We start from the raw sequence: 55,423 nt of genomic DNA, 5'->3' as shown, positions 1-55,423 counted from the left end.
CCATTGCCGCCCGCCGTCGCATGTCGTCCATCCTGTTTTCCTGAGGTTGATGTCGGATGGTCTTCCGGCCTGGTTTGGCCAGCGGCTTGAACCGGCCCGTCTTGTGAAACCGGGTGCAAGACCACATATCAGACCTGACCTGCCGTTCGGCAGTGTCGAAGGTGGAGGATGGCCATGCATGTCGGCAATGCGAGATATGTAAAGCGTGAGGACCTGCCGCAGACCGTGCCGGTCTTTCCGTTGACGGGCGCGCTGCTTCTGCCGGGCGGCCAGTTGCCGCTCAATATTTTCGAACCGCGTTATCTCGCCATGTTCGATGCGGCGATGGCTGGCGACCGGCTCGTTGCGATGGTGCAGCCTGCCATGGGCGAAGCGCCGGACAGCCTGCGCCCGGCGCTCAGCACCGTCGGATGCCTTGGCCGCATCACCTCCTTTGCCGAAACCGGCGATGGCCGCTACATCGTTTCGCTTGCCGGCGTCTGCCGTGTGCGGCTGGCGGAGGAGGTGGGCGAGGGGCATCCGTTCCGGACCTTCCAGATCATGCCCTTCATGAGCGATCTGTCTGAAGAGGATGGCGAGGCCGCGGTCAATCGCGAGGAGCTTTTGCGGGTTTTTCGGGCCTATCTGGATGCAAACCAGCTGGAGGCGGATTGGGACAGTGTCGAGCGGGCGGGCAACCGCATGCTGGTCAATTCGCTGTCGATGATGTCGCCGTTTGGTGCGCCGGAAAAGCAGGCCCTGCTGGAGGCGCCGGACTTGAAGACGCGGGCCGAGACGCTGGTGGCCATCACCGAAATCCTGCTGGCGCGCGATTTCGGCGACAGCGACACGGTTCTCCAGTAGGGTTTGTGATGGACGAGAAACTCGCCAAGGTCGATCCCAAGCTGCTGGAGCTTCTGGTGTGTCCGCTCGGCAAGACCAGATTGTCGCTCAATCGCGAAACGAACGAGTTGATCTCGGAAAAGGCGCGTCTCGCCTATCCGATCCGCGACGGCATTCCCATCATGCTAATATCGGAAGCCCGCAAGATCGAGGACTGATCGCTCCTGCGGGCCCGGGCAAACCTCAGATGGTTTCGCCCTGAAGAAGGCGCGGGGCATTTTTCGCCTTCGTGCCGGCCGCTTCCCCGATGAAGAAGGATTTCAGTTTCGGCAGGCGTTCCACCACGCCGAGCCCGAAATCGCGCGCGATGCGGATCGGCGCGACATCATTTGAAAACAGCCGGTTCAGCACATCCGTCGTCACCCCCATGCGGAAGGTGTCGAACCGGCGCCAGGCCTGATAGCGCTCCAGAATGTTGAGCGCGCCGATATCGAGGCCGAGCCGGTCGGCCTCGACCACGGTTTCGGCAAGCGCTGCCACATCCTTGAAACCAAGATTGAGACCCTGGCCGGAAATCGGGTGGATGCCGTGGGCGGCGTCACCGGCCAGTGCCAGCCGCGGTGCAACGAAGGCGCGCGACAGGGTGAGCCCCAGCGGAAACGCCTTCTTGCTGCCAACAACCGTCAGTGCGCCGAGCTTGTAGCCGAAGCGGCGCTGCAGTTCCTCTTCGAAGATCAGGTCGTCGGAGGCGACCAGCCGGTCGGCGTCGGCCGTCCGCTCCGTCCACACCAGCGACGAACGATTGCCCTTGAGCGGCAGGATGGCAAACGGGCCCGGCGGCAGGAAATGTTCCTCGGCGCATCCGTCGTGCGGGCGCTCGTGCTCCACCGTCGTCACGATGCCCGACTGGTCATAGTCCCAGCGCACGGTCTTGATGCCGGCCATGTCGCGCAGCTTGGAGCGCACACCGTCGCAGGCGACAACCAGGCGGCTCTCCAGCGTCTCGCCACTGGAGAGGGTCAATGTAGCGGCATGGGGGCCCGCGGAAAATCCGGTCGCCGAGACGCCGTGGCGAATCGGGATGCCAAGCCGTTCGCAGGCGGCGCGCAGCGCGCGCACCATGGCAACGTTCGGCACCATATGGGCAAAAGGCTGGCCTTCCTCCACATCGCCGTCGAAGGTGAGGAAGACGGGACGCACCGGATCTGCCGTGCGCGAATCCGTCACGATCATCCGGGTGATCGGCTGCGCATCGACGGCAATCTCATCCCAGAGACCGAGAACGCCGAGCATGCGGCTTGCCGCCGCAATGATGGCGGAGGCGCGCTCGTCCTTCTCCCAGACATGCTCCGGTGCCGCCTCGATGACCTCGACGGACAGGTGCGGTGCTGCCTGTTTGGTTGCCACTGCAACGGAAAGGCCGACATATCCGCCGCCTACGATCAGCATATCCAGCATCGCTTTGCTCCTGCCGTACTTGAGAATGCACTGCCTGACATATAGATCATCGGGCAATCGCTTCCTACCGCTGGAGACCGTTAAAAATGCCGCAGGCCCCGGAACAGCGCTCCGCCATGGACCAACTCCTCGAAACGCTGGATCTTGAACGGCTGGAGGAGAACCTGTTTCGGGGAGAAAGCCCGCAGATCGGCTGGCAGCGGGTGTTCGGCGGGCAGGTGATCGCCCAGGCGCTGATGGCGGCGCAGCGCACGCTGCCGATGGACAGGTTCGTCCACTCCTTGCACGGCTATTTCCTGTTGCCCGGCGACCCTAAGTTGCCGATCGTCTACCAGGTGGAGCGTCTGCGCGACGGCGCAAGTTTTACCACGCGCCGCGTCACCGGCATCCAGCACGGTCGCGCCATTTTCGCGATGTCCGTCTCGGCGCAGATCGAAGAGCCCGGCTACGATCACCAGGCGGCCATGCCGGCCATCAAGCAGCCTGAAGATCTGATGTCGGAGGAGGAGTTTCAGTCCGTGTTTCTGGCCAAGGCGCCGGAGATGGTGAAGCGCTATTGGGGGCGCAAGCGCCCGGTGGAGATCCGTCCCGTGTCGCTTGTCCATTACGTGTCGAACGAGAAGCTGAAGCCCGAGCAGCATATGTGGGTGCGCGCCACCGGCCCGGTGCCCGACGACCGGCATTATCGCGCCGCCATTCTTGCCTATCTTTCCGACATGACGCTCCTCGATACCTCGCTTTACGCCCATGGCAAGACGATCTTCGATCCGTCCATCCAGGCGGCAAGCCTCGACCATGCCATGTGGTTTCACCGCCCCTTCGCGCTCGACGACTGGCTGCTCTACAGCCAGGATAGTCCCAGCGCTTCAGGTGCCCGCGGAATGACCCGCGGCGGGCTTTACACCCGTTGCGGTACGCTTGTGGCCTCGGTTGCGCAGGAAGGTCTGATTCGCAAACGGGCAAGTGATTAAATTTTATGCAATTTGAATAATTTGCTGTGTAAATGAGCGCCTATTTGGCGTTCAAATGCATCCCTTCTATGAAATTTTTAAATTTACTATAAAATTCAATGGGTTAATTTGTGGCGAGAATCTGGCACGGCGATTGAATGTAGAGGTTCAGTCGCTGCTCACAGATCCGTCAGCGGCCTGGAGAACCGGCTCCGCGCCGAGATAACAAAGGATGGGAAACCACATGAAAATCGTGATGGCCATTATCAAGCCATTCAAGCTGGACGAGGTGCGTGAAGCCCTCACGGCTGTCGGCATTCAGGGCCTGACCGTGACCGAGGTCAAGGGTTACGGGCGCCAGAAGGGGCACACCGAAATCTATCGTGGCACGGAATATGCTGTCAGCTTCCTGCCCAAACTGAAGATCGAAATCGCGGTTGCCTCCGAACTGGTCGAAAAGGCCGTCGAAGCCATCGCGTCGTCCGCAAAGACCGGTCAGATCGGCGACGGCAAGATCTTCGTTTATTCCATCGAGCAGGCCGTGCGCATCCGTACCGGCGAAACCAACACTGAAGCGCTCTAAGACGGCTGATCAGGGGAGTCATCTGCAATGTCATTTTCCAAACTCAATTCCATCCCAGCGCGCCTTGCGGCAGCGTCGTTTGCGCTGTTTGCGCCGGCGATCGCTTTTGCGCAGGATGCTGCTGCGCCTGCCATGACCGTCGATAAGGGCGACACAAGCTGGATGCTGGTTTCGTCCATCCTCGTCCTCCTGATGATCGTGCCGGGTCTGGCCCTGTTCTACGGCGGCCTGGTGCGCACCAAGAACATGCTGTCGGTTCTCATGCAGGTCATGATGATCGCGGCTGTGGCGATGCTGCTCTGGGTGGCGTACGGCTATTCGCTGGCCTTTACGGACGGCGGCGCGATCAACAGCTTCGTCGGTGGCTTCTCCAAGATGTTCCTGGCCGGCGTCAGCACGACGAGCCTGGCGGAAACCTTCACCAAGGGCGTTGCCATTCCTGAACTGGCCTTCGTCTGCTTCCAGATGACCTTCGCCGCCATCACGCCGGCGCTGATCGTCGGTGCATTTGCCGAGCGTATCAAGTTCTCCGCCGTCATCCTCTTCACCATCCTGTGGTTGACCTTCGTTTACTTCCCGATGGCGCACATGGTCTGGTTCTGGGGCGGCCCCAGCTCCTACACCAGCCCGTCCGGCCTGATCTATGGTTTTGGCGCGCTTGATTTTGCAGGCGGCACCGTTGTTCACATCAATGCCGGTATTGCTGGTCTCGTCGGCGCCATCCTCGTCGGTAAGCGCACGGGCTACGGCAAGGACATGATGGCTCCGCATTCCATGACGCTTACCATGGTTGGCGCTTCGCTGCTGTGGGTTGGCTGGTTCGGCTTCAACGCCGGTTCCAACCTGGAATCCAACGCCTATGCAGCGCTTGCCATGATCAACACCTTCGTTGCGACGGCTGCTGCCATCGTGTCCTGGTCGATCATCGAGAGCTTCACCCGCGGCAAGGCCTCGATGCTGGGCGCTGCCTCCGGTGCCGTTGCCGGCCTCGTCGTCATCACGCCTGCTGCCGGTTTCGTCGGCCCGATCGGCGCCATCGTCATGGGTCTCGTCGTTTCGCCGATCTGCTACTTCTTCGTTTCGACGGTGAAGAACAAGTTCGGTTATGACGACACGGCAGACGTGTTCGGCGTCCATGGCGTCGGCGGCATCATCGGTGCCATCCTGACGGGCGTCTTCGTCAACCCGGCTCTGGGCGGTGCAGGCGTTGTGGATTACTCCACGGCCGACTTCGCAGCCTCTTATGCCGGCACGGCCACGCAGGTTCTGGCGCAGCTGAAGGGCGTTGTCGTCACGGTCCTGTGGTCGGGTATCGGCTCGCTCATCCTCTACAAGGTGGTGGATGTTATTGTCGGCCTGCGCGCAACCGTCGAAGCCGAACGCGAAGGTCTCGATCTGGCCTCGCATGGCGAAGCGGCTTACCACTCCTAAGGTAAGCGTTACGCACTTTAGCGAATCAACATATAGAAAGCCCGGAATTTCCCGGGCTTTTTAGTTTGTGATAATAGTGTTAATTCTAATTCTTTTTTTGTAACAGAATAGTAATTTATTTTAACTTGAAGTATAATCCTTGCTAGTGTACTGAGCCGATGGGAGGCTATATTTCTGCGGTGTCAGTTTAAGTTGGAGAGCGCGTTGACTACAACTATTCAGTTGATGCACGCAAGGAGTGGCCTGCCACGCACCGGTTTTTATGGGTTCAGCTGGGCCAGCTTGGTCCTCGGGGGCTTGCCTGCCATTGTCAGAGGCGATGTCGTGAACGGGGTTGGCATTTGCGCTCTGGGCGGTACTGTTGCCTTGCTGGCGGCTCTTGCCCTTGGGCCTTTTGGCCTGCCGCTCGGGTGGCTCGCGGTGGGTGCCGTTTGGGGCAGCCTCTACAACCGGATCTATACCGCAAGGCTGTTGTCCCGCGGATACCGGCTGGCCGATACGGACGAACGCAATGCGCAAGCTCAGCGTGCTCTTGGCCTGGACGTGAGCGCCACCGCTCCCCGCGCAGGCTAAATGCTGGCATATCCCGAGCGTCAGATGCGGTGGATTACTCGCATCGTTCGGAGCGTTAGTCACCTTATAACCAACACATCACGTTGTCCGGCTTCCTGTTCACCGAGGTGATCACCGGGATCGAGACGCTTTTCTCCTCCATCTGCATGCTGGCAGCCGACGGGTCCACGGCACGGATCGGACGGGCCGCTGGTTTCAGCGCAATCCCGTTTGCTTGGTTAAAGCCGCGTTAACCAAGCTTGTCTAATCTATCGGCTCAATGGAACGTGTGCTGCCTGCCATGGCTGTGCGCGCTTGTCCTTGCGTCAACGGGAAGTTCGGGCTGAATGACTATGGGCAGAAGCACTTCGGCAGCGATGGCGCCAAACTCCACTCGCCACGCCCTCGCAGCCTTTGTCCTGCGACAGGTGCTGGCATTGTCCGGCTTCGCGCTGTTTTTTGCGCTGGCACTGGCCGTGGCAGCGCTTGCCACATGGAATGTTGCCGATCCAAGCCTATCCTACGCGACGGACATGCCGCCGAAAAATCTGCTCGGTTTTCCCGGCGCCGTCTTTGCAGATCTGATGCTGCAATTCCTCGGCCTTGCCAGCGTGCTTGCGCTTTTGCCGGTGCTTGCCTGGGCGCTTGCCCTGATCTCCGGACGCTCGATCCGGCGCATTCCGGCGCGCCTCGGTGCCTGGCTGGCCGGCATGGTTCTGGCTTCAGCCTCGCTCGGCTGTTTTCCGGCACCCGAAACCTGGCCGATCCCCAACGGTATTGGCGGCGTCATCGGCGATATGATCCTGCGGTTTCCGGCGCTTTTTGTCGGCGCCTATCCGACCGGCATCGCCGCCACCATCCTCGGATGTGTCTTTGCCATTCCTGCGGTCGGCTTCCTGTTGTTTTCCGCCGGCCTCATCGGGCGTCAGGAGCTTGACGAGGAGGATGAGGAAGAGGTCCCTGCCGCCCCGCGTCGCAAGGCCGCGGATGTCGATGACGAGGATGACGAAGGTGGCTTTGCCGGCTTTCTCGCCTTTGGCGCCCTTGCGCATACCTGGTACATCACCCAGGCGCGCCTGCGCCGCCTGCTGCATATCAAGCCTCCCGCCCGCCAGGGTGCGTCACGCTTTGACGAGCCTTATGATTTCAACGAGGACGAATTCGGCAAGCTGAACGAGCCCGTGCGCGCCAAGCCCACGGCCGGCGGCCGCCTCGAACCTTCGCTCGAAAGCCCGATGTCGGACCTCATGGCGGCGCGCCGCCGCATTTCGCCGCCGCCCCTGTCGGTCGAAGACGATGAAGATGAGGACGAGGATGACGACATGGTCCGTCCCGCCGGCATCCTGCCGGATGATGACGAAGAGCCGATGTTCAATTCCGCCCGTAAACCCTCCCATCCGACAAGCGCGCGGGTCAGCGGTCGCGTCGTGCCGGCCGCGGCACCACCACGCCCCGGCGCCCGCGTGGCGCGCGAGGCGCAATCCTCTTTCATCGACGATGGCGGCTTCCAGCTGCCATCCGTGCATCTTCTGACCGAGGCGCGCCATGCAGTGCGCGACAGCACGTTGTCTGCCGATGCGCTGGAGCAGAATGCCCGCATGTTGGAAGGCGTGTTGGAGGATTTTGGCGTAAAGGGCGAGATCATCCATGTGCGCCCCGGCCCGGTCGTCACGCTCTATGAACTGGAGCCTGCGCCGGGCATCAAGTCGTCGCGCGTCATCGGTCTGGCCGATGATATCGCCCGTTCGATGAGCGCCATTGCCGCGCGCGTTGCCGTCGTTCCCGGCCGCAATGCCATCGGCATCGAACTGCCCAACCAGACGCGCGAAACCGTTTTCCTGCGCGAAATGATCGGCAGCACCGATTTCGAGAGCAGCAAGGCAAAACTTGCCATGGCGCTCGGCAAGACCATCGGCGGCGAGCCTGTCATTGCCGATCTTGCAAAAATGCCGCATCTGCTGGTCGCTGGCACCACCGGCTCGGGCAAGTCGGTTGCCATCAACACGATGATCCTGTCGCTGCTTTACCGGTTGTCGCCGGAAAAATGCCGTCTGATCATGATCGATCCGAAAATGCTGGAACTTTCCGTCTATGACGGCATTCCGCATCTCCTGTCCCCGGTCGTCACGGACCCCAAGAAGGCTGTCGTGGCGCTGAAGTGGACCGTGCGCGAGATGGAGGAACGCTACAAGAAGATGTCGAAGATCGGCGTTCGCAACATTGATGGTTTCAACAGCCGTGTCGAGCAGGCCATCGCCAAGGGCGAGGTGCTGACGCGCACGGTGCAGACGGGCTTTGACCGCCAGACGGGCGAAGCCATGTATGAAACCGAGGAATTCGATCTGAAGCCCATCCCCTATATCGTCGTCATCATCGACGAAATGGCTGACCTGATGATGGTCGCGGGTAAGGATATCGAAGGGGCGGTGCAGCGCCTGGCGCAGATGGCGCGTGCGGCCGGCATCCATGTCATCATGGCGACGCAGCGCCCCTCCGTCGATGTCATTACCGGCACGATCAAGGCGAATTTCCCAACCCGCATATCCTTCCAGGTCACCTCGAAGATCGATAGCCGCACGATTCTGGGCGAGCAGGGGGCTGAACAGCTGCTTGGCATGGGCGATATGCTCTACATGGCCGGTGGCGGCCGCATCCAGCGCGTCCACGGTCCCTTCGTGTCCGACACCGAGGTGGAAGAAATCGTCGCTTACCTGAAGACGCAAGGCGCACCGCAATATCTCGATGCCATCACCGCCGATGATGACGAGGATGGCGATGGTGGCGGTCCGGCCGGCACCGGCAATCTGTCGGATTCGGACGACCCTTACGATCAGGCGGTGGCAATCGTTCTGAGGGACGGCAAAGCCTCGACATCCTATATCCAGCGCCGGCTCGGCATCGGCTATAACCGTGCCGCCTCGCTCATCGAGCGCATGGAGCAGGAGGGGCTGATCGGTCCCGCCAACCATGCCGGCAAACGCGAAATCCTTGTGCCGACAGAGGCCGATATCATCGAGCGGTGAAGCGAAGGCCACGAAGCCGCCGCGTTTTCCCGCCATTACAGGCCCGAAGGAGATTTGAACCCATGACGACCCGTATCACCGCTTCCGCCGCCCTCAGCCGCCGCCACATGATGCTGGGCCTTGGCGCGCTGGCAGCCGGTGGCCTGGCGGGCGTGCCGGCCCTTGCGCAGGGCTCGGCCCCGTCCGATGCCGCCCAGAAGATTGCCGATCACTTTTCCTCCGTAAAGACGATGATGGGCGAGTTTGCGCAGTTCGGCCCGCGTGGCGAACAGACCGGCGGAAAATTCTTCATCGAGCGTCCGGGCAAGCTTCGCTTCAATTTCGAGGATCCCTCGCCGATCCGTGTCATCGCCGATGGCAACAATGTCGTTGTCGGCAATCTGAAACTGAAGACCTGGGATCTTTATCCGCTGTCGAAGACGCCGCTCAGCCTGCTTCTCGCCGACCGCATCGACCTGTCGAACCAGATGGTGCGCAACGTCAAGGAAGAGTCGGACCTCACCACCATTGTTCTGGGCAACAAGACGGTGTTCGGAGACAGCACGATCACCATGATGTTCGACCCGAAAACCTATGATCTGCGCCAGTGGACGATCACCGACCTGCAGAACAAGGACACGTCGGTGATGATCTACAACGTGCAGAACGGCGTGCGCTTCGACGACAAGGTTTTCACCATCCCCTATAACGAAGTGCACAAGCTGTAAGGCCGGCTTTCGGCGCACGGCCCTTGCCCATCCGGTGCAAAAAGTCCAAAACCTCGGCGCAGCCACGTCGAGGTTTTTTCATGCGCTTTTCCATCACCACCTGGAACATCAATTCGGTGCGCCTGCGCCTGCCCATCGTCGAACAGTTCCTCGTGCGCGAAAAGCCCGACATTCTGTGCCTGCAGGAGATCAAGTGCCGCGCGGAAGAATTCCCGCTCGAGCCGCTGCAGGCCATGGGATACGAGCATATCGTTCTGCATGGCCAGAAGGGCTATCATGGCGTGGCCATCATCTCCAAGGTGCCGCTCTCGGAGGATCACCGGCAGGATTACTGCAAGGTGGGCGATGCCCGCCACATATCGGCGATCTTCGAGCGTGGCGGTCGCCGCATCCGCCTGCATAATTTCTATGTGCCGGCCGGCGGCGACGAGCCGGACCGCGCCATCAATCCGAAATTCGGCCACAAGCTGGATTTCGTCGAAGAGATGAAAGCGCTGAAGGCGGACATGCCGGGCGTCTCCTCCATTCTCGTGGGAGACCTCAATATTGCACCGCTCGAGCATGATGTCTGGTCGCACAAGCAGATGCTGAAGATCGTCAGCCACACGCCGGTGGAGACCGAAGGGCTGACTGAAGTGATGGCAAAGGGCGGCTGGCTGGACCTGATGCGCCAGCACGTTCCAGCTTCTGAGAAGCTCTACACCTGGTGGAGTTACCGCGCCAAAGACTGGGAAGCCGCCAACAAGGGCCGCCGCCTCGACCACATCTGGTCATCGCCGGAGCTTGGCCCGCTGCTCGAAAACATCGAGGTGCTGAAGGAAGCCCGCGGCTGGAACCGCCCGTCGGACCATGTCCCGGTGACGGCGACGTTTCGGATGTGAATTGCACCACCCTGCTCATTGCCGGTCGTGATTGCTCTAGAAAGATTAATTATGGCAGATGTTCTTCTTGGCGTGCTAAAAAAATTCGATACATATTCCGGCTCTATAAGCGCAGTAATTGCAATACTGACGCTTGTAGTGTCATTTGCGTTGTGGTGGTTCCGTCGTAACAGGCCACTGGCAGAGACTCCACTTGGGACAGGAGGGCATGGAGGCTCCGCTTCAACTGGGTCAGGGGGATTTGCAGTCGGTGGGAATGGAGGGCAAGGCGGTGTTCTTGGAAGCGGCGGGAATGGTGGAAATGCCTCAGTAGAGGGCGATGGTGTGGCCATCGGTGGTTCCGGCGGTGATGCCGGAGTTCCTTGGCGTCCCGCATTAGGTGCGGCGTCCGTATTAGAACAGAAGCACCATCGTCAACAGGTCTTTTCGTTCCCTGAAGGTCGAGACATTTTTGGGTTTTGGGCAGTGGGAGCAGGTGGCCACGGTGGACATCTAGGCACGGTGGTTCACGTAAATGGATACTATTATCCATTGATACCGCTTATGCAGTTTGTTCGCTTTTGGTCTCCAAACTCTATTACATTGGCTGACGCGACAAGGCCAAAGGATTCTCAATGCTTTTGGGAGGAGGTTAGAAGAGTTGACGAAGCAACTGCAACTGCTGCTGAACAACATGTAAGGTACTGCTTGGATGTTTCTTCCCCAAACCGAATTCCTCCTCCAGATCCATATCAGCGAAGTCAAAAGCAATAAACGAGCTACCTCAGTTCCTCACGCAAACCGCCCCTGCATCGCCGCAGCCGCCTTTGCCATGCCGACCAGGTTGTCCCTGATCCGCTGCTCCAGAATGCGGGCCACGGCCGGATATTCCTCCAGCAGGCGGTGAAAGAGGGTGCGGGGAATGCGCAGCACTTCGCCATCTTCGGCGGCAATAGCGGTAAACTTGCGCTCCACCATCGTCACCAGCGCCAGTTCCGACAGCAGGGTGCCGGGGCCGGCGGATCGGGCAAGATCGGCAATGCCGTCCCGGCCGAGCGTGTAGAGGTCGAGCCGGCCGCGCGCCACCACATAGGCGCATTCGGCCGGCGATTGTTCGCGAAACAGTTCCTGCCCTTTCGCGACGCTGCGGCGTTCCGCCCCGAAGGCAACCAGACGCAGCTGGTCGTCGTCGAGCCCCTGGAACAGGGGAACCTGCGCAAGCAGGCGAATGTCGTCGCTCAGGGCCATGGGGCAGGTCCGAAGGTGTCAGGGAACGATCTTGTAGCCACCGTTTTCGGTGACCAGAATTTCGGCGTTTGAGGGATCGCGCTCAATCTTCTGGCGAAGACGGTAGACATGGGTTTCCAGCGTATGGGTCGTCACGCCGGAATTATAGCCCCAGACCTCTTCCAGCAGCACGTCGCGCGTCACCACTTTCTGGCCGGCGCGGTAGAGGTAGCGGATGATCGCCGCTTCCTTTTCGGTCAGCCGGATTTTCTTGCCGTCATCGGTGGTGAGCAGCTTCTGGCTCGGCTTGAAGATATAGGGGCCGACGGTGAACGTCGCGTCCTCGCTCTGCTCGTACTGGCGAAGCTGCGCGCGGATGCGGGCAAGCAGCACGGCGAAACGGAAGGGCTTGGTAATATAATCATTGGCGCCGGCTTCCAGGCCCAAGATCGTGTCGCTGTCGGTGTCATGCCCGGTCAGCATGATGATCGGCGCCTTGAAGCCACCCTTGCGCAAGAGTTTCACCGCCTCGCGCCCGTCCATGTCCGGCAGGCCGACATCCATGATCAAGAGGTCGATCTGTCGGGATTTTGCCGTCGCCATCGCTTTGGTAGCGTTGCTTTCCTGCAGAAGGGAAAATTCCTCATAGAGGGAAAGCTGCTCGACCAGCGTCTCGCGCAGATCATCATCATCATCCACCAGCAGTACGGTGCGGGCTGCCATGCCGTCTTTGCCTTTCCTTTGCCCGTCGCGCATCGGCGGCGAGGCTCTTCGATCTAAGGTGCATTGTGCTATGAATTCAAATGAAATCATATCCAGAGCAACACTGTGTGAGACAAATGGGTGGGAAAAGCGCCGGCGGCAAGAGAAAGATGATCACGGTTCGCGCCGCACCATCAAATCCCACTCGCGCTTTCGTGAGTTTTGACGGGGTGACGGTGCCGGCCGCCATCGGCCGCTCCGGGCGAACGGCGTTCAAGCGCGAAGGCGATGGCGCAACGCCGATTGCCGCCATGAAGCTGCTTTACGGCTTCGTGCGAGGCGAGCGTGTGGGCGCGCTGCCGACCGGCCTGTCTCTTATCCGCATCAAAGATGACATGCTGTGGTGCGATGCGCCGACCCATGCCGCCTATAACCGGCCGGTGCGCGCACCGTTCAAGGCAAGCCACGAGCGGATGCAGCGCAAGGACGGGCTCTACGACATTTGCCTCGTCCTCGACTGGAACATCACCTCGCGTCGCCGTCATCGCGGCTCGGCGATTTTCTTCCATCTCATCCGGCCCGGTTACCAGCCGACGGAGGGCTGTATCGCCATCAGCCCGACGGCCATGCGCCGGCTTATCCGGTTCATGCGGCCCGGCATGGTGGTGCGCGTCATCTGATCGTGTCGCGGGTTTGTCGTGCCGCCGCAACAGGCGGCGCGGTCTGATGCTGACGATCGAAGCTTCGCGACGCGAAACCCTTTCATCGAGTCTCAGCGGCCGATGGCAATGGCGCCCGCGGCAACGATCAGGCAGGCGACGATGCGCTTGAGGGTGAGCGTCTCGCCGAGAAACAGCCAGCCGATCAGCATGGCAAAGACAACGCTTGTCTCGCGGATCGCGGTAATCGGGCCGGCGGGGCCGAGCGAATAGGCGACGATGATGACGCCATAGGCTAGAAGCACGAAGATGCCGGCTCCCAGCGCCTTCCAGCTTTCCTTCTGCCGGATATCGATCCGCAGCCGTCCGCGCATCGCTGTATAGGCGATGATCAGAAGCACGCCATAGGTAAACAGCACCCAGGCGGCATAGGCGCGCGGATCGGACACATAGCGCACGCCGGTGGAATCCACCGTCGCATAACTTGCAATGATGAGGCCGGTCAGCAGCGCCCAGAGGATGGAGGAGGTGGGCGCCCGCTGCCGCCCGAGCGACAGGCTCATGATGCCGATGGCAACCAGTGCAACGCCGACCAGCTGGCTTGCACCCACCGTCTGCCCCGTGAGCAGGAAGCCGCCGAGTGTGACCAGCAGCGGCACGGAGCCGCGCACCACCGGATAGACCTGCCCAAGATCGCCCAGCCGATAGGCAAAGACAAGGAAGATGCTATAGGCCACCTGCAAGAGCGACGAGCCGAGGATATAGGCAAAGCCGGTCGCCGTCGGCAGCGGCAGCCAGAGCATGACCGGCAGCGCAAAGACGATGCCCGTGACACCCATCACGGTGATCGACCAGAGCCGGTCATTTCCCGAACGCAGGAAGGCATTCCAGCTGGCATGGAGAATGGCGGCCGAAAGGGCAAGCGCGATGACGGCGGGGTTCAAGCTCTCATCACCTCAAGGGGTGCGGCAGGGCGCGGGGGAAGATGGCGGGTCGGAAATCAGGTTCGAGGTTTGAACCTAACCGGCAGGATGCGCCAGTCAATTGCGGATTTCTTGCGCAAGGCATCAGCGGAATTGATCGACGAAGAAAGCCGCCGGAAGGCATCCATCCGGCGGCTTTCTGGTTCATCCGGCGTCTGGCGCCCGACCGATTATTTCCACTCGCGGATATCGACGAAGTGGCCGGCAATGGCGGCAGCGGCGGCCATGGCGGGCGACACGAGATGCGTGCGGCCCTTGAAACCCTGGCGACCTTCGAAGTTGCGGTTCGAGGTGGAGGCGCAACGTTCGCCCGGCTTCAGCCGGTCGTCGTTCATCGCAAGGCACATCGAGCAGCCCGGCTCGCGCCATTCGAAGCCGGCGTCGAGGAAGATCGTGTGCAGGCCTTCGGCTTCGGCCTGTTCCTTGACGATGCCTGAACCCGGCACGATCATGGCCGAAACGGTGGAGGCCACCTTGCGGCCTTCGACGACCTTGGCGGCGGCGCGCAGATCCTCGATACGTCCGTTCGTGCAGGAGCCGATGAAGACGCGGTCGATGGCAATGTCGGTGATCTTGGTGCCGGGCTTCAGGCCCATATAGTCGAGCGCACGCCATTTGGAGACGCGCTTGGTTTCTTCGGCAATCTCATCCGGGTTCGGCACGACGCCCTGCACGGAGATGACGTCCTCGGGCGAGGAGCCCCAGGAGACGATCGGCGGCAGCGCTGCGGCATCGAGAACAACAACGCGGTCGTAATGGGCGCCTTCGTCCGACTGCAGTGTCTTCCAGTATTCGACGGCCATGTCCCAGGCCTTGCCCTTCGGCGCGCGCGGCTTGTCCTTGATGTAATTGAAGGTCGTCTCGTCCGGCGCAATGAGGCCGGCGCGGGCGCCGCCTTCGATCGTCATGTTGCAGACCGTCATGCGGCCTTCCATCGACAGCGCGCGAATGGCTTCACCGGCAAATTCGATGACATGGCCGGTGCCGCCGGCAGTGCCGATTTCGCCGATGATGGCAAGAATGATGTCCTTGGCGGTCACGCCCGGTGGCAGCTGGCCGTCGACACGCACCAGCATGTTCTTTGCCTTCTTCTGCACCAGCGTCTGGGTTGCCAGCACATGCTCGACCTCGGACGTGCCGATGCCGTGCGCAAGCGCGCCGAAAGCGCCGTGCGTGGAGGTGTGGCTGTCACCGCAGACGATCGTCATGCCGGGCAGGGTAAAACCCTGTTCGGGGCCGACGATGTGGACGATGCCCTGGCGAACGTCCTTTTCCGAATAATATTCGATGCCGAAATCAGCAGCATTCTGGGCCAGCGCCTCCACCTGGATGCGGCTTTCCTCGTTCTTGATGCCGATATGGCGATCCGGCGTGGTGGGCACGTTGTGGTCGACCACGGCGAGCGTCTTTTCCGGTGCACGGACCTTGCGGTCGGCCAGGCGCAGGCCTTCGAAGGCCTGCGGGCTCGTCACCTCATGAACGAGGTGGCGATCGATGTAGAGAAGACAGGTGCCGGTCTCGTCGGTCGAAACGACGTGGTCGTCCCAGATCTTGTCATAGAGGGTACGGGGTGCGCTCATGGCTGCCATCCATTTGATGTAGAGAAGAGGGGGATTTGAAATCGGCAGCAGGCTGCCGGTTCGACGCGATCAGAGCGTGCGAAGTCGGCCGAAAAGGGCGCCGGAAATGCGCGCGAAAAAGCGTGCCGGCAGACGCTTGTGGTCCTGCAGCACATAAACATTCGTCGCGAGGCATCCGAATTTCGATCCCATGGAGGAGGATCTATCAGTTTTCCGCGCTTTCGGCAATTGCCAAAGCCTTCTGTGTCGCCGGGTGATTTGATCGGCCCGGCAATTGAAAATCGCGGCCGAAGACGAGATATGTGCCGGAGAGGTTAACAGGGCAGGAGAACCGAACGCATGTTCAGCGAGATTGACAGACTTGATGCCGTCCGGTCCGTCAACCCGGCATCCGTCGGATCGGCGCAGGAACTGCGCGTGCTGGCCGAACTTGCGCAACAGGTCTATGACGTGCCGCGCGCGGCCGTACACCTGCTGGATGACCATTGGCAGCTCAATGCCGTTCAGGTCGGGATCGAGCTGCCGGACTGCTCCCGCGACATCGCCATCTGCACCCGCGTGGTCACAAGTGGGCAGACGCTCGTGATCCCCGACATGCGGCAGGTGCCGGCCCTGTCGGACCTGCCTTTCGTCACTCAGGACCCGTTCCTGCGCTTCTATGCCGGTGCTCCCGTCGCGGTGGAGGATGGCCTGGTTGTCGGCAGCTTCTGCATCGTGGATACCGAGCCGCGATCCGCAGACACCGTGGATCGGCAAAGCCTGATCCGCTTTGCCGAGGTGGCCTCTGCGCTTCTGCGCCTGCAGCGCAACAATTTCAGGCTGTCGCTCTCCGAAAAGGATTGGCGCTATGCGGCCCTGACGGATCCGCTCACCCGTTTTTACAATCGCGCAGCGCTGCCGGCGCTGGTCGATCCCATGCTGGAGGCCCGTGCAACCGCAGCCTCCCTCTCCGGTGTGCTGTATCTGGATATGGACGGGTTCAAGTCCATCAACGATCGCTTTGGTCATCCGGTGGGCGACGAGGTGCTGTCCCAGGCAGCCGCGCGCATCCGAACCGCGCTTTCCCCGTCCGATATCGTGGTGCGCATGGGGGGAGACGAATTTGCCATCTTCATCGAGCAGGTGGCAAGCTGTCATGAGCTTGCGCTGCTGGCCGAGCGTCTTCTTGCCTTGTTCCGGTCGCCCTTCGTCATCGGACGAGAACAGCTGTCGGCCCGCTTGAGCATTGGCGGCGCGCTTTCCGGTGCCGGTCGCGCCGAAAGGGAGGCTCTGCTCCATTCCGTCGATCAGGCGCTTTACCGGGCCAAGGCAGCCGGGCGTGACTGCAGCATCATCCAGGATCTGCTCTAGGCACCACCCTGCGCGATCCTCCCGCGCATCCGACGTTCCATGCGCCGCAAGATCAGCGACAGGCCGATGGTCAGCGCAAGATAGAGATAGGCGAGGATCGAATAGGTTTCGAAGAAGCGGAAGGAACCGGAGGCGTAAACCTTGGCCATCTGGGTGATGTCGGCAACGCCCAGCACCGAGACCAGCGAAGAGTCCTTCACCATCGAGACGAAGTCGTTGGAGAGCGGCGGAAAGATCACCTTCAGCGCCTGTGGCATGACCACGAGGCGAAACCTTTGGAACCGTGAGAGGCCGAGCGCCTTCGCCGCCTCGATCTGCCCGCTATCGACCGACTGGATGCCGGCGCGAAAGATCTCCGCGATGAAGGAGCTGTAGCCGATGGTGAGCGCGATGACAGCGCGCGACAGAAGCGACAGGTCGCGCACGAGAAGACTTGGCAGGAAGCCCCGTTCGATGAGCGGTGCGGCACAAAAATTATAAGCGGCGACCAGTCCCGGTGCGCCGACGAAAGCGACATAGAACAAAAGCACGAGGATGGGAATGCCGCGGATGACTTCCACATAGAAGCGCGCACTCTGGCGCAGCACGCGGTTGCCGGACAGGCCGGCAAGCGCCACGCCAAGTCCAAGGGCTGCAGCAAGCCCGAAACTGACAAGGGCCACCCCGACCGTGATGCCGATGCCCTTGGCCACGATGAAAAACACCTGACCATAGAGGTCATTGGTGGCGATGACCACGGCAAAGCCCGCCATCATCAGCCCGAAGGCCACGATCCACCAGGGGAAATCCTCCGGTTCTCTCCCGCGCCGGGAAACGGCCATCCGGGCTTACTGCCCCATCTTGTAGTCGAGGAACCACTTCTTGTTGAGCGCGTCCAGCGTACCGTCCGCCTTGAGGGCGTCGATTGCCGCATCGACCGGTGCCACGAGGTCGGACCCCTTCTTGAAGATGAAGCCGAAATCCTCCGAGCCAAGCGGCCCGCCGACGAGCTTCAGGGTGCCCTTCGAGGCATCGACATAACCTTTTCCGGCGGTGCCATCCGTCAGCACCATGTCGACATCGCCGGCGCGCAGCGCCTGCACGGTGGCGCCGAAGGTTTCAAAAAGCTTGATGCGGGCGTTCTGCTCGTTGCCGTCCAGCACTTCGTAAACGGCCGTATAGAAGGGCGTCGTGCCAGGCTGCGCCCCGATCAGCGCATCGGGACTGGCGCCGAAGCTCTTGGCATCGGAAAAGCGGGTCTCATCGGCGCGCACCAGCATGAATTGCTGCGAGCGCATATAGGGCTTTGAAAAGTCGACCTTTTCCTTGCGGTCTTCCTTGATGGTGATGCCGGTCATGCCGATATCGTATTGACCGTCCGACACCGCCTGGATCATCGCATCCCAGGACGTGTTCTGGTAGCTGACCTTGGCGTTCAGCCGCTTGGCAATCTCGTTCATCGCATCATATTCCCAGCCGATTGCCGTACCGGTCTTCGGATCGGCGAACTGCAGCGGCGGATAGGCATTTTCCGTCACCACCACGATGGCGCGGCCCTTGAGGTCCGGCAGGTCGGCCGCCGGGGCAGGGGACGAGACAAGCGGCAGGAGAGACAGGGCGCAGAAGGCGGCAAGGGTGGTGCGGCGAGAAATCATCCGAGGCTCCTGATCATGTGGCCTGCCGATTGTCACGGAAATGCCGGGAATGGCAAGGGGGCGGGTATCGGGTGAAACCCGCCGGCGCGATCGCGGCCACACTCAGCCGCGCCGGCCCTGCAATGACATCCGTGCCAGGACGCGGCACGATACCGCCATCCTCCTGTCACGTTCATGGGTTTGATCGCCTTCTTCGCGTGCAGTAAGGGGGATATCATGCGCCTGGTTTTATCCGGTTTTTTCGTTTCGACGCTCTTGGCCGTCGCTGTGCCGGCGGCCGCTTCGGACATCTGCACCATTGTTGCCGACGCAAAATCCGGCGCGGTATTTCTGCGCGAAGGCCGTTGCGCAGAGCGCGTGACGCCTGCCTCTACCTTCAAGCTGCCGCTCAGCCTGATGGCATTTGATGCGGGCATTCTGAAAGACGAGCACACGCCGTCCTTTTCCTATCAGAAGGGGGATCCGGCTTGGGGTGGCGAGGCCTGGAAGCAGCCGACGGATGCGCAGCGCTGGCTCAAATATTCGGTTGTCTGGTTTTCACAGCGCCTTACGCAGCGCCTCGGGGCCGAGACGCTTCACCGCTATGCGCAAGGTTTTGGCTACGGTAATGCCGATTTTTCCGGAGACGCGGCCAAGAACAATGGCCTGGAACGCGCCTGGATCTCCTCATCCCTAAAAATTTCGCCGGACGAGCAGGTGGCGTTCCTCAACAAATTCGTCAACCGCACGCTTCCCGTCAGCCGCGAGGCCATGGAAATGACGGTGAAGGCGATGGAGCGGTTCGACCTCAAGGATGGTTGGGTGGCGCAGGGCAAGACCGGCATGGCCTATCCTCGCCTGGCCGATGGCAGCTTTGACCGAGCGCATCCCTGGGGCTGGTTCGTCGGCTGGGCGCAAAAGGGCGGCCGGACGGTGGTGTTTGCAAAGCTCGTGCAGGACGAGCGAAAGCTTGGCGGCTCTGCGAGCGCGCGTGCCCGCGATGCGCTCTTCGAAGCACTGCCGGCGCTCCTCGCCCGCAACTGAGCGCCGTTCAAATTGCCTCAAACAAAAAAGGCGACCCGCGAGGGCCGCCTTTTCGAAAGTATCAGGCGAGAAGCCTTATTCTGCAGAAGCTTCTGCAGCCTTTGCAGCTTCTGCTGCTTCGGCTTCAGCCTTGGCGGCTGCTTCTGCTGCTGCCTTTTCGGCGGCCAGTGCCTGTGCTGCTGCTACCTTTTCAGCTTCCAAACGTGCCTTTTCCTCGGCAGCGGCGGAGCGCTCGGATTCGTTCAGCTTGCGGGTACGCGTGTTGGTGTTTTCAACGATACGCGCCGACTTGCCGCGACGATCGCGCAGATAGTAGAGCTTGGCGCGACGGACCTTACCGCGGCGAACGACTTCGACGCTGTCGACCATCGGCGAATAGATCGGGAATACGCGCTCGACGCCTTCGCCGTAGGAGATCTTGCGAACGGTGAAGCTCTCGTTGATGCCGCCACCCGAACGGGCGATGCACACGCCTTCATAGGCCTGTACGCGGGTACGGTTGCCTTCGCGAACGGTCACGTTGACGCGCAGCGTGTCGCCCGGGGAGAATTCCGGAAGCTTGCGCTTGGCTTCGATCTTGGCAGCCTGTTCGGCTTCCAGCTGCTGAATGATGTTCATTGGTCAAACCTTCTCTTTTTCTCAAACAGCCAGAGCGCTCGACATCGGTTCCATTGGAGCTTACCTCCGGATCCGGCCCTTGGGCGGAGCGTATTCGCCATTCTTTGCTTGCTGGTCGACGGGATGAAAATCCCATGTCCGCGTGCGCCAATATACCAAACGGCGGCGCTTGTCACCCCGGCAGGTGCTGCAAAAGCCGGAAAAGATCACAGCCAGCGCACTTGCTGGCCGCCTTGGTCGGGGCTACTCACGATAAACGGGTTTGGGAGGACGCCGCGCAATGAGCCTTATCATGATCGGCCTGCTGTTTGTCGCAGGTTTCTTGTCCGGTGCGGTCAACGCCATTGCCGGCGGCGGCACGTTCCTGACCTTCGGGGCGCTGACGCTTGCCGGCCTGCCGCCGATTTCGGCCAATGCCACGTCGTCCATCGTGCAGTTTCCAGGCTATATCACCTCCACGCTTGCCTATCGGCGGGAGATCGCGCGCAATTGGCGCGGCGCGCTTGTGCTTTGCGTGGTTTCCATCGTCGGCGGCGCAGCCGGCGCGATCTTGCTTCTGGCGCTTGATAACCCGTCGTTTCGCGTATTGGTGCCGTGGCTGCTGGCAAGCGCCACCATCATGTTTGCCGCCGGTCCTTGGCTTAAGCCGAAAACATCCTCCGAACATCCAGTCAACACGCCGGCAAGCTTTTTGGGGCAGCTTGTCACCGCGATTTACGGCGGCTTCTTCGGAGCTGGCATGGGCATCATGATGCTCGCCGTGCTGGGCCTGACGGCCGGCGGCAGCTATCATCATCTGAATGCGCTCAAAAACCTGCTGGCCATGGTCATTGCCGCTGTTGCCATCGTCATCTTCGTCGGCGGGGGCGTTGTCGGCTGGCCGCAGGCGCTGGTCATGCTGCCGGCGGGGGCCGCCGGTGGTTATACCGGCGTGTGGCTGGCACGCCGGGTGCCGCAGATGGTGATGCGTCTTATCGTGGTGGCGGTTGGCGCGGCGCTGACAGTCTATTATTTCGTCAGCGGCTGAGCCGGTTTTTCAAGAAGATCCGGCCGGCGTTCGCGGGTCAGGGCAAGCGCCTGCTGATGGCGCCACTTTTCGATGGCGGCGTGATTGCCTGACGTCAGCACATCCGGGATCGGCTGTCCCTCGAACACCTGCGGGCGGGTGTAATGCGGATGTTCCAGCAGGCTCGTCTCAAAGCTCTCATGCGTGCCGGAGGCGGCATTGCCCATGACGCCGGGCAGGATGCGCACCACCGCATCGAGCAGCGTCAGTGCTGCCGGCTCGCCCCCGGAGAGGATATAGTCGCCAATCGAGACTTCCTCGAGTTCGCGGGCGTCGATGACCCGCTGGTCAACGCCTTCGAACCGGCCACAGACGATGACCACGCCATCGCCTTCTGCCAGTTCGCGCACGCGCGCCTGCGTCAGCGGGCGTCCGCGCGGGCTCATCAGCAGGCGCGGACGGCGGTCATCGGCGACGGAATCGATGGCGCGCGCCAGGATATCCGCCTTCAACACCATGCCGGCGCCGCCGCCGGCTGGCGTGTCATCGACGGTTCGATGCTTGTCCTCGGCAAAATCGCGGATCTGCACCGTGTCGAGCGTCCACTGGCCGCGCTCCATGGCCTTGGCAGAGAGCGAATGGCCGAGATGACCGGGAAACATGTCCGGATAGAGCGTGAGGATGGTGGCGCGAAATGACATGGGGTGCGCTTATTCCGGGTCGCGGTTCTTGTCCGCGCCCTTTTTGCCGGAACCCTTCTTGCCGCCGCCGTTCTTGCCACCCGAAGCCTGGGGTGGTTCATTGCCGCCATCCGGATCACTTTCGGCTGCCCGGCGCATCGCCTCGTCTTCGTCCGGGGTCTCGATCAGGCCGGCCGCCATGGGGTCGATGACGATACGGCCTTTGTCGAGATCGATTTCCAGAACGGCGGCTTCGGAAAAGGGAATGAGCGTCGGGCGACGGCCCGGCCCCTTCAGCTCCAGAAGGTCGCCGGCGCCGAAATCGAAGACGCCGCTCACCTTGCCGTAGCTTTTGCCCTCGCCATCGACGGCGTCGAGGCCTTCGAGGTCGGCATAGTAGAACTCGTCGTCGTCCAGTTCCTCGTCCGGCAGGTTGTCGCGGTCGATGAAGAGTTCAAGACCGTTCAGTTTCTCGGCAGTGTCACGGTCGTTGATGCCGCGGAACCGCACGATTACGACGGTCTTTGCTTCGCGCAGATCAAGAATCTCGAACACCCGGCCATCCATGCTGTGCAGATGGCCGTAATCGCCGAGCGCCAGGGGATCGGCCGTGAAGCTGCGCACCCGCACTTCGCCGCGCAGACCTTGCGGTGCGCCGATCGTCGCCATGAGGATAGGGTTTTCCAGCTTGGCCATGGGGCTCTCCCTTTGCGGTTCTGGCGTCCTTTTAAAGGGAGTTTGCCGCGTTGGAAACAGAAGAGGAGGGGAAACAGAAGAAGCGTAGGCGCAAACGGAAGACGGGCGGCATGTTGCCATGCCACCCGTCCGGATGCGCAAAAACGCGTCTCTTATTCTGCGGCGGCTTCGGCAGCGGCCGCTGCTGCGGCATCAGCCTTCTGCTTGCGCTCGGCAGCACGCTCGACAGCGCGCTTGCCCGGCTTTGCCTTTTCCGGGTTGCTGCGGGCAGCGCGTTCGGCAAGGCCGGCCTCTGCCATGAAGCGCAGAACGCGGTCGGTCGGCTGCGCGCCGTTGTCCAGCCAATGCTTCAGGCGCTCGGCGTTGAGCTCGATGCGCTTTTCATTGTCCTTGGCCAGCATCGGGTTCCAGGAGCCGACCTTTTCCAGGAAACGGCCGTCGCGCGGTGCGCGCGCGTCAGCAATGACGATCTGGTAGTAAGGGCGCTTCTTGGAGCCACCACGGGCGAGACGGATCTTCAGGGACATTTCATTACTCCTTGGGTCTTGGGTGAGGCCGTCGTCAGACGGTCTGTTTGGGTTCGCCGTGTTCAGCGGCAATGGCTTCATGGTGCCGGATGACTTCCGTGATGACGAAGTTCAAAAACTTCTCGGCGAAATCCGGGTCCAGATGAGCATCCTTGGCAAGCCTGCGCAGGCGTTCGATCTGGTATTCCTCGCGCGCCGGGTCGGCCGGCGGCAATTCGTATTGGGCTTTGAGGATGCCCACTTCCTTGGTGCAGCGAAAACGTTCCGCCAGCATGTGGATGAGGGCCGCGTCGATGTTGTCGATCGACTGGCGATACTGCCCCAGCTGCTGCTTCACCTTCGGATCAATCATGGCGTTCCGTCTCACTTCTTCTTCGGAAAACCGGGAAGGCCCGGCATGCCGCCGAGGCCCGGAAGTTTCGGTCCGCCAAGACCCGGAAGCCCGCCGCCGGGAAGGCCCGGCATCGAGCCCGGCTTGATGCCGGCGGCCTGCGCCTGCTTGGCAAGCGCCTCGAGCTGCTGTGGGTCGAGCTTGGAAAGATCGGGCATGCCGCCCATGCCGCCCATGCCACCGCCCAGACCACCAAGACCCATCTTGCCGGCAAGGCCACCCATCATCTGCTTCATCATGCCGCCCTTGCCCTTGCCGCCCATGGCTTTCATCATGTCGGCCATCTGGCGGTGCATTTTCAAAAGCTTGTTGATTTCAGCGGCATCCGTGCCGGAGCCTGCGGCGATGCGCTTCTTGCGGGAATGCTTCAGCATATCCGGGTTGGCGCGCTCGGCCTTGGTCATCGAGGAGATGATGGCGATCTGGCGGGCAAACATCTTGTCGTTCATGCCGGCAGCCGCCAGCTTGTCCTTCATGCCGCCCATGCCGGGCATCAGGCCCATGATGCCGCCCATGCCGCCCATGTTCTGCATCTGGCGCAACTGGTCGGCCAGGTCGTTAAGGTCGAACTTGCCCTTGGCCATCTTCTCGGCCATGGCGCGCGCCTTGTCGGCGTCGATGTTTTCCGCGGCCTTCTCGACGAGCGAAACGATGTCGCCCATGCCCAGAATGCGGTCTGCGATGCGGCGGGGATGAAACTCCTCCAGCTCCGACATCTTTTCGCCGACGCCGATCAGCTTGATCGGTTTGCCGGTCACGGCGCGCATGGAGAGCGCCGCGCCGCCACGGCCATCGCCGTCCATGCGGGTCAGAACGAGGCCGGTAATGCCGACGCGCTCGTCGAAGTTGCGCGCCAGATTGACGGCGTCCTGACCCGTCAGGCTGTCGGCGACCAGCAGGATTTCATGCGGATTGGCGCGGCGCTTGATCTCGGCCATTTCGGCCATCAGCGGCTCGTCGATATGCGTGCGGCCGGCGGTATCGAGGATGACGACGTCATGGCCGCCGAGCTTTGCGGCCTGCACGGCGCGAGCGGCAATCTCTGTCGGCAACTGGCCGGCAATGATCGGCAGCGTGTCGATGCCGGTCTGCTGCCCAAGCTGGCGCAGTTGCTCCTGGGCGGCCGGGCGGCGCGTATCGAGCGAGGCCATCAGGACCTTCTTGCGGTCCCGCTCGGTGAGGCGCTTGGCAATCTTGCCCGATGTCGTGGTCTTGCCCGAACCCTGCAAGCCGACCATCATCACGACGACCGGTGCCGGCGCATGAAGATCGATCGACACGCCTTCTGAGCCCAGCATCTCGACCAGCTCGTCATGGACGATCTTGACGACCATCTGGCCGGGCTTGATGGATTTCAGAACTTCCGCGCCAACAGCCTTTTCGCGGACGCGATCGGTAAAGGCGCGCACGACTTCCAGCGCCACGTCTGCTTCCAGCAGCGCACGGCGAACCTCGCGCAGAGCGGCGGACACATCCGCTTCGCTCAATGCGCCACGGCCGGTCAGTCCACTCAAGATGGAGCCAAGACGGTCCTGGAGGCTTTCGAACATCGTTTCATCCTTCTAGACGTTGCTGGATCTTCTGATCCGAAACGTCGGGTCTCGCCCGCCAAAAAACAAGACGCAAAGCCGGATAGCACCCGAGGGCGCAACGCGCTGTCGGATGTTGACCTCCGGGATCTCTTTATACCTGTGACGGGTCCCGGTCGGCGGCGAAAGGTCTTGAAGCTTTCGGCAGATCGGGCGGCATTAGCAGCATGAAGGCCGTAAAGTCAAGGCTTGACGTCGGTTCGATAGGGTTTTGGTGCTTTGTCGGTGTAGGGGGCCATGCTAGACTTGGGCATAGTGACACCTGCAGTGGAGGCCAAGCGCCGTGTCCCTTTATATTCGTGATCCGAAAGTGGATGCCCTTGCCGGCGAACTGATGCAACGTCTTGGCGCCAAGGGCAAGACGGAAGCAGTGCGCCATGCCTTGGAAAACGAGTTGAAGCGTACGCCGGAGGAGCTGCCTTTGCGCGAACGGGTCAAGGCAATACAGGATCGCGTGGTTGCCCGCCTGGGACCTGCATCGAAAGATTTTGACGAAAAGGCCTACATGGATGAAATGTGGGAGATCTGATGTATCTGGATGCCTCGGCTTCCGAACTCGATGTGCCCCTGCTCTTTGTCGGCAATGATTTTGTCCAGACGGATATCAAGCCTGCGTGAGCGTATCCCGGCGCGCAACCTTAATGGCGTGCGCGTTCTTGCCCGGCCTCTAGGGCATGCCTATACATTCCTGATGAAAAGACGCAATTTCCTGAAATGGACCGGTATCGGCGCCCTCTCATTCCTGGGAGGAGGGGTTACCGCGGGGAGAGCCATGGCCGCCAATCGCTATTATTCAGGCCCGCTCTCCGATCATTTCGATGGGACGCGCTTTTTCAATCCCGGCGGTGAACAGCCGAAAGGGTTTGCCAACCTGTTGCGATGGAAATTCAACGGCAAGAACGTCGCCTGGCCGCCTGCCTATCCGAGCGCCTTTGCCCCGGCGGTGCCGGAAAAGCGGCTCTCCGGAAACCGCCTGGCGGTGACCATGGTCGGTCATGCTTCGATGCTGATCCAGGTGGCCGGCCTCAACATCCTGACCGACCCCGTTTGGGCCGACCGCACGAGCCCCGTCAGCTTTGCCGGGCCGAAGCGCGTCAATCCGCCCGGAATCCGGCTGGAAGACCTGCCGCCCATCGATGTCGTGATCGTCACGCACAATCATTACGACCATCTCGACATCGACACGCTGAAGCGGATCCATGAGAAGCATCGGCCGCATTTCGTCACGCCGCTCGGCAATGATGCGATCTTTGCCTCGGCGCTGGATGATCCGCGCATAACGGTCATGGATTGGGGCCATAACGTCTATCTCGGCAAGAACGTTACCCTTCATTGCGAGCCGTGCCACCACTGGTCGGCCCGCGGCATCGGTGACAGGAGCATGGCGCTCTGGGCCGCCTTCGTCATCGAGACCTTGGCGGGAAAAATCTATCATATCGGCGATACCGGCTTTCACGACGGCATCAACTACCGGGCCGCCGGCAAAAAGTATGGCGACTTTCGCCTCGCCATCCTGCCGGTCGGTGCCTATGAGCCGCGCTGGTTCATGAAGGGGCAGCACCAGAACCCGGCAGAAGCCGTGGCCGGCATGCAGCTAGCCGGCGCCACCCATGCGGTGGGACATCACTGGGGCACGTTCAAGCTGACCGACGAAGGCATCGAGGAGCCGCTCGCTGCCCTGCGGGATGCACTCTCGGCCGCAAAGATCGAGCCGGAGCGTTTTCGCGCCTTGCGACCCGGCGAGGTTTTTGAGGTGCCTGAGGCCTGAGATCGGCGTCGGTTCCGTCAGACAGTGGCCACGAGAGAGTGTGAGGCGGTTCAGTTGCTGCGCTTGCGCCCGGCCATCACGATAGCCGCGCCGAGAATTGCAGAAGGTTCGCCCTTGGCCGTGGAGGATTGCACGAGGATCGCGCAGCCATCCTTCTTGGAGCGGCCCATGGTCTTGGCCGGCAGCGTGATCTTCAGCGAGGTGCCATCCCACATGCCGACCGTCTGCACGTCGTAGACGCTGTGCCAATATTCGATCTTGCGACCGCTGTTTTCACCGCGCATCACGTCGATCTGTTCCTGCTTGGTGAAATAGGCGACGACCACATCGGCGCGTCCCTGGCCGGCGCCAATGTCGATCTCGATTTCGTCATTGTTCATGCGGGCCGAAACCGGCACGGAAAGTCCCTGGCCGGCGGATTTAAGGCTGTCGAGCTTGCCGTTGATGGCGCCAAGGTCCGTGCCCTTGACGTGTTCCCGGCCGTTGATGATGGCTTGCGGCGTATAGACGCCGCTGCGCCCCATGGAATGGGCATAGCCATATTGTCGCTCGGTATTTTCCTTGGAACTCAGCGTGTCCGTCCAGCCGAGATAATTCCAGTAATCGACGTGGTAGGAGAGGGCTACCACGTCACCCTGTTCCACCAGCGTCTTCAGCGCGGCATCGGCGGGGGGACAGGAGGCGCAGCCCTGCGAGGTAAACAGTTCCACCACGCCCTTGGGCGCAAGCTGCGCGTCGCCGGCCAATGCTGCACCACCGCACATGCCGCCCGCCAGACCACCTGCCAGAAGCAGGGCGGTACGTTTGTTCAGCAGCATGGTCTTGGCCTTCTCAAGAAGCATTTTTCAAATCTTCATCGCGCAGCAAGGGGTGAGCGTTGCGGCAAACCTACTCGCGACACCCATCAACCGGAAGTCACAAGCGGGTGAGACGCCGGGATGCGTGAAACATGCTCATGAAAATGCCGCCGGACAAGATCCGGCGGCATCCTTGATGTCAAAAAGTCAAATCAGGCAGCGAGGTCGCGCAGAACGGTCTGCAGAATGCCGCCATTGTTCATGTAGATCACCTCGTCCAGCGTATCGATGCGGCAAAGGATCTTGATTTCCTTCACGGAACCGTCCGCATAGGTGATCTTGGCGGTCTTCCACTCGCGCGGCTTGATCTCGCCGTCGAGGCCCTCGATGGTGACGGTCTCGTCGCCCTTGAGGTCCAGGGTCTGCCAGTTGGTGCCCTCTTCGAAGACGAAGGGCACGACGCCCATGCCGACGAGGTTTGAGCGGTGAATACGCTCGAACGACTGGGCGATCACGGCGCGAACGCCGAGCAGGTTGGTGCCCTTGGCAGCCCAGTCACGCGAGGAACCGTTGCCGTATTCGACGCCGGCGAAGATGACCAGCGGCGTGCCCTCAGCCTTGTACTGCATGGCAGCGTCGTAGATCGACATCTCTTCCTTGGACGGATAATGGACGGTGTAGCCACCTTCCTTGCCGTTCGGGCCGAGCATGAAGTTGCGGATGCGGATATTGGCAAACGTGCCACGCATCATCACTTCATGGTTGCCGCGGCGCGTGCCGTACTGGTTGAAGTCGGCAACACCAACGCCATTGCCCATGAGGTAGGCGCCGGCCGGCGAAGCCGCCTTGATCGAGCCTGCCGGAGAGATGTGGTCGGTGGTGATCTTGTCGCCGAACAGGCCGAGGATGCGCGCACCTTCGATGTTCTTGACGCCCGAGCCGGCCTTGCCCATTCCGACGAAGTAAGGCGGGTTCTGCACATAGGTGGACTTGTCGTCCCAGGCATAGGTCTGGCCGTCCGGAACCTGCACGGCCTGCCAGTTGGCATCGCCCTTGAACACGTCTGCGTACTTCGTTTCGTAAAGTTCGCGGGTGACGTATTTCAGGATGAATTCCTGGATTTCGTGCGAGGTCGGCCAGATGTCCTTGAGGAAGACCGGGTTGCCGTCCTGATCGTTGCCGATCGGCTCCTTGGTCAGGTCCTTCTGGACGGTGCCGGCAAGCGCATAGGCGACGACGAGCGGCGGCGAAGCCAGGTAGTTGGCCTGGACGTCCGGCGAGATGCGGCCTTCGAAGTTACGGTTGCCCGAGAGCACGCCGGCGGTGATCAGGCCCTTGTCGTTGATCGTCTTGGAGATCGGCGCCGGCAGCGGACCGGAATTGCCGATGCAGGTGGTGCAACCGAAGCCGACCAGGTTGAAGCCCAACGCATCCAGCGAAGTCTGCAGGCCCGACTTGGCGAGGTATTCGCCAACGACCTGGGATCCCGGCGCCAGCGAGGTCTTGACCCAGGGAGCCGACTTCAGGCCCTTGGCAACCGCATTGCGGGCGAGAAGACCGGCGGCGATCAGAACGCTCGGGTTCGACGTGTTGGTGCACGACGTGATGGCGGCAATGGCCACATCGCCATGGCCGAGGTCGAAATCTTCACCTTCCACCGCATAGCGGTTGGAGAGCTGGCCGGGCTTCTTGTAGTCGTTCTCAAGAGCCGTTGCGAAGTTCGGCGCAATGGTTTCGAGCGGCAGACGGCCTTCCGGACGCTTCGGGCCGGCCATGGACGGCACGACGTCGCCGAGATCCAGTTCCAGCGTGTCGGTGAAAACGAGATTTGCGCCGTCGCCATCGCGCCACATGCCTTGAGCCTTCGAATAGGCTTCGACGAGCGCGATCCGGTCCGTGGTGCGGCCCGACATTGTGAGGTAGTTGATGGTTTCGCCATCGACCGGGAAGAAGCCGCAGGTTGCGCCGTATTCCGGGCCCATGTTGCCGATGGTGGCACGGTCGGCAAGCGACATCGAATCAAGGCCTGGGCCGAAGAATTCGACGAACTTGGAGACGACGCCCTTCTTGCGCAGCATCTGCACGACGGTAAGCACGAGGTCGGTCGCGGTCACGCCTTCCTTCACCTTGCCGGTCAGCTTGAAGCCGATGACTTCGGGCAGGAGCATGGATACCGGCTGGCCGAGCATGGCCGCTTCCGCTTCGATGCCGCCCACGCCCCAGCCCAGAACGCCGAGACCATTGATCATGGTCGTGTGGCTGTCGGTGCCGACGCAGGTATCCGGATAGGCGATGGTTTCCCCGTCTTCTTCCTTGGTCCAGACGGTCTGGCCGAGATATTCCAGATTGACCTGGTGACAGATGCCGGTGCCGGGAGGCACGACGCGGAAGTTCTTGAACGCCTGCTGGCCCCACTTCAGGAAGCGGTAACGCTCGCCATTGCGCTCGTATTCCAGCTCGACGTTCTTGGCAAAGGCCGTCGGCGTGCCGAATTCATCGACGATAACCGAGTGGTCGATGACGAGATCGACGGGAACGAGCGGGTTGATCTTTTCCGGATCGCCACCCAGCGACACCATGGCGTCGCGCATGGCGGCCAGGTCAACGACGGCAGGAACGCCGGTGAAGTCCTGCATCAGCACGCGGGCAGGACGGTAGGCGATTTCGTTTTCGACCTTGCCCTTGTTGTTGAGCCATGCGGCAACGGCCAGGATATGATCCTTGGTGACCGTCTGGCCGTCTTCGAAACGCAGCAGGTTTTCGAGCAGAACCTTCATCGAGAAGGGCAGGTTGGCAACGCCCGGCAAGCCATTGGCTTCCGCCTTCGGCAGGCTGTAATACACATAGTCCTTGCCATCGACGGTAAGAACCGACCGACAATTGAAGCTGTCGAGAGACTTTGACACGGAATAATCCCCGCTGATACTAGAGCCAACACGCGCGTGCGGACGCCTATGCACTTCATGCACATCAGGATGCGGGTGCGACCATTTCCGCTGTCCGCACGAGAAGATTTTGTCTTCAGGTCCGGCGCAAGATGAAAATCACGCCGGTCGCTGGCGTGGTTGCGAAGCTTATAGATAATTTCTAAGAAAGGTTCCAGACTGAGATCGGCCAGATCGGCAGATTTTTTTCATCGCCCGGCCTCAAACGGAAACAAGGCAAATCTCATGCGGCTGATTGCCGAAACTCTTGCGGCGCGTCGCGGCGAGGATCTTATTTTTTCAAACATATCCTTTGCCTTAGGGAGCGGCGAGGCCATGGTGCTGACCGGCCGCAACGGGTCTGGAAAGTCGACACTTCTGCGTGTTGTGGCGGGCCTTATCCGTCCGGCAAAGGGACGCGTGGACTGGGTCCGAAGCGGGGCAGGCGCGCTGCAACTTCCGGGCGAAGTCAGCCACTATCTCGGTCATCGCAACGCCATGAAACCCGAACTGACGGTGGCCGAAAACCTGGGTTTCTGGCGCGATTTCCTGGGCGACATGGCCGGCGGCGCCGGGCTTTCGGCGGAGGAAGCCGCCGAACGGGTCGAGCTTCCAGCACTTCTCGATCTGCCCTTCGGCTATCTGTCGGCCGGCCAGCAGCGGCGCATGGCCTTTGCCAAGCTTCTGGTGGCGCATCGGCCCGTCTGGTTGCTGGACGAGCCGACGGCCGCGCTTGATGCCGCAGCAGAAGCACTGTTTGCAAGGCTCATCCGGGCGCATCTGACGGCCGGCGGCCTCGTGATCGCCGCAACCCACCAGCCGCTGGATTTCGAGGCAACGCAGCGCCTGGAGATGAAGGGGTTTCAGTATGCGGAGATGGAGGAGGGGATATGATCGAGCGGGTCTCAACGTGTCTGTCCTCATTCGCCCCTCATCTGCCTGCCGGCATCTTCTCCCCGTCAAAACGGGGAGAAGAACACTTGCCGCAACGGCGGAATTCCCCCTCTCCCCGCTTGCGGGGAGAGGGTTGGGGTGAGGGGCAAGCCGAAGAATGGGCATCATCATGACCGCCCTTCTCCTGCGCGACCTCAAGCTCTCCATCCGCGCCGGTGGCGGTGCGCTGATCGGCGTCCTGTTCTTCATGACGGTGGTTGCCGTCATTCCCTTCGGCGTCGGTCCCGATCTCAATCTTCTGGCGCGCATCGGCCCCGCCATCGTCTGGATCGGGGCACTGCTGGCGGCCCTTCTCGGGCTTGATCGTCTGTTCCAGACCGAGCGGGAAGACGGGTCGCTCGATCTTCTGCTGATGCAGGAACATCCGCTGGTGCTGACGGTGCTGGTCAAATGCCTGGCGCACTGGCTGGCCAATGTGCTGCCGCTGGTGATTGCCTCACCGCTGCTCGGCCTGTTCATGAACATGAACGAGGTCGGCATCGGCGCGGTGATGCTGACGCTGCTTGTGGGTTCTCCGGCACTTACCTTTATCGGCGCTGTCGGCGCGGCGGTTGCCGTGACACTGCCGCGCGGCGGGCTTCTCGTCTCCATCCTGGTGCTGCCGCTCTGCGTGCCGGTGTTGATCTTTGGGGTCTCGGCATCCTATGCGGCGGTGGAAGATCCGGCACCCTTCCTGCCGCCCTTCCTGATTCTGGTCGCCATCACGATGTTTTTTGCCGTGCTCGGCCCGCTTGGGGCTGCGCTGGCGTTGCGCAATGGCGGGGATTGACTAGAATCAAGTCAGCCTGCCGCCTCCGGCCTTAGAAGAGACCCATGACCGAGAGCCTTGCCATCACCAAATTCAGCGACCTTGCCAACCCGACGCGGTTTCTGGCGCTTGCCGCGCGTATTCTGCCCTGGCTCGCGGCGGTGACGGCAGCGCTGTTTGCCGTCGGGCTCTATCTCGCCTTCACGACGCAGGGCGATTACCAGCAGGGCGATACGGTGCGCATCATGTATGTCCATGTGCCGGCCGCCTGGCTGTCGATGATGTGTTATTCGGTGATGGCGCTGTCGGCGATCGGCACGCTGGTCTGGCGCCATCCGCTGGCCGATGTCAGCCACAAGGCCGCAGCGCCGCTGGGGGCTGCCTTCACGCTCATCGCCCTTGTCACCGGCTCTCTCTGGGGGCGGCCCATGTGGGGCACGTGGTGGGTGTGGGATGCACGCCTTACCTCCGTCTTCGTCCTGTTTCTGATGTATCTCGGGATCATTGCGCTGAACCGGGCCATGGATGATCCGTCGCGCGCGGCACGCCTCAGTGCCGTGCTGATCCTCGTCGGTTTCGTCAACATTCCGATCATCAAGTTTTCCGTGAACTGGTGGAATACGCTGCACCAGCCGGCGAGCGTCATCCGGCTTGGCGGGCCGACGATCGACGGCGAATTCCTGCGCCCGCTGCTGGTGATGGCGCTGGCCTTCACGCTTCTGTTCTTCACGCTCCACATCATGGCGATCCGCAACGAGATCTGGCGCCGCCGCGTGGCCACGCAAAGGCGCATGGCCGCCCGTCTCGCCGGCCGGGAGAGCTGATCCGATGAGCCACGCCTTCTACATCTACACATCCTACGGGATTGCGGGCATCGTCACGCTCTGCCTCATCGCCTGGACGGTGCTTGATGGCCGGGCCCGCCGCCGCGAGCTTGCAGCGCTTGAGGCATCCAGCCTTCGCCGCCGGTCCGCAGCGGCTGCCGAGACACAAAAACCATGAGCACGAGCACCGACGACAAGAGGCCGGAGGGTGGCCGCAGCGCTGCCCGCTATCTGCTGGCGCTGATCCCGCTTGTGGTGTTTGCGGGCTTTGCCCTTGTCGCCGGCAAGATGCTCTACGATCAGGATGTCAACGGGCTGGACGTTTCGGCCATCCCTTCGGCGCTGATCGGCAAGACGGCGCCATCGCTGTCGCTGCCGCCGCTCGAGGGTTCGCAGACACCGGCACTGACGGACGCGGCCATGAAGGGCAAGCTTACCCTCGTCAACGTCTTTGCCTCCTGGTGCGTGCCATGCCGGCAGGAGCATCCGATGCTGAAGGACCTTGCCAAGGACAGTCGCCTCACCCTCGTCGGTATCAACTACAAGGACCGCAACGACAACGCCCTGCGATTCCTCGGCGAACTCGGCAATCCCTATGATGCGATTGGTGTCGATCCGAACGGCAAGGCAGCTATTGACTGGGGCGTCTACGGCATTCCGGAAAGCTATCTCGTCGGTCCCGACGGCACTATCCTCTACAAGAAGGTCGGACCCTTCGATGAGCGCAGCGTCACAGACGGCCTGATGCCGGCCATCGAGAAGGCGTTGGGGACGCCTGCAGGCTGACGCCCTACAACGCCCCCTGCCACGTCCGGATCGCATCGACGGGCCAGACAAGCATCAGCACGTTGAGGGTAAGGTTGTCGCGAATGAGGACGCCGGTCAGGAGTTCGAAGCCGATGGCAATCGCCACCGTCAGCCAGATCGGCGCGCGGGCGGCAAAGAAGAAGCCGAGGGCCATGAACACCGTGTCCATCGCCGAATTCAGGATGCTGTCACCCTCGTAGCCGACCGCCATCGTGGCGGAGCGATAGCGATCGATGATGATCGGCGAATTTTCCTGAAGCTCCCAGGCCGCCTCGATGAAGGTCGCGAGCGCCAGGCGCTTGCCGAGAGAACCCTTGCGCAGAACCAGCCATCCCAGACCATAGAACAGGAAGCCGTGGATGATATGGGAGGGCGTATACCAGTCGGACAGATGCTGCGAATTTCCCGGCGAGTTCACGCCCGGTTCAAACAGCTTGATGGTGCCGCAGGAGCAGATCCAGAGCCGCCCCATCAGATGTTCAGACAGGACCTGGACGAGCAAGATCACGAGGGCGACGACGAACCAGAAGTGCCCTGACCGAAAGACCGTCGATCCGCCCTGTGCGTTCACGTGCCGTCCTCGGTCTTTGCCGGCAGCGAATGCTTCATGATGAGCGGCATCTGAGCAAGCGTGAAGATGATGGTGATCGGCATCGTGCCCCAGACCTTGAAATTGACCCAGACGGCATCGGAAAAATTGCGCCAGACGACTTCGTTCAGCACGGCGAGAACCAGGAAGAAGATGCCCCAGCGCAGCGACAGCTTGCGCCAGCCCTCGTCCGTCAGCTGGAAGGCGGCATTGAAGACATAGCCGAGCAGCGACTTGCCGAACAGCAGGCCGCCAAGCAGCACCACGCCGAACAGCGTGTTGACGATGGTCGGCTTCATCTTGATGAAGGTCTCGTCCTGCAGCCAGATCGACAGGCCGCCAAACACCATCACGACGATGCCGGACACGAAGGGCATGATCGGCAGATGCTTGAAGACGATCTTGGAGACGATCAGCGACAGAACCGTTGCCGCCATGAAGAGGCCGGTTGCCACGAGAAGCGGGCCACCCAGCGCCGAAAGTGCCGGGAATTTTCCGATCAGCCATTCGCCGCGCAGGTTGGCGAAAAAGAACACCAGAAGTGGGCCGATCTCCAGAACCAGCTTGAGCGTCGGATGATCCTTTTCCTGGCGGGTCGGCGTGGTATCGCTTTCAAAGCTCTGCATGAGGCTGGACTTATCTCTTGTGGGACTTGGGCGATGCAAATCTGGTTTCTGTGTCATCAATGCGTCAGGCCGGCAATGGCGCTGGCAAAGTCTTCGGCCTCGAAGGGCTCCAGATCATCGACGCCTTCGCCAACCCCGATGAAATAGACCGGCAGCTTGTGCTTGGCGGCAATGGCGACAAGGATGCCGCCGCGCGCGGTGCCGTCGAGCTTGGTCATGATCAGGCCGCTGACGCCGGCGACATTGCGAAAGATTTCCACCTGGTTCATGGCGTTCTGGCCGGTGGTGGCGTCCAGCGTCTGCAGGACGGTGTGCGGTGCATCGGGATCGAGCTTGCCGAGCACGCGCACAATCTTTTCGAGTTCCGCCATCAGCTCCGCCTTGTTCTGCAGGCGTCCGGCGGTATCGATGATCAGCACGTCGCATTTCTTCTGGCGCGCCTGCTCGAAGGCATCATAGGCAAGGCCTGCCGCATCGGCGCCGAGCTTGGTGCCGATGAATTCGGATTTCGTCCGGTCTGCCCAGATCTTCAGCTGCTCGATGGCCGCAGCGCGGAACGTGTCGCCGGCTGCCAGCATCACCTTCAGGCCGGAGCCGGACAGCTTTGCGGCGAGCTTGCCGATGGTCGTCGTCTTGCCGGTGCCGTTGACGCCGACGACCAGAATGACATGCGGCTTGTGGCTGAGATCGAGCGCCAGCGGCTTTGCCACCGGCTTCAGGACCTTGGTGATTTCCGTGGCCATGATGCGCGAGACATCCTCGCCGCTCACATCCTTGCCATAACGTTCGGATGACAGCGTATCGGCAATGCGCATCGCGGTTTCCACGCCAAGATCGGCCTGGATCAGCAGGTCTTCCAGCTCTTCCAGCGTCGCCTCGTCCAGCTTGCGCTTGGTGAAGAGGGCGGTGATCTGGCCCGTCAGCTGGGAGGAGGTGCGCGAAAGGCCCTCGCGCAGGCGCTGGAACCAGGTGAGTTTCGGGCGCGCGACGATTTCCGCCGGGGCTTCCTCGACGCGTGTGGCAAAGCCCTTGGGCAGGATGATGTCGGCGGGCGGGACATCATTGGCTGACGTATCTGCCGTGACGCCGACCCCCTCTGCCCTGCCGGGCATCTCCCCCACAAGGGGGGAGATCACGGAGGCATCGTCGAGGCCTGCATTCAATTTCGAATCGATGGCAGGGGTTTCAGCGTCTGACAGGGGACGCGGCGCTAGCCCCAAATCGATCTCCCCCCTTGTGGGGGAGATGCCCGGCAGGGCAGAGGGGGTGGTGTCGCCACGCTCCAGGCCCTCCGCCTCGGCTTCCGCCTGCAGCAAAGACAGCGGCACCATGCCCATCTCACCCGGAAGCAGATCGGCAGCCGGCAAAAGCGGCGCTTCTTCCTCTTCGCCAAGGTCATCACCGGCCGGACCGCCTGCGGTGTCCATCTCCACCCCGGCCACCGGATCGACCGGGGAGACGGAAAGGTCTTCGGCGCGGGAATGCGGTTCGGTTGCGGTCTGAAGGGCAGCCTGCTCCTCGAGCGTCAAAGTCTCATTGGCTAAGCCCTCGGCCGCCTTGTCTTGCGCCGGCGCCTTGTCCTTGCCGAAGGTAAAAACCTTTTTGATGAAGCCGAGCGCCATGAAAAATCCGTTTCGTCACGCCGCGCGGGCGGCGGCAAGCTGCATGTTCAAGTGTTTGCCGTTATGGCCTGTCAACTCCACCTCTACCAGATCCCGTGGGTGAAGGTTTGGCGCGGCAACGACGGAGAAGTTCTCGGTATGGGCGAAACCGTTCATCTCCACAAGGATGCTCTGGCGGGTTCCAACCATCCGGTCGAGATGCGCAAGGTGAAGCGCGTCTCCGGTAACGCGAAGCCGGGCGGCCCGTTCCTTCACCAGCGCCCGGTCCAGTTGCGGCATACGGGCAGCCGGCGTGCCGGGGCGCGGGCTATAGGGGAAGACGTGCAGGAAGGACAGGCCGCATTCTCTCGCATGGCGAACGGCATTCTCGAACATGTCTTCGGTTTCCGTCGGAAAACCGGCGATCATGTCGGCACCAAACGCCATCTGCGGCCGCAGGCCCCGGACCTTCTCGATGAAGGCCAGCGCGTCGTCGCTGGAATGCCGACGCTTCATGCGCTTCAGGATCATGTCATCGCCATGCTGCAGCGACAGATGCAGATGCGGCATGAAACGCGGCTCATCGGCAATCAGATCGAGCAGATGATCGTCCGCTTCGATACTGTCGATGGAAGACAGCCGCAGGCGCAAAATCTCCGGCACCTGCTTCAACAGGGTTTTGGCCAGAAGCCCAAGCGTCGGCGTGCCCGGAAGGTCGGCGCCAAAACTTGTGGCATCGACGCCGGTGAGAACGATTTCCCGGTAACCGGATTCCACCAGTTTTCGGGCCTGATCGACCACTGCGCCCATCGGCACCGAGCGGGAATTGCCGCGACCATAGGGAATGATGCAGAAGGTGCAACGGTGATCGCAGCCGTTCTGCACCTGGATGAATGCCCGGACATGGCCATCGATGTGCTTCACCATCTGCGGTGCAGTGGCCTTCACGCTCATGATATCGTTGACGCGCAGCTTTTCTTCCGCTGACACACCGAAATCCGGCAACCCTCGATAGGACGCGCTTTTCAGCTTTTCCTCGTTGCCGAGAACCGCATCCACTTCCGGCATGGCGCTGAATGTCGCGGCCTCCGTCTGGGCGGCACAGCCGGTCACAATGATGCGGGCATGGGGGTTTTCGCGGCGTGCGCGGCGAATGGCCTGGCGCGCCTGGCGCACGGCCTCTCCCGTCACGGCGCAGGTGTTGACCAGCACGGCATTGTTCAGCCCGGCCTTTTCGGCCTCGGCGCGCATGACCTCGGATTCGTATGTGTTCAGCCGGCAGCCGAAGGTGATGACCTCGACGCCGCTCACCGGATGCCCGCCTCAGGCTCCGCATCGCGCGTGAAACGGCCGGTGACAGGATCAAGATGCCCCGACCACTCCCATTCCGCGGGCCCGGTCATCACCACATGATCGTCACCCCGCCATTCAATGGTCAGCGTGCCGCGATTGGGGCTGGAGGCAACTGTGATGGACACTGTACGCTCCGTGCGCCCGGTGCGCGCGGCGGATACGCCGGCAGCGCAAGCGGCCGAACCGCAGGCCAGCGTCAACCCGGCGCCGCGTTCCCAGGTGCGGGTCACCATCTGCGTCGGCGAAATCACCTGCGCCAGCGTGATATTGGCCTTTTCCGGAAACATCGGATGGTTTTCGAGCAGCGGCCCGAACCGGTCGAGATCAAACGTCATCGGGTCCCGATCGACCCAGAACACCGCATGTGGGTTTCCCATCGACATCGCCGCGGGCGAATGCAGCACGGGTGCATCGATCGGCCCGATCTGCAATTCAATCCGGCTGGTGTCGAAAAACTCTTCCGACAGCGGGATCTTGTCCCATTCAAAGACCGGCTTTCCCATGTCGACGGAAATCGTGCCATCGGCATGCTCATGCGCATTGAGGATGCCGGCAACCGTCTGGAAGGTAAAAGCCTTGCGCCCGCTTTCGGCAGACAGCGCCTGCACCACGCAGCGCGTGCCATTGCCGCAGGCCTGGGCCCTCGTGCCATCGCAATTGAGGATATCGATATAGGCATCGGTGCCGGACAGTTTTGGATCATGGATCGCCATGATCTGGTCAAAACCCGTCTCGGCATCGGCGGCAAGCGCAATGGCCGCCTGCGGGGTGACGTGATCTTTGCGGCCGCGCATATCCACAACGAGGATCTTGTTGCCAAGCCCGTTCATCTTTGCAAATTCGACCGTGTTATCCATGACGTCACCCATCCGGCGCATCTTTGCGCCGCTTTCGGCCTATATGGCGGAAAAACGCCCTGATTTAAAGAGGCGGGCGCGATCCGCTAGCCACCGCGCCGCCGCTCGATGCAGGGCGCCATCACGCAGAGCAGTTCAAACAGGATGTTTGCGCCGGCAAGCGCCGTCATGCCGGCCAGATCGAAGGGCGGCGCGACCTCCACCACATCGGCGCCGACGATATCGACACCGGCCAGCAAACGCACCAGCGCCTGCGCCTCGCGGGTGGAAAAGCCGCCGATCTCAGGCGTGCCGGTGCCTGGCGCCATCGAGGGGTCGATGCTGTCGATGTCGAAGGTGACATAGGTCGGACCGGTGCCGGCAATGGCACGCGCTTCTTCCATCACGGAGACCGCGCCACGCTCGACGAATTCCTCCATGTAGATGATGCGGATGCCCTGGCTTTTCGCCCAGTCATGGTCTGTCGTATCGTAGATCGAGCCGCGAATACCGATCTGCACCATGCGTTTCGGGTCGAGCAACCCTTCCTCGATGGCGCGGCGGAAGGGCGTGCCGTGGGTGTAGCGATTGCCACCGAAATAGCTGTCATTGGTATCGGTATGGGCATCGAAATGGATGAGGCCGACCGGACGGTTTTTGGCGACCGCCCGCAGCACCGGCAGCGTTGTCAGGTGATCGCCACCGACGGCAAGCGGTAGCGCGCCGGCGGCAACAATGGCGGCAATACCGGCTTCGATGCGGGTCAGACCATCCATGAGGTCGATGGGGTTCACCGAGACATCACCGACATCGGCGACATTGGCGATGGAAAAGGGTTCGACGCCGGAGACGTGATGGACGCGGCGAATGAGGCTCGACTGGTTGCGCACCTCGCGCGGCCCATGGCGGGCGCCCGCCCGGTTCGTCGTGCCGCCATCCCAGGGAATACCGACCAGCGCAATATCGAGACCATCCGCAGAGGTGACCGCCGGCAGGCGCATGAAGGTGGAGTGGCCGGCAAAACGCGGCACTTCGGCGGCATCGACAGGTTGGTGAAATTGCGCACTCACGGGGGACGGCTCCAATGCGGGAAGGATGAAGGCGGGCGAAAGATTGCCCGCCTTCAATGGAGCAGAGGCGGAGGCGGCTGTAAATGCTGCAACGCGACATATGCTGTCTGCCGTGTCCAAGCACAGGCGCCGCGCCGCCCGGGCAACGGACCGCTAGTCGGCAACAACAGGCATGTAGAGATCGCCGCCTTCGCGATATTTTGCCGCCATCGCCTCCAGCCCCTCCTTCTGCGCCTCGGCGCGGATATCGTGGGAGATCCGCATCGAGCAGAATTTCGGGCCGCACATGGAGCAGAAATGCGCCACTTTGTGCGCCTCTTTCGGCAGGGTCTCGTCGTGCATGGAGCGTGCCGTTGCCGGATCGAGCGAGAGGTTGAACTGGTCCTCCCAGCGAAATTCGAAGCGGGCGCGTGACAGCGCATCGTCGCGCAATTGTGCGGCCGGATGCCCCTTGGCGAGATCGGCGGCATGGGCGGCGATCTTGTAGGTGATAACGCCGACCTTCACGTCATTGCGGTCGGGAAGGCCGAGATGCTCCTTCGGCGTGACGTAACACAGCATGGCGGTGCCGAACCAGCCGATCATCGCGGCCCCGATGGCAGACGTGATGTGATCGTAACCCGGCGCAATATCCGTGGTGAGGGGACCCAGCGTATAGAAGGGGGCCTCGCTGCAGGTTTTCAGCTGCTTGTCCATGTTTTCCTTGATCTTGTGCATCGGCACATGGCCGGGGCCTTCGATCATCACCTGGCAGTCCTTATTCCAGGCGATTTTTGTCAGCTCGCCGAGCGTTTCCAGTTCGGCAAATTGTGCGGCATCATTGGCATCGGCAATCGAGCCCGGGCGCAGCCCATCGCCCAGCGAAAACGACACGTCATAGGCGCGGGCGATGTCGCAGATCTCGTCGAAATGCTCGTAAAGAAAGCTTTCCTTGTGATGGTGCAGGCACCACTTGGCCATGATCGAGCCGCCGCGCGAGACGATGCCGGTGACGCGGTTGACGGTAAGATGGATATAGGAAAGCCGCACGCCGGCATGGATGGTGAAATAATCGACGCCCTGTTCGGCCTGTTCGATCAGCGTATCGCGATAGACTTCCCAGCTGAGATCTTCGGCAATGCCGCCGACCTTTTCCAGCGCCTGATAGAGCGGCACGGTGCCGATCGGCACGGGCGCATTGCGGATGATCCAGTCTCGGATGTTGTGGATGTTGCGCCCGGTCGACAGGTCCATCACCGTATCGGCGCCCCAGCGGATGGCCCAGACCATCTTGTCCACCTCTTCCGCCATGGACGAGGTGACAGCGGAATTGCCGATATTGGCATTGATCTTGACGAGGAAATTGCGCCCGATGACCATCGGCTCCAGTTCCGGGTGGTTGATATTGGCGGGAATGATCGCGCGACCCGCTGCCACTTCGGCACGCACGAATTCCGGCGTGACATGGTCTGGAATATGGGCGCCAAAGCTTCCGCCATCGCGCACCAAAGCCTCGCTTGCAGACTTGCGACCGATGTTCTCACGGATCGCGACATATTCCATTTCCGGCGTGATGATGCCCGCGCGGGCATAGGCCAGTTGCGTCACGGCCTTGCCGTCGCGCGCCCGCAAGGGGGCGTGACGCACCGGAAATTCCGGCGTCAGCCTGTCGCCGCTGACGAAACCATTGTCGGCCGCAGTCACCGCGCGGCCCAGGTACTCCTCGACATCGCCGCGCGCTCTCAGCCATTCCTGCCGGGGCCTCGCAAGACCGGTATCGATGGTGATGGTGACGGAGGGATCGGTATAGGGCCCGGAGGCATCATAGACGTTCACCGGCGGCTCGCCGGCTGTCGGGTGAAGCGTAATCTGGCGCAGCGGCACGCGAAGGCCGGGATAGAGGTCTCCCGGCAGATGGATTTTGGTCGAGGCCGGCAGCGGCCCGGTGGTGACTTCGGGGGTGGGAAAAGGTCGGGCAATGTTCATCGTGAGGCTCCAAGGTTGGAGACCCAGTCATTTCAGCCGGAAAGATGGAGAAACGCCTGCCGCGATCCTGAGAGACAGGATTTCTGGCATCTGCAGCGCGCACCGTCCCTACGCCAGTATGAACTGGATCAGGTTCAACGGGTCACTGCGCTGCTTTTTAAAAAGCCCAGCAGTATCTCAGCCCCTTGGCGGGACCCCCCTGGTGAATGCGAGGGAGTGTCGGCAAAGAGGTGCCGGATGTCAATGGAAAGCCGCAGCTTCCGGACCTGCCCCCGAAGCTTCACACTCGGATCGTCTGTCTGGGAGAGGGGAGGCCCGGCCGAAGATGTTGGGGGGCTGGGGGTAAGGTCAACACATCCAGCCGGGCCAATATGGCGCGAACGCGCCAACTGTCGAGCGTGAACCTGATCGCCAATTCCGGCAGGGTTTTGTTCGAAATCGGGCAGAAGAAGAGAATTGTCAGGGCAGCGGCGTATGAAGGTGCCTCTGCCTTTTGCGGGTGCCGTCGGGTTGATTTTTTCTCCGGCTGAGGCACACTGTCATGTGAGTGTTACATGGCGTTGGGAGCATTGATGACCGATCAGCCAGACGTATTCGGGCGCGACCGTCCCCCAGAAGGGGCCGTGGTCGTCGAACTGAGCCAGTACCGCCAGAACAGTGACCCGATCCCCATCACCTTCCACCGGCGCGAGCTGGATGCGATCCTGCGCATCTATGGCCGCATGGTCGGCGAAGGCGAGTGGAAGGATTATGCGATCGATCACCTGAAGGACAAGGCGGTGTTTTCGATCTTCAAGCGGTCCGGCGAAATGCCGCTCTACCGCATCGAGAAGAACCCCAAGCTGGCCGCAAAGCAGGGCGCGTTCAGCGTTCTCAACACCCATGGCATGATCCTGAAGCGGGGTCATGAATTGCCGCAGGTGCTGAAAGTGTTCGACAAGGTGTTGAAGCTCGTCGATTGACGCGCCCTTTGACCGGCGGGCGGCAGGAAGGCTGAGAGCGATTGTTCTCAGCCAGCAAACAGCGTGCCCGGATAGGTGTCGAGATCCGGGTCGGTAGACGTGCCGGCGCCGAGTTCCCTTTGCATGAAGATCGTGTCCAGCCATGTGCCGTGCTTGTAGCCGGTGCCTTGCATCGTGCCGACCATGCGAAAGGCGAGTGCCGCATGAAGGCCCGCAGATGCGGGACTTGCGCCGCCGATCACGGCCACCATCTGGCGAAAGCCAAGCGCTGTCGTGCGTGTGATGAGCTCGGCCAGCAGCGCCTTGCCGATGCCGCGGCCGCGTGCTTCCGGCGCCAGATAGATCGAATCCTCCACCAGCCAGCGATAGGCGGGCCGTGTGCGAAAGGCGGAGGCATAGGCATAGCCGAGAAGGCTGCCATCCTCGTCTTCTGCGGCAATATAGGGATATCCCTTGGCGGTGATGGCCTCGAAGCGGGCGCGCATCTCCGCCTCATCCGGCGCTACAAGCTCATAGCTTGCCGTCCCGTTCAGCACGCTGTCGCGGTAGATGGCAGTGATGGTCGAAATGTCGGAAAGGGTGGCGTCGCGCAGGCGCAAGGTCATGAAAATACTGCCGTTCCAAGTCTGATACGCCGACAGTAGGACGCGTGGAAAAGCCTTGCAAGATGTCGATCACGGCTCTGTCACCACAAAAAAAGGCGGCCCGCGAAGGCCGCCTTTCGAACATCTGCCTGTCCGACTGCTTAGTTGTTGCGGTTGCCCAGGAACTGCAGCAGGAACATGAAGAGGTTGATGAAGTCGAGGTAGAGCGTCAGGGCGCCCATGATCGCCTTGCGGCCCATCACGGCTGCATCGTCGCCGTCGAAATACATTTCCTTGATCTTCTGCGTGTCATAGGCGGTCAGGCCTGCAAAGATCAGCACGCCGAGAATTGACACCGCAAAGGCAAGGGCCGACGAGGCCAGGAAGATGTTGACGACAGAGGCGATGATCAGGCCGAAGAGACCCATGATCATGAACGAGCCCATGGCCGTCAGGTCACGCTTCGTGGTGTAGCCGTAGAGCGACAGGGCACCAAACGAGGCAGCCGTCACGAAGAAGGTCTGCACGATGCTCTGGCCTGTATAGACCAGGAAGATCGAGGAGAGCGACAGGCCCATCAGGCCGGCATAGACCCAGAAGGCGGTCTGCGCGGCCGAAACGCTCATTCTGTTGATGCGGTAGCTCAGGAAGAAAACCATTCCGATCGGAGCCAGCATCACAACCCAGCGCAGCGGGCTGGCATAGACCGCGGTGCCAAAGGCCGTCAGATGCCCGTTCTCCACGGCAAGCTGCCATGTGCCGAACGAGGCAAGACCGGTAATCACCAGGCCCAGCGCCATCAGGTTGTAGACCTTCAGCATATAGGTGCGAAGGCCTTGGTCGATCAGTTCAGCCGAACCGGCACGTGCCTGGGCAGCGCGGTTCTGGAAGTTGTAGTCAGACATATTCGTCCTCTTAAAGCTTCGGTGTTGCTACGGTGTCCGGATGGTATCCATCTCTGCGCCGCTGCGAAGCTCAGCAAGCCTGTCACGAATATGCGGACAGATGTCTTTTCGTTCAAGTGCCTGCCGCCGGATTCGGCGAGGTGACAAAAATTTAATCCGCAGGTGAGGGCGGCCTTTCCCTCGGCAACCTCAAAGCTCGCGCAGCACGGGAGCCGCCTTCTGGCCGAGGATTCGCCACGTCCCGGCAAGACCGATGCCGACCGTCAGCACCAGGGCTGCAATGAGTGTGATCACCGCCACGTCGGGCAGGAAGGTTGCCGGCAGCTTCATGATGCGGGAGACCACGAACCAGGCAGCACCTGAGCCGGCTGAGAGGGCAAAGACGGCCGTGGCAAAACCCAGGATCATGTACTCGTAAGCAAAGGCGCGCATCAGCATGCGCCGTGTGCCGCCAAGCGTCTTCAGGATCACGGCGTCGTGGGTGCGCGCCCGGTTGCCGGAGGCAAGTGCGCCGGCGAGAACCAGCACCGAGGCCACAAGCGCGACCGCTGCGGCTGCACGAATGGCGGTGGCAAGCTGTCCCATCAGCTGCTCGGCAATGTCGAGCGCATCCTTCACCCGAACGCTGGTGATGGTCGGATAGGCATTGGTGACCGCGCGCAGGATCGCCCCCTCTTTTGCCGGCGTGGCGCTCTGGTCGGTCAGCGTCGCAAGCCAGGCATGCGGCGCGCCTCGGAACGTGTTGGGCGAAAACACCATGACGAAATTGATCGACAGAGAGCGCCATTCGATCTGGCGGAAATTGGCGATGCGTGCGGTGATGTTGCGGCCAAGCACGTTGACGGTGACCGTATCGCCGATCTTCAGGCCAAGTTCGCCGGCCTCTTCGGCTGAAAAGGACACGAGCGGTTCGCCGCTATAGTTTTCCGGCCACCATTCTCCTTGCGTGATCGTCGCGTTGGCCGGCAGCGTCTCGTCATAGGTGATGCCACGGTCGCCGCGCAGCACCCAGCGTCCGCCCGGCGGCACGTTCATCTGGCTGACATCCTGTCCGTTGAAGGAGAGGATGCGTCCGCGCAGCATCGGCACCTGGGTAATCTCGCCTTGCGGTGCCTGCTGCTTCAGAATGTTAACGAAGCCTTCGCGCTCGCTGCCCTGGATATCCACAAAAAAGAAGTTCGGCGCCTGCTGCATCATCGTGCCGGAGAGCTGCCGGCGCAGGTTGCCGTCGATCAGCGCAAGCGTGACCAGAAGGGCAAGGCCAAGGCCCAGCGAGAGAACGACCGAGGGCGTCAGTGCGCCGGGGCGGTGGATATTGCCGATGGCAAGCCTCAGTGCCGGGGAGTTGACGCGCGGGCTGCGTCGGGCGAGGGCGGCGATGGCGCTGGCGACGATCCGCAGAAGAACGAAGGCCACCGCGACGGCGCCCAGAAAGACCACGGCAATGAACCGGTCATCGGCCGAGAAGATGGCAAGCCCGGCAAGGCCCGCAAGCGCAAGACCTGCCGCAGCAAGATAGGGCCAGGACGGAAGCCCGCTCTGGTCAAAGCCCTGTTCGCGAAACAGAGCCGTTGCCGGCACTTCGCGGGCATGGCCAAGCGGCAGCACGGCAAAGGCAAAGGTGGTGAGAAGGCCAAACAGCGCCGCAAGCCCGAGCGCGGCCGGATAAAAGGCGGTTTCTGACGGTACGGGCAGGAGATCGCGCAGGAAGCCCAGGGCGATGAACGGCGCGACCGCACCGATCAGCAGTCCGATGGCGATGCCGACGCCGCCGATCAGCAGGATCTGGAACAGATAGATCAGCGTCACCACGAAGGCCGGTGCGCCGAGGCATTTGAAGGTGGCAATGGTGGTGCGCTTGGAATCGAGGAAGGCGCGCACCGCATTTGCAACGCCGACCCCGCCGACGATGAGCGCGGTCAGGCCCACCAGCGTGAGAAACTGCGAGAAGCGATCGACATTTTCGGTGAGCGAGGGTGCGGCCCGATCGGCGGTGCGGATGGACCAGCCGGCAGAGGGAAATTGCTTGTTGGCAATGGCACCAAGGCTCGCCCTTTGGCCTGGATTATGCAGCTTGATCTTGTAGGCATGTTCGACAAGGCTTCCGGTCTGGATCAGGCCGGAAGCGGCAAGCGCCTCGCGGCTGAGCAGCAGGCGCGGCGCAAAGCCAAACCCTTCCGAGAGGGCATCCGGCTCGCTCGAGAGAGTCGCCGTCAGGCGAATGCGCGCATTGCCGAGCAAAATCTCGTCGCCGATCTTCAGGCCCATGCGCTCCAGAAGCAGGGGCGCCGCAACGCCGCCGTAAGCCTGGGCCTGCTCGCCGAGAAGCTCGCTCAAGGGCCGCGCAGGCTCCGTGACCACCGTGCCGTAGAGCGGATAGGCGCCATCCACCGCCTTTGCCTCGACCAGCGCCTGCTCTGACCCGTCGGGCAACCGTGCCATCGAGCGCAGACCAGTTGAGACGGCGACCTGTCCGAGGCTGTCTAGGAACGCCTTTTCGTCCGGCGTTGCTTCCCGGTTGTTGAGTTCAAAGCGGATATCGCCGGCGAGCAGCGCCTGCCCCTGCGTGGCAATCGCGCCGGTAATGGCGCGGGAGACGGAATTGACGGCGGCAATGGCGCCGGTGCCAAGCGCAATGCAGGCAAGGAAGATGTAGAAGCCGGAGAGGCCGCCGCGCAGTTCGCGCAGCGCAAGCTTCAGGGCAATCGCGATGCGGGGAAACGTCGTCTTCATGCAAAGGCCGCCGCAGCTGCAGCGGATCTTACACTGTCGGCGGCGATCTCGCCGGAGCGGACGCGGATCTGCCGGGTGCAGCGGGCGGCAAGCGCATTGTCATGCGTCACCAGCAGCAGCGTCATGCCGCGCTCGGCCTGCTTGGCAAACAGGAGATCGGCGATCTGCCGCCCGGTTTCCGTGTCGAGATTGCCGGTCGGCTCGTCGGCAATCAGCACGGCGGGAGAAGGGGCGAGCGCCCGGGCAATCGCCACGCGCTGCTGCTCGCCGCCGGACAGTTGGCCCGGATAATGCGACAGGCGTTCGCCAAGGCCGACCGACGTCAGTTCGGCACGGGCAATGTCGAAGGCGTTCTTCACGTTCGCCAGTTCCAGCGGCACGGCGACGTTCTCCAATGCCGTCATATTGGCAATCAGGTGAAAGGACTGGAAGACGATGCCGATATTGCGGCCGCGAAAATCGGCCAGTGCATCTTCGCCAAGGGCATGAAGCGGCGTGTCGCGGATGATGATCTCGCCGCTGTCCAGACGCTCGAGCCCGGCCAGAACCATCAGGAGCGTCGACTTGCCGGAGCCGGACGGACCGACGATGCCGACCGCTTCACCTCGCCGGATCTCAAGATCGATCCCCTTCAGCACATGCACGGAGGCGGCGGCATTTCCAAGCGTCAGATCCGCCTTCTTCAGGGTGATGATGGTTTCAGTCACGGCAAAGCACCCTATATTGGCAGAACATCGACGTTACAGATACGTTTGCCGCACTGCGGCGGACCAGCACAATCTAGGGATGGCCCCATGAAATTCAAAGCGGCACTGCTTCACGTGATTGTCATTGCAGGTCTCACCCTTGCCGGTTCCGCGCAGGCAAAGACGCTTCAGCTTGTCGGCTTCGGGGACAGCCTGATGGCGGGCTATCAGTTGCCGCCGACGCAGTCCTATACGGCGCTCCTGGAAAAGGCCTTGAAGGCGCGCGGCCATGACGTGGCAATCGCCAATGCCGGGGTGTCCGGTGATACCACGGCCGCCGGCCTGTCGCGCGTCGACTGGTCGGTGCCGGACGGCACCGATGGCGTGATCCTTGAACTGGGTGCCAATGATGCCCTGCGCGGCATTGCGCCGGCGGAGACGGAAAAGAATCTCGACGCCATCATCACTCGGCTCAAAGCGCGCAACATTCCCGTGCTGCTCGCGGGCATGATTGCGCCGCCCAACATGGGCGGCAGTTACGGCGAACGCTATAACGGCATCTATACGCGCCTTTCGGAAAAGCACGGCGTCCCGCTTTACCCGTTCTTCCTCGATGGGGTAGTGGCAACGCCGGGGCTGCAACTGGAGGACGGCATGCATCCGAACGCCAAGGGCGTCCAGGTCATGGTGGATCGTTCTCTGAAGGCGGTGGAAGCGTTTCTGTTGGGGATCACGACGGTCCAATGAATGTTGCATAGCAAAAATCAGTGCTTGCGCGGATGACATTTGCGTGGTCCGCTACGGATGTCGCTTAAGAGATTCGAGGAGGTTCGCTATGCCGAGACTTTTCACCGCCCTCGAAATCCCGCGCAATGCTGCCATGAGCCTCTCCCTCTTGCGGGGGGGCTTGCCGGGTGCACGCTGGATCGATGTCGAGAATTATCACATCACGCTGCGATTTATCGGCGATGTCGACGGGCGAACCGCCGACGAGATCGTCAACCGCCTGGACCGGGTCGATCGGGAGGAATTCCAGATCAGCCTCAACGGGATAGGCTCCTTCGGCTCGAAGAAACCGCATTCGGTCTGGGCTGGCGTCTCTGCCTCGCCGGAACTGAACGCGCTGCAAGGCGAGATCGAGCGGATCTGCCAGAGGATCGGTCTGCCGCCGGATCCGCGCAAATTCATGCCCCATGTGACGCTTGCCCGCCTGCGCTCCGCACGGGTGGAGGACGTGGTGCATTACCTTTCCGGCCGCGGCAACTTCTACACCGCGCCCTTCATGGTCGGCCGGTTCGTGCTGATGTCGTCGAAGGAATCGGTCGGCGGCGGGCCTTACCTGACGGAAGAAATATTTCCGCTCCAGGAAAGCCTGTCCTCCTACGCGGCCCATGATTACCAGGCGGAAAAGACGCTGTTCTGAGGCTTTGCGATGCGCGATGAAAAGCTGGATGCGGCGGCTGTTGCCGCCGGTCTCTCGACACTGGAGGGATGGCTGCTGGCGCCCTATGGAGACGCCATCTTGAAGGAGTTCACCTTCCGCAATTTCTGCGAGGCTTTCGGCTTCATGACGCAGTGCGCGCTCTGTGCGGAAAAGCTCGATCATCATCCCGAATGGAAAAATGTCTATGCAGCGGTGTCCGTGCGTCTGACCACCCATGACAGCGGTGGCCTGACCGAGCGCGACTTCAAGCTGGCGCGGATGTTCGACAGGGCGGCCCAGCATCTGACGGCGCCCTGATTGAACTCGACGTGGGCCGGACCCATATCACCGGGGTTCGCAATCGAGAGGAAGGCCGTCATGGACGACGTCAAGATCGGAGAAATTCTTGCGCCGGGCGATGAAGAAACCCAGGCAAAGCAGGAAAAGCGCGTTCGTGCGAAATTCTGGCCGACGCTGAAACGCGCCATCCGTTATGTGCCCTTCAGCCGCGACCTGGTGGCAGCTTATTATTGTGCGATGGACCCCAAGACGCCGCTTCGGGTGCGCGGCGTGCTTCTGGCAGCGCTTGGCTATTTCGTGCTTCCGATCGACATCGTGCCCGACATGTTTCTGATGGTCGGCTTTACCGACGATGTGGCGGTTCTGGCGGCTGCCTTCCGCATGGTTCAGGCCTATATCGATGACAGCCATTACGAGGCGGCCGATCGCGCACTTTCCAATCAGGATCTCGGCAGCGCCGGAGCCGAGCCTGCCGCCGGGTGACGGCGCGGCGGAGTGTTCTTCCAAACCGGCCAAACTCTTGCCCGAATTCTCGGTTCATTGACGGTCCAGACTGTGGAGCCGGGGCCAGGCCCTGCTGCCTGAAACGGCGCAGCCTGCGTTTTTCGGTCGGCAGGCCTCTTCAAAACACCTATGCATTCCCTGTTGACGATTTGGTAACCGAAATTAAGTCAAAGTCGAACGGATCTCGACCAAGCCCGGCCATTTGCCGCCCGGTCGGCCGTTGAATGAGAAAACTGGCAGGACACAATGTTTGTAAGACAGATCGCCATCGCGTCGACCCTTCTGCTCGCCAGCGCAGCGTTTGCGTCCGCGCAGGCACCCGCCCCGACCCGGATCGAGCAGTTCAAGAACTGGGGCGCCTATTCCTACAAGTCCGGCAATAGCACCGTCTGCTATGTGCTGTCCGTGCCCACCACCAAGGAACCGGCCAGCGTCGATCACGGCGATGTCTTCTTCATCATCTCGCAGCGTCCCGGCCAGAACATCTCCTACGAGCCGCAGGCGATGATGGGCTACACGCTGAAGGCCGATTCGAAGGTGAACGTCACCATCGACAAGAAGAATTTCGTCCTGTTCGTCAAGGACAAGGCCGCCTGGGTGGAAAACGCCGCCGAAGAGCCGGCGCTTGTGGCGGCCATGAAGACCGGCTCCAGCATGACGGTCAAGGCCACCTCGCTGCGCGGCACGGCCACCAGCTATTCCTATTCGCTGGCGGGCATCTCGCAGGCTCTGAAGAAGATCGAAACCTGCAAGTAAGTGTCTTGGCACAGGATGCGATAAAGCCGGCCACAGCGCCGGCTTTTTGCATGAGGGGTGACGGCGCTGCCTTTTGATGGTAAAGGCACGCGCAACAGACGGCCCGGTTCATTCCTTATGAGGCCGCCGAACGCATTTCACCGATGAGAAGACGGGGGCTGACCCGGTGCTGATGCGCCGAGAGGCGCAGCCGTTTGAATGGGATCAAGAGCATGTCGGTTTCCGAAGCCATCGTCATGGCGGATAGCGTCAAGAAGCCCCTCGTGGCACGCCCGGACATGGCGTCCGAAAAGCCCTCGCTGATCGGGCTCACCCGCGAGGAAATGGGCAAGGCCCTCGTGGAAAAGGGTGTTCCGGAAAAGCAGGTGCGCATGCGCGTGAGCCAGCTCTGGCACTGGCTCTACATTCGCGGCGTCTCCGATTTCGATGCCATGACCAATGTGGCCAAAGACATGCGCGAAATGCTGAAGCGGCATTTCACCATCGCCCGGCCCGAAATCGTCGAGGAGCAGGTGTCCAATGACGGCACCCGCAAGTGGCTCTTGCGCTTTCCGCCCCGTGGCGCCGGCCGGCCGGTGGAAATCGAAACCGTCTACATTCCCGAAGAAGGCCGCGGCACGCTCTGCATCTCGAGCCAGGTCGGCTGTTCGCTCACCTGTTCCTTCTGCCACACCGGCACGCAGCGCCTGGTGCGCAACCTGACGTCGGAAGAAATTCTGGCGCAGCTGCTTCTGGCGCGCGACCGGCTGGGCGATTTTCCCGGCGCTGATACGCCCCCCGGCGCATTCGTTCCGACCGGCGACCGCAAGGTCACCAATATCGTTATGATGGGGATGGGCGAGCCGCTCTATAATTTCGAAAACGTCAAGACGGCGCTGCTGATTGCAACCGACGGCGACGGCCTGTCGCTGTCCAAGCGCCGCGTGACGCTCTCCACCTCCGGCGTCGTGCCGGAAATTTTCCGCACCGGCGACGAGATCGGTGTGATGCTGGCGATTTCGCTGCATGCGGTGCGCGACGAATTGCGCGACATGCTGGTGCCGATCAACAAGAAATATCCGCTCAAGGATCTGATCGAGGCCTGCCGGAATTATCCGGGCCTGTCCAATGCGCGCCGCATCACCTTCGAATATGTGATGCTGAAGGACGTCAACGACAGCCTGGAAGATGCCAAGGCCCTGATCAAGCTGTTGAAGGGCGTGCCGGCAAAAATCAACCTCATCCCGTTCAACCCGTGGCCGGGCACGAATTACCAGTGTTCCGACTGGGCAACGATCGAGAAATTCGCTGATTTCATCAATCAGGCCGGCTATGCCTCTCCGATCCGCACCCCGCGCGGTCGCGATATTCTGGCTGCCTGCGGCCAGCTGAAGTCGGAATCGGAGCGCATGCGCAAGACCGAGCGTCTGGCCTTCGAGGCGATGATGATCGCCGGCCACGGCGAAGACGACTGATATCAGGCGCCGAGGCAGGTGGCCTCACGCCTGACGGAAGAATGCTTCACTGGAAGACAGGCGGGAGGCCGTTCCCGCAAGCGATCGGCTGCCGCTCAGCCCGTTGACCGAAAGCTGCTTTTCGAAGTGTTCAAGGGCCGTTGCCGTGCGGCCGGGCTGCTCCTGCAACTTTGCCAGGCTCTTCAGGAACGTCCTTCCGGCCTGCTTCAGGGACGCTGGCGTATTATCGTTTGACACCAGACTTTGGGCATTGGCGACGGCTTCGCCGAGCCGAAGGGCTAGAAGTCCGCCTTCTGCCGCATCGACCGTCGTGCCGCCGCTTTTCTCGGACCATCGAATAAGGCGCAGGATGCGGTGATAGAGCCGTGCCCGCCAGATCTCCACGCGGTGGGGGGCAAGCGTCCCGGTGTCGGCCATATTCTGCAAGTCGTGCACGATCATGCGAATGATCAATCGCATGCGGCCCTGCGGATGCACGGGGAAGGCATAGGTGAATGCGAGGAGCGCGACAACCGGCCCCACGACGACCGACATGGCCTGTGCTACGGCCTCGGCCGGCTGAAGATGGGTCGGGAAGGCCGGGCCCAGCAGCAGGAGCGAGACCATGTTGAAATCCATTCCGACAAACATGGACTTGCGATGGCTCATCACCAGGGCTCCGATGAGGATGACCGGCATCACCATCAGAACCATGGCCAGTTCGCTTTCGGCCAGGGGCATGGCATAGAGGCGAACGACTGTCGCGACACTTGCTCCGGCCAGGGTGCCGACAATGCCGAAGCGCATGATGCGCGCGGGATGGTCGAAGGTTGAAAACAAGCTGGTCATGATGGCGGTGCCCATGACCATGAAAGGGCCGATGGCGAGATCGGTCAAAAGCCAGATGGCGCCCACGCCCAGAACCGAAAGCGCTGCACGCAGCCCCGCCTGGCGAGCGCCGATCCAGTCTCTGTGCAAATGGAGGGAGGGAATGCGCTGCGCCTCCAGTTCTCCCGCCTGCTCAAGCCCCTGCCAGGCGGTCTGCAGGCTTGCCATTCTTCGGGCGAGATCTGACTGGGAGGAGCAGGCCAGTGCCTCAGGCCCCTGTGAGGGTTCATCGCTGTCACGGTGTGTGTCTTCAGGCGCATTGAGCAGGAGATCCATGGCTGCGGCAAGCACCGACCGGACAGCGCGCATTTTGGCCGCCATGCCGATCTTTCCTGCCAGTTGAACCTCAAGACTTTCGTCGATTGCTGCGAGCTCCGACAGAATGGCGGCCCTCTCCTCCCGCTTCATGACATTGGATGCATGATCCATGACATGTGCGGTGACCCGTTCGACCATCTGCCGAATACGATGATGTAAATTGCTTTCCGCGCTCTTCGGCGTGAAGAGCAGACCTGTCAGCGTCGAAGTCGCAGCGCCGATGAGGATGGTCAGGATGCGGTCCTGCGCCAATCCAAGGACCAGGTTCGGATTGTCATGATCCAGCATGGCAATCATGGCCGCCGAATAGCCCGCGAGCAATGTCACATAGGAGAGCGGTCCGCGCAGAAGGTTGCCGGTCGTGGCGCAGAAGCCGATCCAGAGGGCAAGACAGACCAGCAGCAGGGGCGGATTGGATGACAGGAAAATCACCATCAAGGTGCCGATACCCGCTCCAATCAGGGTGCCGGCGATGCGGGACAGGCTTTTTTCCAGCCACAGGCCGCGTGTCGGCTGCGCGACGACCCAGATGGTCATGGCCGCCCATTGCGGATGGTGCAGGCCGAGCGCAAACGCGACAAGCATTGCAAGGCAACCCGCAATCGCGGTGCGCCCACAGAACAACAGCCTCTGCCGATCAAACCCGGACAGGAGGGTTTCAACATTCAGCGTCATGCGTCGTCCTCTGAGGGCCTTTTGAGATCGGATAGTCTGGCTTCGATCCTTGCTATCAAGGAAAGGGCAGATCTGATTTCGGCATCCGACACGTCCTGCAGCATGGCTGCTTCGATGTGATGCAATTGCTGCTGGATTTCGCGGGTTTTCTGGCGCCCCAGCTCTGTGAGGTAGAGCCTGCGCGCCCTTCTGTCCGTCTCGTCCGCACGGCGCTCCACGAGACCTCTCGCTGCAAGGATATCGACAAGGCGGACGATGCTGGACACATCGAGACCGGAGAGGGCTGCCAGATCCTTCTGGAGAAGACCATCGCCATTGTGCGCCATGTAAATGAGCGGCGTCCAGCTTGCATCGGTGAGCCCACTGGCCGCCAGATGCTGGTCGATAAACTGTCGCCACCGGCGCGCGATCACCACGAGTTCCGCCCCGAAGCGGAAGCGCAGGTTATCAGAATTAGTTTCCATCAAAATAGTTTGAATAGAAACTATATGAATTTGAAGAGCCGCGGACGCAGCGGAGCTATGCAGAAAGCAGCATTGTCAGCCTTGCGCGAAATCCTTGAATTTAGGGTTCGTCACAGACAGTCGCCCCAGTTGGCATCGAATATCGAGCACGGATGCCTTAACGGGAGGAGCAGTTCAGCGGGACTGCGTCATCAGGATCTTGACCGCGAAGATCGAAAAGATGCCGGCAAAGCTGTAATCAATGCCACGCAGCACCTTCCTGTTGTTCTGCAGCCAGCCCGACAGAATGCCTGCGCCATAGATGATGCCGATGCCGATCGGCAGCGACAGAATGATCGACCAGAGGCCGAGAAACATCAGCTTGCCGGTCACATGCGGATCGTCCGCCGTGACGAACTGCGGCAGGAAGGTCATGAAGAAGATGATGACCTTCGGATTGAGCAGGTTCACCCAGAGCCCGTTGACAAAAGCGCCGGCGCGGGAAGCCTGCGCCTCGCCATCGGCCTTCACCACGAAATTGGAGCCATGGCGGATGGCCTGCACGGCGAGCCAGAGCAGATAAGCGGCACCGCCCGTCTTCAGCATCGTAAAGGCGGTGGGGGAGGCAACGATCAGCGCCGAAATGCCAAAGGCCACCAGCATCGTGTGAATGGCAATGCCGAAACTCGTGCCGGCAAGCACCATGAGCGCGGTTGCGCGCCCATCGCGCAGCGAGCGGCTGATCCACAGCGTCATGTCCGGGCCAGGCGTTAAGGCGAGCGCCAGGATGGCGATGCTGAAGGCAAGAAGGACGGCAAGGCTCGGAATGAAGTCCATGAATGCACCGAAGAGCGAGAAAGCAGGGTAAGGCGGATCTTTCCTCCTTACCCGGCTTCGCGG

The 55,423-nt window shown here is 61.5% G+C and carries 57 protein-coding genes and 1 riboswitch (1 of these 58 only partly in view); of the genes, 28 read left to right on the top strand and 29 right to left on the bottom strand.

Translation table 11 applies throughout. The features are described 5' to 3' along the window. The 3 genes from trxA to J2858_RS16560 all read left to right on the top strand — a co-directional run. Window positions 1-44: the 3' end of a thioredoxin gene (gene trxA, locus J2858_RS16570; RefSeq protein WP_210105928.1), read on the top strand. 937 nt of this gene lie to the left of the window's left edge; 44 of the gene's 981 nt are visible here — the last part of the coding sequence; its start codon lies beyond the left edge, outside the window; the stop codon is at window positions 42-44. 130 nt (window positions 45-174) lie between these two features. Continuing rightward, a complete protein-coding gene (locus J2858_RS16565) occupies window positions 175-843 on the top strand; it encodes an LON peptidase substrate-binding domain-containing protein (RefSeq protein ID WP_210106053.1) in 669 nt (222 codons plus the stop codon). An 8-nt stretch (window positions 844-851) separates the two neighbouring features. Next, window positions 852-1,040 carry a Trm112 family protein gene (locus tag J2858_RS16560; protein ID WP_210105927.1) on the top strand — a complete coding sequence of 63 codons (189 nt, stop codon included), beginning with the start codon at window positions 852-854 and terminating at the stop codon, window positions 1,038-1,040. Between the two features lie 25 nt (window positions 1,041-1,065). Here the strand turns inward: J2858_RS16560 and J2858_RS16555 are convergent, their stop codons facing one another. Continuing rightward, window positions 1,066-2,280, bottom strand: coding sequence for a ubiquinone biosynthesis hydroxylase (locus tag J2858_RS16555; RefSeq protein ID WP_210105926.1), 1,215 nt, complete (start codon window positions 2,278-2,280; stop codon window positions 1,066-1,068). Between the two features lie 86 nt (window positions 2,281-2,366). On the opposite strand from J2858_RS16555, the gene tesB reads away from it, so the two are divergent. The 6 genes from tesB (at window position 2,367) to J2858_RS16525 (ending at window position 10,407) form a co-directional block, all read left to right on the top strand. Continuing rightward, the gene (gene tesB / locus J2858_RS16550; protein WP_245366358.1) at window positions 2,367-3,251 is read left to right on the top strand and encodes an acyl-CoA thioesterase II; all 885 of its coding nucleotides are present in this window, start codon (window positions 2,367-2,369) and stop codon (window positions 3,249-3,251) included. A 211-nt stretch (window positions 3,252-3,462) separates the two neighbouring features. Continuing rightward, window positions 3,463-3,813 carry a P-II family nitrogen regulator gene (locus J2858_RS16545; protein WP_210105925.1) on the top strand — a complete coding sequence of 117 codons (351 nt, stop codon included), beginning with the start codon at window positions 3,463-3,465 and terminating at the stop codon, window positions 3,811-3,813. 27 nt (window positions 3,814-3,840) lie between these two features. Beyond that, window positions 3,841-5,244, top strand: a complete 1,404-nt coding sequence (locus tag J2858_RS16540; protein ID WP_210105924.1) for an ammonium transporter — start codon at window positions 3,841-3,843, stop codon at window positions 5,242-5,244. A gap of 905 nt (window positions 5,245-6,149) precedes the next feature. Next, window positions 6,150-8,819, top strand: coding sequence for an FtsK/SpoIIIE family DNA translocase (locus J2858_RS16535; RefSeq protein ID WP_210106051.1), 2,670 nt, complete (start codon window positions 6,150-6,152; stop codon window positions 8,817-8,819). A 62-nt stretch (window positions 8,820-8,881) separates the two neighbouring features. After that, entirely contained in the window at window positions 8,882-9,526 is a 645-nt protein-coding gene (locus tag J2858_RS16530; protein ID WP_210105923.1) for an outer membrane lipoprotein carrier protein LolA, read from the top strand. 80 nt (window positions 9,527-9,606) lie between these two features. Beyond that, the gene (locus tag J2858_RS16525; protein ID WP_210105922.1) at window positions 9,607-10,407 is read left to right on the top strand and encodes an exodeoxyribonuclease III; all 801 of its coding nucleotides are present in this window, start codon (window positions 9,607-9,609) and stop codon (window positions 10,405-10,407) included. A gap of 771 nt (window positions 10,408-11,178) precedes the next feature. Here the strand turns inward: J2858_RS16525 and J2858_RS16520 are convergent. Both J2858_RS16520 and J2858_RS16515 read right to left on the bottom strand, forming a co-directional pair. Then, the gene (locus J2858_RS16520) at window positions 11,179-11,634 is read right to left on the bottom strand and encodes a cyclic nucleotide-binding domain-containing protein (RefSeq protein ID WP_210105921.1); all 456 of its coding nucleotides are present in this window, start codon (window positions 11,632-11,634) and stop codon (window positions 11,179-11,181) included. Between the two features lie 18 nt (window positions 11,635-11,652). Next, the gene (locus J2858_RS16515) at window positions 11,653-12,336 is read right to left on the bottom strand and encodes a response regulator transcription factor (protein ID WP_210105920.1); all 684 of its coding nucleotides are present in this window, start codon (window positions 12,334-12,336) and stop codon (window positions 11,653-11,655) included. Between the two features lie 116 nt (window positions 12,337-12,452). Between J2858_RS16515 and J2858_RS16510 the strand changes: the two genes are divergently transcribed. Next, a complete protein-coding gene (locus tag J2858_RS16510; protein ID WP_210105919.1) occupies window positions 12,453-12,995 on the top strand; it encodes a L,D-transpeptidase family protein in 543 nt (180 codons plus the stop codon). A 92-nt stretch (window positions 12,996-13,087) separates the two neighbouring features. Here J2858_RS16510 and J2858_RS16505 read toward each other — a convergent pair whose 3' ends face one another. After that, window positions 13,088-13,918, bottom strand: a complete 831-nt coding sequence (locus J2858_RS16505) for a DMT family transporter (RefSeq protein ID WP_210105918.1) — start codon at window positions 13,916-13,918, stop codon at window positions 13,088-13,090. Window positions 13,919-14,127: 209 nt separating this feature from the next. After that, window positions 14,128-15,537 (bottom strand): 3-isopropylmalate dehydratase large subunit, encoded by a 1,410-nt coding sequence (gene leuC / locus J2858_RS16500; protein ID WP_210105917.1) that lies wholly within the window; start codon window positions 15,535-15,537, stop codon window positions 14,128-14,130. Window positions 15,538-15,876: 339 nt separating this feature from the next. Between leuC and J2858_RS16495 the strand changes: the two genes are divergently transcribed. Next, the gene (locus J2858_RS16495; RefSeq protein ID WP_210105916.1) at window positions 15,877-16,887 is read left to right on the top strand and encodes a GGDEF domain-containing protein; all 1,011 of its coding nucleotides are present in this window, start codon (window positions 15,877-15,879) and stop codon (window positions 16,885-16,887) included. Here the strand turns inward: J2858_RS16495 and J2858_RS16490 are convergent. Together J2858_RS16490 and J2858_RS16485 are read right to left on the bottom strand one after the other, a co-directional pair. After that, on the bottom strand, window positions 16,884-17,708 hold the full coding sequence (locus J2858_RS16490; protein WP_210105915.1) for an amino acid ABC transporter permease: 825 nt from the start codon (window positions 17,706-17,708) through the stop codon (window positions 16,884-16,886). The genes J2858_RS16495 and J2858_RS16490 overlap by 4 nt on opposite strands. Before the next feature lie 6 nt (window positions 17,709-17,714). Further along, a complete protein-coding gene (locus J2858_RS16485) occupies window positions 17,715-18,521 on the bottom strand; it encodes a transporter substrate-binding domain-containing protein (RefSeq protein WP_210105914.1) in 807 nt (268 codons plus the stop codon). A gap of 216 nt (window positions 18,522-18,737) precedes the next feature. Between J2858_RS16485 and blaOXA the strand changes: the two genes are divergently transcribed. Then, window positions 18,738-19,544 carry a class D beta-lactamase gene (gene blaOXA, locus J2858_RS16480; RefSeq protein ID WP_210105913.1) on the top strand — a complete coding sequence of 269 codons (807 nt, stop codon included), beginning with the start codon at window positions 18,738-18,740 and terminating at the stop codon, window positions 19,542-19,544. A gap of 75 nt (window positions 19,545-19,619) precedes the next feature. On the opposite strand, the gene rplS is transcribed toward blaOXA, so the two are convergent. After that, entirely contained in the window at window positions 19,620-20,162 is a 543-nt protein-coding gene (gene rplS, locus J2858_RS16475; RefSeq protein ID WP_210105912.1) for a 50S ribosomal protein L19, read from the bottom strand. Between the two features lie 280 nt (window positions 20,163-20,442). Between rplS and J2858_RS16470 the strand changes: the two genes are divergently transcribed. Beyond that, window positions 20,443-21,189 (top strand): sulfite exporter TauE/SafE family protein, encoded by a 747-nt coding sequence (locus tag J2858_RS16470; protein ID WP_210105911.1) that lies wholly within the window; start codon window positions 20,443-20,445, stop codon window positions 21,187-21,189. Here the strand turns inward: J2858_RS16470 and trmD are convergent. The 5 genes from trmD to ffh form a co-directional block, all read right to left on the bottom strand. Then, window positions 21,171-21,869, bottom strand: coding sequence for a tRNA (guanosine(37)-N1)-methyltransferase TrmD (trmD, locus tag J2858_RS16465; protein ID WP_210105910.1), 699 nt, complete (start codon window positions 21,867-21,869; stop codon window positions 21,171-21,173). The genes J2858_RS16470 and trmD overlap by 19 nt on opposite strands. Before the next feature lie 9 nt (window positions 21,870-21,878). After that, window positions 21,879-22,544 carry a ribosome maturation factor RimM gene (gene rimM / locus J2858_RS16460; RefSeq protein ID WP_210105909.1) on the bottom strand — a complete coding sequence of 222 codons (666 nt, stop codon included), beginning with the start codon at window positions 22,542-22,544 and terminating at the stop codon, window positions 21,879-21,881. Between the two features lie 152 nt (window positions 22,545-22,696). Next, window positions 22,697-23,071 (bottom strand): 30S ribosomal protein S16, encoded by a 375-nt coding sequence (gene rpsP / locus J2858_RS16455; RefSeq protein ID WP_210105908.1) that lies wholly within the window; start codon window positions 23,069-23,071, stop codon window positions 22,697-22,699. Between the two features lie 34 nt (window positions 23,072-23,105). Continuing rightward, a complete protein-coding gene (locus J2858_RS16450) occupies window positions 23,106-23,423 on the bottom strand; it encodes a chorismate mutase (RefSeq protein ID WP_210105907.1) in 318 nt (105 codons plus the stop codon). Between the two features lie 11 nt (window positions 23,424-23,434). Beyond that, window positions 23,435-25,012, bottom strand: a complete 1,578-nt coding sequence (gene ffh / locus J2858_RS16445; protein ID WP_210105906.1) for a signal recognition particle protein — start codon at window positions 25,010-25,012, stop codon at window positions 23,435-23,437. A 322-nt stretch (window positions 25,013-25,334) separates the two neighbouring features. Between ffh and J2858_RS16440 the strand changes: the two genes are divergently transcribed. The 3 genes from J2858_RS16440 (at window position 25,335) to J2858_RS16430 (ending at window position 26,819) form a co-directional block, all read left to right on the top strand. After that, window positions 25,335-25,580, top strand: a complete 246-nt coding sequence (locus J2858_RS16440; RefSeq protein ID WP_210105905.1) for a type II toxin-antitoxin system VapB family antitoxin — start codon at window positions 25,335-25,337, stop codon at window positions 25,578-25,580. Beyond that, complete coding sequence (locus J2858_RS16435) at window positions 25,568-25,669, top strand: type II toxin-antitoxin system VapC family toxin (RefSeq protein ID WP_210105904.1); 102 nt, start codon at window positions 25,568-25,570, stop codon at window positions 25,667-25,669. The genes J2858_RS16440 and J2858_RS16435 overlap by 13 nt, the downstream gene beginning before the upstream one ends. Before the next feature lie 73 nt (window positions 25,670-25,742). Then, window positions 25,743-26,819: an MBL fold metallo-hydrolase gene (locus J2858_RS16430; protein WP_210105903.1), complete on the top strand. Its 1,077-nt coding sequence runs from the start codon at window positions 25,743-25,745 to the stop codon at window positions 26,817-26,819. 50 nt (window positions 26,820-26,869) lie between these two features. Here J2858_RS16430 and J2858_RS16425 read toward each other — a convergent pair whose 3' ends face one another. Continuing rightward, window positions 26,870-27,583 (bottom strand): DUF1223 domain-containing protein, encoded by a 714-nt coding sequence (locus J2858_RS16425; protein WP_245366487.1) that lies wholly within the window; start codon window positions 27,581-27,583, stop codon window positions 26,870-26,872. Window positions 27,584-27,828: 245 nt separating this feature from the next. Continuing rightward, the gene (gene acnA, locus J2858_RS16420) at window positions 27,829-30,522 is read right to left on the bottom strand and encodes an aconitate hydratase AcnA (protein ID WP_210105902.1); all 2,694 of its coding nucleotides are present in this window, start codon (window positions 30,520-30,522) and stop codon (window positions 27,829-27,831) included. Between the two features lie 264 nt (window positions 30,523-30,786). Between acnA and ccmA the strand changes: the two genes are divergently transcribed. The 5 genes from ccmA (at window position 30,787) to J2858_RS16395 (ending at window position 33,852) form a co-directional block, all read left to right on the top strand. After that, on the top strand, window positions 30,787-31,434 hold the full coding sequence (gene ccmA, locus J2858_RS16415; protein ID WP_210105901.1) for a heme ABC exporter ATP-binding protein CcmA: 648 nt from the start codon (window positions 30,787-30,789) through the stop codon (window positions 31,432-31,434). Between the two features lie 169 nt (window positions 31,435-31,603). Next, window positions 31,604-32,263: a heme exporter protein CcmB gene (ccmB, locus tag J2858_RS16410; protein ID WP_210105900.1), complete on the top strand. Its 660-nt coding sequence runs from the start codon at window positions 31,604-31,606 to the stop codon at window positions 32,261-32,263. A 44-nt stretch (window positions 32,264-32,307) separates the two neighbouring features. Further along, the gene (locus J2858_RS16405; RefSeq protein WP_210105899.1) at window positions 32,308-33,066 is read left to right on the top strand and encodes a heme ABC transporter permease; all 759 of its coding nucleotides are present in this window, start codon (window positions 32,308-32,310) and stop codon (window positions 33,064-33,066) included. Between the two features lie 4 nt (window positions 33,067-33,070). After that, window positions 33,071-33,244, top strand: coding sequence for a heme exporter protein CcmD (ccmD, locus tag J2858_RS16400; RefSeq protein WP_210105898.1), 174 nt, complete (start codon window positions 33,071-33,073; stop codon window positions 33,242-33,244). Continuing rightward, complete coding sequence (locus J2858_RS16395) at window positions 33,241-33,852, top strand: DsbE family thiol:disulfide interchange protein (protein ID WP_210105897.1); 612 nt, start codon at window positions 33,241-33,243, stop codon at window positions 33,850-33,852. The genes ccmD and J2858_RS16395 overlap by 4 nt, the downstream gene beginning before the upstream one ends. A gap of 4 nt (window positions 33,853-33,856) precedes the next feature. Here J2858_RS16395 and J2858_RS16390 read toward each other — a convergent pair whose 3' ends face one another. The 7 genes from J2858_RS16390 to thiC all read right to left on the bottom strand — a co-directional run bounded on the left by J2858_RS16390 (window position 33,857) and on the right by thiC (window position 41,913). Further along, window positions 33,857-34,444, bottom strand: a complete 588-nt coding sequence (locus tag J2858_RS16390; RefSeq protein WP_210105896.1) for a DUF2585 family protein — start codon at window positions 34,442-34,444, stop codon at window positions 33,857-33,859. Then, window positions 34,441-35,088, bottom strand: a complete 648-nt coding sequence (locus tag J2858_RS16385) for a septation protein A (protein WP_210105895.1) — start codon at window positions 35,086-35,088, stop codon at window positions 34,441-34,443. The genes J2858_RS16390 and J2858_RS16385 overlap by 4 nt, the downstream gene beginning before the upstream one ends. A 56-nt stretch (window positions 35,089-35,144) precedes the next feature. Beyond that, the gene (gene ftsY / locus J2858_RS16380) at window positions 35,145-36,710 is read right to left on the bottom strand and encodes a signal recognition particle-docking protein FtsY (RefSeq protein WP_210105894.1); all 1,566 of its coding nucleotides are present in this window, start codon (window positions 36,708-36,710) and stop codon (window positions 35,145-35,147) included. A 15-nt stretch (window positions 36,711-36,725) separates the two neighbouring features. After that, entirely contained in the window at window positions 36,726-38,000 is a 1,275-nt protein-coding gene (mtaB, locus tag J2858_RS16375) for a tRNA (N(6)-L-threonylcarbamoyladenosine(37)-C(2))-methylthiotransferase MtaB (protein WP_210105893.1), read from the bottom strand. Continuing rightward, complete coding sequence (dapF, locus tag J2858_RS16370; RefSeq protein ID WP_210106049.1) at window positions 37,997-38,899, bottom strand: diaminopimelate epimerase; 903 nt, start codon at window positions 38,897-38,899, stop codon at window positions 37,997-37,999. Before dapF ends, mtaB begins: the two co-directional genes overlap by 4 nt. An 86-nt stretch (window positions 38,900-38,985) precedes the next feature. Then, on the bottom strand, window positions 38,986-39,948 hold the full coding sequence (speB, locus tag J2858_RS16365; RefSeq protein WP_210105892.1) for an agmatinase: 963 nt from the start codon (window positions 39,946-39,948) through the stop codon (window positions 38,986-38,988). A 153-nt stretch (window positions 39,949-40,101) separates the two neighbouring features. Beyond that, the gene (gene thiC / locus J2858_RS16360; RefSeq protein WP_210105891.1) at window positions 40,102-41,913 is read right to left on the bottom strand and encodes a phosphomethylpyrimidine synthase ThiC; all 1,812 of its coding nucleotides are present in this window, start codon (window positions 41,911-41,913) and stop codon (window positions 40,102-40,104) included. 87 nt (window positions 41,914-42,000) lie between these two features. Beyond that, window positions 42,001-42,124: riboswitch (TPP riboswitch) on the bottom strand. 361 nt (window positions 42,125-42,485) lie between these two features. On the opposite strand from thiC, the gene J2858_RS16355 reads away from it, so the two are divergent. Further along, window positions 42,486-42,875 (top strand): DUF2794 domain-containing protein, encoded by a 390-nt coding sequence (locus J2858_RS16355; protein ID WP_210105890.1) that lies wholly within the window; start codon window positions 42,486-42,488, stop codon window positions 42,873-42,875. Between the two features lie 47 nt (window positions 42,876-42,922). On the opposite strand, the gene J2858_RS16350 is transcribed toward J2858_RS16355, so the two are convergent. The 4 genes from J2858_RS16350 to J2858_RS16335 all read right to left on the bottom strand — a co-directional run bounded on the left by J2858_RS16350 (window position 42,923) and on the right by J2858_RS16335 (window position 47,804). Further along, complete coding sequence (locus J2858_RS16350; RefSeq protein ID WP_210105889.1) at window positions 42,923-43,480, bottom strand: GNAT family N-acetyltransferase; 558 nt, start codon at window positions 43,478-43,480, stop codon at window positions 42,923-42,925. 140 nt (window positions 43,481-43,620) lie between these two features. Beyond that, entirely contained in the window at window positions 43,621-44,364 is a 744-nt protein-coding gene (locus J2858_RS16345) for a Bax inhibitor-1/YccA family protein (protein ID WP_210105888.1), read from the bottom strand. Between the two features lie 189 nt (window positions 44,365-44,553). Beyond that, window positions 44,554-47,097: an ABC transporter permease gene (locus J2858_RS16340; RefSeq protein WP_210105887.1), complete on the bottom strand. Its 2,544-nt coding sequence runs from the start codon at window positions 47,095-47,097 to the stop codon at window positions 44,554-44,556. Next, on the bottom strand, window positions 47,094-47,804 hold the full coding sequence (locus J2858_RS16335) for an ABC transporter ATP-binding protein (protein WP_210105886.1): 711 nt from the start codon (window positions 47,802-47,804) through the stop codon (window positions 47,094-47,096). The genes J2858_RS16340 and J2858_RS16335 overlap by 4 nt, the downstream gene beginning before the upstream one ends. Window positions 47,805-47,891: 87 nt before the next feature. Between J2858_RS16335 and J2858_RS16330 the strand changes: the two genes are divergently transcribed. From J2858_RS16330 to rlmN, 6 genes are all read left to right on the top strand, one after another. Beyond that, window positions 47,892-48,530: an arylesterase gene (locus tag J2858_RS16330; RefSeq protein ID WP_210105885.1), complete on the top strand. Its 639-nt coding sequence runs from the start codon at window positions 47,892-47,894 to the stop codon at window positions 48,528-48,530. Window positions 48,531-48,618: 88 nt separating this feature from the next. After that, a complete protein-coding gene (gene thpR, locus J2858_RS16325; RefSeq protein WP_210105884.1) occupies window positions 48,619-49,206 on the top strand; it encodes an RNA 2',3'-cyclic phosphodiesterase in 588 nt (195 codons plus the stop codon). A 9-nt stretch (window positions 49,207-49,215) separates the two neighbouring features. Further along, entirely contained in the window at window positions 49,216-49,524 is a 309-nt protein-coding gene (locus J2858_RS16320) for a 4a-hydroxytetrahydrobiopterin dehydratase (RefSeq protein ID WP_210105883.1), read from the top strand. A 60-nt stretch (window positions 49,525-49,584) separates the two neighbouring features. After that, a complete protein-coding gene (locus J2858_RS16315; RefSeq protein ID WP_210105882.1) occupies window positions 49,585-49,989 on the top strand; it encodes a YkvA family protein in 405 nt (134 codons plus the stop codon). Window positions 49,990-50,256: 267 nt separating this feature from the next. Continuing rightward, window positions 50,257-50,766 (top strand): invasion associated locus B family protein, encoded by a 510-nt coding sequence (locus J2858_RS16310; RefSeq protein ID WP_210105881.1) that lies wholly within the window; start codon window positions 50,257-50,259, stop codon window positions 50,764-50,766. A gap of 212 nt (window positions 50,767-50,978) precedes the next feature. Continuing rightward, window positions 50,979-52,220, top strand: a complete 1,242-nt coding sequence (rlmN, locus tag J2858_RS16305) for a 23S rRNA (adenine(2503)-C(2))-methyltransferase RlmN (RefSeq protein ID WP_210105880.1) — start codon at window positions 50,979-50,981, stop codon at window positions 52,218-52,220. A 24-nt stretch (window positions 52,221-52,244) separates the two neighbouring features. Here rlmN and J2858_RS16300 read toward each other — a convergent pair whose 3' ends face one another. The 3 genes from J2858_RS16300 to J2858_RS16290 all read right to left on the bottom strand — a co-directional run bounded on the left by J2858_RS16300 (window position 52,245) and on the right by J2858_RS16290 (window position 55,360). Continuing rightward, on the bottom strand, window positions 52,245-54,080 hold the full coding sequence (locus J2858_RS16300) for an FUSC family protein (protein WP_210105879.1): 1,836 nt from the start codon (window positions 54,078-54,080) through the stop codon (window positions 52,245-52,247). Further along, the gene (locus tag J2858_RS16295; protein WP_210105878.1) at window positions 54,077-54,544 is read right to left on the bottom strand and encodes a MarR family winged helix-turn-helix transcriptional regulator; all 468 of its coding nucleotides are present in this window, start codon (window positions 54,542-54,544) and stop codon (window positions 54,077-54,079) included. The genes J2858_RS16300 and J2858_RS16295 overlap by 4 nt, the downstream gene beginning before the upstream one ends. Window positions 54,545-54,718: 174 nt before the next feature. Next, window positions 54,719-55,360 carry a LysE family translocator gene (locus tag J2858_RS16290; protein ID WP_210105877.1) on the bottom strand — a complete coding sequence of 214 codons (642 nt, stop codon included), beginning with the start codon at window positions 55,358-55,360 and terminating at the stop codon, window positions 54,719-54,721. Window positions 55,361-55,423 lie beyond the last annotated feature (63 nt).

The organism is Neorhizobium galegae, from assembly GCF_017877135.1.
Lineage (GTDB): Bacteria > Pseudomonadota > Alphaproteobacteria > Rhizobiales > Rhizobiaceae > Neorhizobium > Neorhizobium galegae_A.
The sequence above is the reverse complement of the archived record's forward strand: the minus strand, read 5'-3'. Positions and strand labels throughout refer to the sequence as shown.

Excerpts from the sequence above, each read along its gene's own strand:
- J2858_RS16565 (WP_210106053.1), top strand. The coding sequence starts at position 175 with ATGCATGTCGGCAATGCGAGATATGTAAAGCGTGAGGACCTGCCGCAG.
- J2858_RS16560 (WP_210105927.1), top strand. The coding sequence starts at position 852 with ATGGACGAGAAACTCGCCAAGGTCGATCCCAAGCTGCTGGAGCTTCTG.
- J2858_RS16555 (WP_210105926.1), bottom strand. The coding sequence starts at position 2,280 with ATGCTGGATATGCTGATCGTAGGCGGCGGATATGTCGGCCTTTCCGTT.
- tesB (WP_245366358.1), top strand. The coding sequence starts at position 2,367 with ATGCCGCAGGCCCCGGAACAGCGCTCCGCCATGGACCAACTCCTCGAA.
- J2858_RS16545 (WP_210105925.1), top strand. The coding sequence starts at position 3,463 with ATGGGAAACCACATGAAAATCGTGATGGCCATTATCAAGCCATTCAAG.
- J2858_RS16540 (WP_210105924.1), top strand. The coding sequence starts at position 3,841 with ATGTCATTTTCCAAACTCAATTCCATCCCAGCGCGCCTTGCGGCAGCG.
- J2858_RS16535 (WP_210106051.1), top strand. The coding sequence starts at position 6,150 with ATGGGCAGAAGCACTTCGGCAGCGATGGCGCCAAACTCCACTCGCCAC.
- J2858_RS16530 (WP_210105923.1), top strand. The coding sequence starts at position 8,882 with ATGACGACCCGTATCACCGCTTCCGCCGCCCTCAGCCGCCGCCACATG.
- J2858_RS16525 (WP_210105922.1), top strand. The coding sequence starts at position 9,607 with ATGCGCTTTTCCATCACCACCTGGAACATCAATTCGGTGCGCCTGCGC.
- J2858_RS16520 (WP_210105921.1), bottom strand. The coding sequence starts at position 11,634 with ATGGCCCTGAGCGACGACATTCGCCTGCTTGCGCAGGTTCCCCTGTTC.
- J2858_RS16515 (WP_210105920.1), bottom strand. The coding sequence starts at position 12,336 with ATGGCAGCCCGCACCGTACTGCTGGTGGATGATGATGATGATCTGCGC.
- J2858_RS16510 (WP_210105919.1), top strand. The coding sequence starts at position 12,453 with ATGGGTGGGAAAAGCGCCGGCGGCAAGAGAAAGATGATCACGGTTCGC.
- leuC (WP_210105917.1), bottom strand. The coding sequence starts at position 15,537 with ATGAGCGCACCCCGTACCCTCTATGACAAGATCTGGGACGACCACGTC.
- J2858_RS16495 (WP_210105916.1), top strand. The coding sequence starts at position 15,877 with ATGTTCAGCGAGATTGACAGACTTGATGCCGTCCGGTCCGTCAACCCG.
- J2858_RS16490 (WP_210105915.1), bottom strand. The coding sequence starts at position 17,708 with ATGGCCGTTTCCCGGCGCGGGAGAGAACCGGAGGATTTCCCCTGGTGG.
- J2858_RS16485 (WP_210105914.1), bottom strand. The coding sequence starts at position 18,521 with ATGATTTCTCGCCGCACCACCCTTGCCGCCTTCTGCGCCCTGTCTCTC.
- blaOXA (WP_210105913.1), top strand. The coding sequence starts at position 18,738 with ATGCGCCTGGTTTTATCCGGTTTTTTCGTTTCGACGCTCTTGGCCGTC.
- rplS (WP_210105912.1), bottom strand. The coding sequence starts at position 20,162 with ATGAACATCATTCAGCAGCTGGAAGCCGAACAGGCTGCCAAGATCGAA.
- J2858_RS16470 (WP_210105911.1), top strand. The coding sequence starts at position 20,443 with ATGAGCCTTATCATGATCGGCCTGCTGTTTGTCGCAGGTTTCTTGTCC.
- trmD (WP_210105910.1), bottom strand. The coding sequence starts at position 21,869 with ATGTCATTTCGCGCCACCATCCTCACGCTCTATCCGGACATGTTTCCC.
- rimM (WP_210105909.1), bottom strand. The coding sequence starts at position 22,544 with ATGGCCAAGCTGGAAAACCCTATCCTCATGGCGACGATCGGCGCACCG.
- rpsP (WP_210105908.1), bottom strand. The coding sequence starts at position 23,071 with ATGTCCCTGAAGATCCGTCTCGCCCGTGGTGGCTCCAAGAAGCGCCCT.
- J2858_RS16450 (WP_210105907.1), bottom strand. The coding sequence starts at position 23,423 with ATGATTGATCCGAAGGTGAAGCAGCAGCTGGGGCAGTATCGCCAGTCG.
- ffh (WP_210105906.1), bottom strand. The coding sequence starts at position 25,012 with ATGTTCGAAAGCCTCCAGGACCGTCTTGGCTCCATCTTGAGTGGACTG.
- J2858_RS16430 (WP_210105903.1), top strand. The coding sequence starts at position 25,743 with ATGAAAAGACGCAATTTCCTGAAATGGACCGGTATCGGCGCCCTCTCA.
- J2858_RS16425 (WP_245366487.1), bottom strand. The coding sequence starts at position 27,583 with ATGTGCGGTGGTGCAGCATTGGCCGGCGACGCGCAGCTTGCGCCCAAG.
- ccmA (WP_210105901.1), top strand. The coding sequence starts at position 30,787 with ATGCGGCTGATTGCCGAAACTCTTGCGGCGCGTCGCGGCGAGGATCTT.
- ccmB (WP_210105900.1), top strand. The coding sequence starts at position 31,604 with ATGACCGCCCTTCTCCTGCGCGACCTCAAGCTCTCCATCCGCGCCGGT.
- J2858_RS16405 (WP_210105899.1), top strand. The coding sequence starts at position 32,308 with ATGACCGAGAGCCTTGCCATCACCAAATTCAGCGACCTTGCCAACCCG.
- ccmD (WP_210105898.1), top strand. The coding sequence starts at position 33,071 with ATGAGCCACGCCTTCTACATCTACACATCCTACGGGATTGCGGGCATC.
- J2858_RS16395 (WP_210105897.1), top strand. The coding sequence starts at position 33,241 with ATGAGCACGAGCACCGACGACAAGAGGCCGGAGGGTGGCCGCAGCGCT.
- J2858_RS16385 (WP_210105895.1), bottom strand. The coding sequence starts at position 35,088 with ATGCAGAGCTTTGAAAGCGATACCACGCCGACCCGCCAGGAAAAGGAT.
- ftsY (WP_210105894.1), bottom strand. The coding sequence starts at position 36,710 with ATGGCGCTCGGCTTCATCAAAAAGGTTTTTACCTTCGGCAAGGACAAG.
- dapF (WP_210106049.1), bottom strand. The coding sequence starts at position 38,899 with ATGGATAACACGGTCGAATTTGCAAAGATGAACGGGCTTGGCAACAAG.
- thiC (WP_210105891.1), bottom strand. The coding sequence starts at position 41,913 with ATGAACATTGCCCGACCTTTTCCCACCCCCGAAGTCACCACCGGGCCG.
- J2858_RS16355 (WP_210105890.1), top strand. The coding sequence starts at position 42,486 with ATGACCGATCAGCCAGACGTATTCGGGCGCGACCGTCCCCCAGAAGGG.
- J2858_RS16350 (WP_210105889.1), bottom strand. The coding sequence starts at position 43,480 with ATGACCTTGCGCCTGCGCGACGCCACCCTTTCCGACATTTCGACCATC.
- J2858_RS16345 (WP_210105888.1), bottom strand. The coding sequence starts at position 44,364 with ATGTCTGACTACAACTTCCAGAACCGCGCTGCCCAGGCACGTGCCGGT.
- J2858_RS16340 (WP_210105887.1), bottom strand. The coding sequence starts at position 47,097 with ATGAAGACGACGTTTCCCCGCATCGCGATTGCCCTGAAGCTTGCGCTG.
- J2858_RS16330 (WP_210105885.1), top strand. The coding sequence starts at position 47,892 with ATGAAATTCAAAGCGGCACTGCTTCACGTGATTGTCATTGCAGGTCTC.
- thpR (WP_210105884.1), top strand. The coding sequence starts at position 48,619 with ATGCCGAGACTTTTCACCGCCCTCGAAATCCCGCGCAATGCTGCCATG.
- J2858_RS16320 (WP_210105883.1), top strand. The coding sequence starts at position 49,216 with ATGCGCGATGAAAAGCTGGATGCGGCGGCTGTTGCCGCCGGTCTCTCG.
- J2858_RS16315 (WP_210105882.1), top strand. The coding sequence starts at position 49,585 with ATGGACGACGTCAAGATCGGAGAAATTCTTGCGCCGGGCGATGAAGAA.
- J2858_RS16310 (WP_210105881.1), top strand. The coding sequence starts at position 50,257 with ATGTTTGTAAGACAGATCGCCATCGCGTCGACCCTTCTGCTCGCCAGC.
- rlmN (WP_210105880.1), top strand. The coding sequence starts at position 50,979 with ATGTCGGTTTCCGAAGCCATCGTCATGGCGGATAGCGTCAAGAAGCCC.
- J2858_RS16300 (WP_210105879.1), bottom strand. The coding sequence starts at position 54,080 with ATGACGCTGAATGTTGAAACCCTCCTGTCCGGGTTTGATCGGCAGAGG.
- J2858_RS16295 (WP_210105878.1), bottom strand. The coding sequence starts at position 54,544 with ATGGAAACTAATTCTGATAACCTGCGCTTCCGCTTCGGGGCGGAACTC.
- J2858_RS16290 (WP_210105877.1), bottom strand. The coding sequence starts at position 55,360 with ATGGACTTCATTCCGAGCCTTGCCGTCCTTCTTGCCTTCAGCATCGCC.